We start from the raw sequence: 57,671 nt of genomic DNA on the forward strand, positions 1-57,671 counted from the left end.
CTGTTAAACTTTCTATATTTAAAATTTAAGTCTGTAGCTGAACGGTTGTCACTATCAAAAAATTGAAAGAAAACAGAAGGCTCGAACTCTACATCTTTATTGTGTTTAGGACTAAACACATAACCAGAATATATTTGATAGTTTAATAGTAAGCGAGGCTCAATTCCACCTGTAAAATCTTCAGTGTCTTTTGATATAATGTTGTTGGCATTAAAACTTAGATAGAAATTATTCCATCTGTAAAGCAGGCCAGCATCAAAATTATTATTACTTATTGCCCTATCACCATTAATCGCAGGATCTAAAATTGGTATCTCATAAGTAGTATTAAAGTTTTCGATATCTATTCTAAAATTATTGATATTATAAGATAAACCGAAGGATAAGTATTGTTTAGATTTCCAATCTAATATTAAATGGTGAGCAAAGGATAGTTTAAGACCCTTTTGGCGTGTATTACCATTTTTATCGTTATAAGCAGAGACTCCAATTCCTGAACGGTTAGAAATTCTAAAGTCGGCATATATCGATTGATTATCTGGTGCATCCTTAATACCTACCCATTGAGTTAGACCGTTGGCCCTTATTTTTAAATTATCACCAATACCAGCATAGGTTGGTGAAATCACAAAATCATTATCAGCTAGATATTGTGTCCAAACTGGCAGGTTTAACTCTTGGCTAAAGCCTTGAGCTACAGTTAGGAATACTATATATATTAAAATTCTTTTCATCTTAGTAGGTTTAGTTCATTAGATTAAGGGCTTATCTGTATAGCGTAAAATGGCCAACAAATTCTTTGTTAACATTTGGGTCGTTAGTCTGTACAACAAACCAATAATCACCTGTTGGTAATTCTTGTCCGTTATATCTTCCATCCCAAACTTCACCAACTCTATAGGTTGCTATCTTACGACCATAACGGTCAAAAATATCGAAGGTGAGGTTAGGGTAGTTGTCCACACATCCAGGTGCCCAAGTGTCATACTCACCATCACCATTTGGTGTAAACCAGTTTGGTATACATGGTCCAATAAATTCTAGTTCTATTTCTGCTTCGGCACTACAACCAGCACTATCTGTAACCGTTACAACATATACACCTGTTTCAGTAATAGTATAAACATTTGTGCTACCATAGTTTTCATCGTTCATAGTGAAGGTATATTCTCCAGTTCCACCGTTTGCACTTGCAATAATCTCATTGAGATCACCTTCAGCTAAGGTTAATGTAACGGGCTCATATCCTTCAATATCAAATAATTCGGTTCTCTGGATACAACCATTGGTATGTCTTACATCAATGTAGTGACCTGTACCAACAGGTACATTTTCAAAGACATTACTTAATTGGTAGTCACCACCGTCTAATGAATAATCAAACTCGGATAAATCTTCGTTTGAAGCATCAAGCGTAACGACGACCATATTACTTTGTATATTATTCTCACAGATGTACTCTACAGTAACTTCTGGATTTATAACTATAGGTTCAGGGAACGTGATATTCCATTCAGATTCACAACCTTGAGCGTCACGCACATAAACAATGTGATCACCGCCTTCAAGATTTGTAAAGTCGAATATTGTCTGCGTAGCACTACCCGTAGTGTAAGGCCCTTCGTAGCTATCAAGGCTTACACTATACGGTAAATTACCGCCGTCGATTTCGATACTAAACTCTCCATTGCCATCACCTTCACATAGTTCAGGGAAGAAGGCATCAGGAAGAATAGTAATAATTACTGGTTCTGGATCAACGATTGTGAATTCAAACGTCAAATAACAACCTAATTGATCTTGAACAATCATTGTGTAATCTCCAGCAGATAGATTTTCAAACGTATTCGTTTCAAAAAACTGGTTTAACTGAGGTGAAATGGCATATTGAATGGTGCCTGTACCACCAGTAGCAGTTACTATAACCGATCCATTATCATTTCCTGAACATGTGATATTATTTATATCAATTGTAGCATCTAATGATGTAGAAGGTTCTGTAATTGAGATCGGAGCAGAGGTAACCTCACAATCACCACTTTCTACCATAACGATATAATCACCTGCTACTAACTCAGTAAAATATCCAGGTGTGTTCTGTATGGCATTTATATCATTTCCAGACATATCCTGAAGTGTATAACTATAATCTCCTAATCCACCTTGGGCAGTGGCTAAAATTGATCCTGTATTGTCACCAGCACAATTAATGGTTGGATTAGAAGATTGTAGATTAATCACTAACTCAGGTAGTGGATCAACTGTAATATCATTGGATACATTTGAGATACATCCATTAGCATCTCTCACGTAGTAATTGTATGTCCCTTCAGGAACTGAGAATGTTGTAGATGAAGCAAAACTACCTAATACTGTTGCAAAACTACTTGTATTACTATACTCATAAGGCCCTGTGCCTCCAGAAGCACTCAATGTTAACGTAGATTCTGTAAAACACGTTTGTGTTGTTGTTCTTACCAAATCAACATCAAGTGGAGTAGGGTTGGCAATTTCTATTTCCAAAGAAGTCATCTCACAGTCAAAACCATCGGTAATGGTAACCGTGTAGATTCCAGCTCCTAAATCATTAAACACATTTGAAGTTTGTGGGCCTGAAGAACTTGCAACTGGTGAAATCGTGTTTAAAGTATATACATAATTACTACCCTGACCACCAGAAACCATGTCGACAGTAATACTAGCATTCTGATCGCCAAAACAATCTAAAATAGTGGTACTTGGTGTAAACGTAGCTGTAATTGGATTTGGCTCATTAAGCGTAATGCTTTCAGAAGCCACACAACCTTCAGCATCTCTAACATTAACGGTGTATGTGCCCGCAGACAAGTTTTCAAATACATTATTTGAAGAATACGCTACCGTAGTATTTCCTGTTAATTCATACTCATAATTACCCCAACCACCATCAGCCATCGCAACAATTGTACCTTCACTATTGGTGCAGGTTACGTTTGAAGTTTCTAACAAGCTTAATGTTAATGTTTCCTGTGGTGAGCTTACAACAACACTTGCCGAATTCGTACAAAACGGAAAGTCTAATTGAGTGACTACCACATTAAAACTACCTGCCTCCATTCCTGTTATGGTTAATGGATTTGTAGATGTATTGGCATTAACCACACCAGTAACTGATGTTCCTAGACTATCAAATACTTCATAGGTATAAGCTCCTGTAAAGTCGGTAACATTGATTTCAAAAGATCCTGTGTTGTCACCAAAACAAGTTACACTACCAGAAGTTAATGTAAACTGAGGCAAGGTAGCTTCAGCCACTGAAATTGTTGTTTCAGAAGTACACAGTAATACTGTATCGGTAATGGTAATCGTATATAACCCTGAAGGCACTCCAGTAAAGGTGTTTCCAGATAAATTTATTGAAGCTGGATTTGGAGAGATACTATAGGAATACGATCCTGATCCTCCTGAACCAGTTACTGTAATTTCACCGTCATCATTATTACAAGATGGTATCGCAGAAACTTCAGCAACAACATCTATAGGCTCTGATACATCAATGTTTATGATGTCTGAACAACCATTGGCATCCTGTATTTCTATGGTATGCGAACCAGCAAATACGTTTGTAATGCTAAACGGTGCGGTTTGCGTTTGGAAGGCTCCTCCATCTATGCTAAAGCTGTATGGTGCTGTACTTGGTGTATCTAGATTAACAATAATTTCGTAATTACCATCTTCTAGCTCACAAGAATTAGTTACTGATGCCGATATTTCAGGTGAAACATCCATATCTACAACTGTAGCTGGGCTCGTTAAAATACATCCATAAGCATCCAAAACATGAATGTAATAGGTACCTGCATCAACGTTAAATACACTTGCAGTGTCCCATCCGGCATCTGTAGCTAATGGTGCTGCTGCAGTTGTCGTTATTTGATATTGATAAGGAGCTGTACCGTTTTGACCTATTGCACTTATAACACCAGAGTTTGGATTACAGTTAGCATTTTGATCTACTGAAACCATTAGATCCAAGGCTACAGGAGATTCAAGAATTTCAAATATTTGTGAAGCGGTTTCGCAACCGTTAAAGGATCCTGTTCCGTTTTCTGTGAAAACCAGATAATATTGTCCCGGAGATAATGTTCCTGGATTTGGTGTTGTCACCGTTTCAGGTACTCCAAAAGTCACAGACACAGTATTAGGACCATCAACTAATTGATTGTCAAAGGCAGAGTAAATCGTATAATCAATAGACGTTGTTGTGCTATCAAAATTATCAATAGTAAACGTAACACTTCCATCAGAAGCACCAAGACAAGTCACGTTGTTAGGAGCCACAGTAGAGGTAAGGGTAGAAGCAGGATCGATGGCAAAATCAGCAGATTTTACAAAATAACAATCCGTAACCAAATCGTGTACTACAAAGGTGTAAACCACACCAGGAATTAAATTAGTAAATGTTCTTGTATCACCTCCAGGTGTGTCTGGTGGCAAATAACTTGTTGTATAAGGAATGGTATTAAATTCTAAAATACCAAATTCATAGCTACCACTACCTACGGCAGACACGGCAGTGACTTCAGCAGTTCCTCCAGTTGTACAATCGGGTACTGAAATATTAACATTAATTACCAAATCCGATGGAGGAGATGCTATGGTTATTTGTTCAGATAAACTACAACCATTGGCATCCACAACATTAATGGTATAATTTCCATAGTTAATGATGTTGAAGGTGTGATCTTCGTTAGAAGTGGCGTTATAAGGATTTCCAGGGATAATATCACCAAAGTTATTCGAAATGAAATAGGTAAATGGAGCCGTACCACCAGTAACATTTTCAACAGTAATAGAACCTAAGGAAGAACCCCCAGGGTTATTACAGGTAATATCCACTTTACTTAAATCAAAAGCAATCGGATCTGGTTCGGTAAGAGTTATATTCTCTGATGTTGAACATGAGTTGGCATCTGTTATTGTAATGGTATAAGTACCGGCTGTTAATCCAGAAGTTTGCGTACCATAATTGGTTCCTGTCGTATCGTTATTCACATTAATAGTAAATGGAGGGGTACCTACGGTATTATCAATAGTAATACTAATAGCACCATTGGCGTCACCATTACAAAGTATTGGCTGGCTTTCTACTACCGCACTAAATGCAGGAGGAGAAATAGGATTTACAGTAATTATACTTGATTCAGCAGTACAACCATTCGCATCGGTTACTTGGAATTGATAGGTTCCAGCAGTTGATGTGTTGTATATAAAAGTTGTTACAGTACTTCCTAAAGAACTGTAAGGGGCACTATCAATAGAAACTTCATATGTAAATGGTGCAGTACCAGTAATAGTTCCTGTTAATTCAGCGTCTGGAGTAGCAGTACAATCCAAGGTTTCTGTAAGTACGACATTAATAGTTGGGTTAGGAATTGGATAAATCGTATAAGATTCCGTATAAATACAATCATTTTCATCTCTGACTTGAAACGTATACGTATCTGGTACTAAACCTGTAAATACGTTTGAAGTTTGATAAACTGTTACGGTAGAAGCTGGTGCAATAATTTGATATTCTAAAACACCTGTTCCACCCACCACATTAGATATGGTGACATCACTAGTTAATGCAGGACAAGTTACAGGAGTACTTGTAAAATCCATATCAGTTGGAGGATTCAAAGCATCAATTGTAATGTCGTTAGTAACTGCAGTACAAATATTAGTATCTCTTATGGTAATTGTGTAAGTACCTTGTGTTAAACCAGTAAATACATTACTCGTTTGATAATTGACACCATCAATACTGTATTCGTATGGTGGATTTCCACCAGAAACACTAGTTACTATAATTTCACCTGTAGAATTACATGTATATGGAGCAGATAATTCCGCAGTACCAGATATTGCTGTATTTTCAATAATGGTTACGGTCTGAGGATCTGTAGTACAAACTGATGGTCCAGATGTGTATTGTAATACCACATCATAGTTTCCGGCAACTAGGCCTGTGAATAATGATGAATTAGAAAATGTAGCTCCTCCATCTATACTGTAATCTATAGAATTTCCATTTGGATTTGTTACATTAATTGTAATTGTACCAGTATCACCAATACCTCCACACAGTATATCTGTAGATGTAACAGTAAATTCAGGTTCAGGTATTTCATCTACTGAAATTGTTGTCGTTGCCGTACAGTTGTTAGAATCAACCACAAGAATGTCAAAAGTTCCAGGTGATGTCACCACAATCTCAGGTACGGTTTGAAAATCGGTAGAACCATTTATAAAAAAGAAGTATGGAGGTGTGCCACCTTCAGGATAAATCGTTATTTCTCCATCTGTACAAGTCAGAGGGACTGTTACAGCCGCTGTTACAGTTAAAAGAGGTGGTTCGACTATAGTAACATCTTCCGTGTACAAACAACCATTTTCTGTTTCTACTGTAGCAGTATATGTTCCAGGATCTAAATTTTCAAACGCATAGGTGTTTTCCATTATAGGCCCAACTGTATTCACAACTGTACCATTTTCACTCAAGGTGAAGGTATATTGCGGATCAACATCATTGGCTGCTAATTGTATACTCCCTTTATCCCCATAACATAGTGGTTGCGTCACTGTTGAAGTCACCGTAAAATCACGCTCTCTAATCAAGACATCAGGAACACCAAAAATACATGGGTTTGTTGGTACTCCAACTTGTCTTACATAAACCGAATAAGTTCCTGGAGTCGTAACTGTAAAAACATTACTTGATTGGTAATTGACACCATCGATACTAAACTCATAACCAGAAGGTACATCATTAACCGTTATACTACCATTAGTCGTACAAATGATGTCGGTTGATACTACGGTTGGTACCAATAAATTTTGATATACGTTAAAATAAAACTGATTGAAACATCCACCAGGATAATTGATTGTCAATCGGAATTGGCCAGCGGTATCAGCTAAAAAATTAGCTCCAGTCGCTACTTCATTCCAGGTACAGCCAGGATCTTCGTTAGCACAATCAGGATCGGAAACAGCTGCACAACTAGACTCGTCCAATTGTTCCCAAATAATTGAAATAGAATCCGAAATATTAGTTTCAATAAATCTTGAATCGTCAGCGCCACATAAGAATATGTTTGGTAATAGTTTACCATCATTTGGACAGGTTACGACTTCATCTGCATAAGGAATTACAGGGTTTTCAATATCACCACCAAAAAGTTCAACCTCATAGATTTGTTCTATAGATTGACAGGGTGCTACAGCAGTATTGAAAGAGTAGTAGGTTCCTGTTGCATCAACAGTTATGGTTTGTGTCGTACCAATAACAGGAGAACCCGTTGGACTCGTAGACCAAGAATACGAATCATAACCATTTGCTGCAGTAAGTTCTACGGTATCCCCACAAAGGATGATTTCTTCCACAAACTCACAATCCAAATCTGCTAAAAAGTTAGTTGCCTGAGGGGATATTAAACAACCCGTATTACTATTTAAACTTGGATCATCCGTAATTTGAAATGTAGGGTTGTAAAATCCATTGTAAGTTGCAAAGGCCTGATTATTAATAATATTAGAACAAGCATCGGCTAAGTCACCACAACTATTAACCACTTGAACCGCTATACGAATTTCGTATTGAGGATCATTTTCTTCAACCAACGAATCATCAATATCAAATATTAATTCGCGAGTCACAGGATCATAACTAGAAACCGTTACACCGGGAGGTAGCGTTAAATCTGTTGGATGGTTATAAATGATATTTATAGGTAAAATATCTCGAATCTGAAAATTGGTAGCATTATCATTACCTACATTTTGAAAGCCGATAACGTAATTTAATTGCGCACCAAGATCCACCAATTGTCCACCAATATCATTACCTGCATCATCTTCAACAATTTTGGTAAGTACAATATCTGGTTCTATGATTTCTACCGCAAAGGCAAAAAAGTATGGGAAATAAGTATCGCCACTGGTTTCTAAGCGTATTGTTCCAGAAGTTGCATCATTAGCTATTACAGAGTTTCCAGGGTTTGGAATTGCAATGGTACCGGTATCAAAACCAAGAGTATTGGTACTATTTGGTACACGATTGGTCACTGGTGTAGCATCAAGACGCGTAACGGAACTATTAAAAAAGTTGGTCACTGGACGATCTGCAGTAGACAAACTCACTCCATTCAATCGTAATCTATCCCCTAAAATAGGACTATCCCCTTCTAAAGTTGCAAAAGCAAAGTTGGCTCTAACTGGAGCAGGAGCAGGGACAGTTCTAAAACCATCAACTGGTATATCTAAATTAGGATTACCACCAGGAACACTTATCGCGCTAAATCCATCAAAACTAGTAATCGATTTACCAGGTAATGTTGGATCTTCATAAACAATAAATAAGGACCATCCTGCTGATTGTCCTGTACCGTTATAGGGATTGAATGTAGCAGTCTCACCAGTTCCTGAGGATACATTGGCAACAGTATAAGTACCAAGATCTGCTCCAGATCCAAAACTGGTAACAATATCAGTAACATCTGCAAAACAAGCATAAGAAAAACTGTCACCACCATCTATGGTGCTGCCATTAGCATCAAAAATTATAGTACCCGTAATATCATTATAACCACCAGAGGGTCCTTTGAACCTTACATTTGTAATAGGTTCATTACCTGGATTTACAGCTCCCCAATATAAGCCTGCATAAATAATACGGTAGCAATTTGGGTTTGGTATTTCCAAATCGGCACTAGATGAACTGAATGTTGATGGATCTCCATCAATATCAATATACTGCATGTCTACGTTGTGATTGTAAACATTGCCATCATTGAAAGGATCGTTATTTGGCCCTAAAATATTATTCCCAATTAATACAATATCGCCTTTTAAATCCTGATTAAATCTTGGTGTGAACGGTACATAGTTTTGTGCATAATTAACCATGCCGAAGCATAGTAATAATACTACTATTAATGCTCTTGAAAAAGTAGGTTTTTTCATGATACTTGGTTTTATTTCCTCACATGTCCTTGGGGCGAAGTACACGTGAAGAATTGCTTAACTTATTAATTTTCTATTTTTACGAGGGACATTTTTACATTATACGGTCTATTTCCTTTGTCTTCCATAGCTTTATTGGCTGCATTTATACTATCGAACTTACTATAGTAAATGTAATATTTACTCGTGTTGACATCATAGAAGAAATCTACATTTGCGCGACCAGAAGCTACAACTTTGGTTAAAAATTCGTTTCTCTTGTTTATATCACTATGTACAGCAATGATTAAATAGTAACCACTTTCTGTATTTTTTACATTCTTTAAAATCTGAATATTTTCACTCTGCACTTGTCCAAAATCAAAGTCATCAGATGTATAAGGTGTTTCGGCTGGTTTAGTTGTTCGTTTTATATTCTGAAGCATTGCTCTATCCTGAGCATATCTATCTTGTTCGTTATCATAGGCTGCACGTTTGATGCGTCTACGCTTTTCAAACTCAGTTGCTTCTTTAATCACTTCTAATCTGTTATTCAATTCTATTCTTAGTTCCTTGGCTTCAGCTTGTTTTAGCTCTAAATCCTCTATTTTCTTTCTATAGAATAGGTTGACTTCATCAAGTTTCGTGGTTCTAAATCGCTCCTCATAAAGTGAATTCAGGGAATCTATTTTTTGAGCTTGCTCTTCAATCACTTTATCTAGATCAGACTTTATAGCGTTTAGCTTGTTGTTTTCAGCGGTAACACTCTTAAATGGCTTTGGTTGCACCACAATACCTTGATCACTTAAATCATTTTCTTCTTTTAAGTCTTTTAAATCTTCATCTTTTATGTTGACAATCTTTTCAAATTCCTCTAAAAGTTTATTTTGTTGTTCGTTTGATGACTCAGCCTCCTTGGTAAGATTAGCAATCGTCTTACCTATATTATCTTGTGGATTTTCAATGGATGTTTCTTCAGCTTTTTGCTCAGCCAATAATCTTTCATTTTCAGTAGCGGCTTCACGTGCTTTTTGTTCCGCTAATTGCTTCGCTCTAGCTTCTGCTTCTTCTTTAGCCTTTTGTTCAGCTAATAATTGTGCCTCAGCCTCAGCTTCCTCCTGTGCTTTTCTTTCAGCCTCTAACTTAGCTTTTTGTTCAGCTAGTAATCTTTCTTTTTCAGCTGCTTCTTCACGTGCCTTTTGTTCAGCCAATAGTCTTGCTTTTTCAGCAGCTTCCTCACGTGCTTTTTGTTCTGCTAATTGCTGAACTCTTGCTTTAGCTTCTGCCTCCTCTTTAGCCTTTTGTTCGGCTAATAATTTAGCCTTCGCCTCAGCTGCTCCTTGTGCCTTTCTTTCAGCTTCTGCCTTGGCTTTTTGCTCTGCTAAGATCTTAGCTTCTTCAGCAGCTTTTTCACGAGCGATTCTTGCATTTTCCTCACGTTCTGCTTTTTCTTGGGCAAGCTGTTTTGCCTTTTGTTGAGCTTCAGCTAGGGCATTAGCTTCTGCTTCTTTTTTAGCTTTTTCTGCTGCCTCACGTTCTAATTTTGCTTTTGCTCTTCGTTCTGCTGCACGTTCTCTTATTGCGGCTAATTCTTCTTCAGAAGCCTTAACTATAGGTTTATTTCGCTTTTTGGTAAATAAACCACTAACTTCTTCATCTCCACTATAATCATAGCGTTTCTTAGTAATAAAACGGTACGCTAAGGTGACCTCATGGGATGTCCCAAAATCGACAAGTTCACCAATAGATTTTTCAATATTGTATTCTAGGGCAATATTTTTGGTCACATTTAAACCTAAGCCACCAGAAACACCAAAACGGTTATTATATCCAACCTGAAACCATATTCCTTTAGGAACACTTAATGTCGCTAATCCTGAAATTAATGTTTCGTCTTTTCTAAATTCTGACATTAAAATACCCGAAAATTTTGTGTCCTTAAAGAAACCACGACCATCAAAGAATCCTGTGTGCATGACGTGGACTTTAATACTTTGCTTTGGGTCGTCCTCAATCATTGCAGAGGTTTCAATATTATACAATACCAAATTGTTTATTGAAATACCAAAATCTAAAAACTCGGTACCATAGTTAATACCTGGATTAATGGTAAATAAGAAGTTTTCAGGAACATTCTGTAAAGATGGGTCATCAAAGTTAGTCACAACATTAGCGGTATTTACACCACTTTTATAGGCTGCAGCGTTAAGTCCAAATGTTAAATTACTGTTTGTGTTTAGCTTAACGTTATATGCGAAATTCAATAAACCTCCAAAGGTTGTTAAAACACCATAATTTTGTTGAAATGCTGCAACACCTGCACCGATATTTTCAGAAAAACGACCAGAGTAACTTCCTAAGAACATTTCTGGGGCATTATCAAACTGAACCCACTGACGCTTATTGTTAAAAGTGATATACTTGTTTTGTTCTCTAACAAATGTAAATGTTGGGTTTATGTTATAACGGTTAAAAACCAAAGAGTTTCTTATTGGTAAATCAAAAGAAACTACGCCATCATCCTGTTGGGAAAATGCCATTTGTATGGAAAGGGTCAATGTGAATAGTATGAATATATATCCTTTCATGCTACTTGATTATTGTTATTGATCCTTTTTTAACATTACCTTCTACTGGGGTTATGATATAGTAAAACACTTGGTTGACGCTAGATAAATTTAAATCGACCTCTGGCCAATTATTTTGATAATCCAAGGTTTGAAATACCACTTTTCCTTGTTCGTTAAGTATCTTAACTTCAGTATTTGTACCACTAGTATATTGTAATGGAATAACCCAAGTATCATTAATAAGGTCTCCATTTGGACTTATTACATTTGGAATATTAGCTACATCTGGAAATGGTTCCAATCCACGCTCTACAACAAAGTCGTACGTTCTTGAGCCATTGCATCCTGCTGTTTCAGTAATGACAACACTATAATCACCTAATTCCGTAGCCTCATATACATTTTCTGTAGCACCAACAATAAGGTTGTCATTATAATACCAAGTGAACTCAGGACTAATCGCATCTGTAGTTACTTCAACCATCAATGTTTCATCTACTAAAATCTGATTGACTTCTGCAACATTGATTTCACTGTAAAACAATTCGCTTACCAAATCAATAGATCCAAAAGCAGAGCATTCTCCTAAATCTACCTGAACTGAAAAAATACCAGACTCATTGGTTTGGTACATTTGATTGGTTGCATCTGGTATTTCAACACCATCCTTAAACCATTGATAACTATTACCACCAACAGTAGTTAAGGTCGTGAGCCCTTGCTCAGGACAATAGGGATTTCCTAAACTTGATGCTATGGTCACATCGGCTTCACCGGAAGTATTAACTTCAGAAATGGTCACTCGGTTGGAAAATGAATTCGAAGTACATGATCCATAATTAGTTTCTACAAAATAGGTGCCTTCTTCGTCTACTAATAGGGAAGACCCTTCTGCTACAAAAACAGAAGTGGTTGGACTTGTTTCTTTAAACCAATTAAAGGTTAATGACGGATAGTTAAGTGGTGAATCATTGTTACCTGTTCCTGGGTTATCTATGGTTAAAAGATAACTACCACCTGTACAAAAAGCACCTGTTGATACTAAATTATTAATAGTAAACGGTGAATCTTGTAGCTTGTAGTAAGCCGCAAAAGAAACTGAAGGAGTACTAGTAGCAGCAGGAGCGCTACTTTTTATTCTTATTCTGTAATTTTCACCCGCAGTCGTTTCAGGTATAGAAAAATCTACTGTTGCAGGTGATGTAGTAATTGATCCTGCAGATGACGTGTATATAATTTCTGCATTTGAAAAATCACCGTCAGCATCCGATAATTCTACAGTAAATTGATTTGATGTGTTTAAAGCTGTCGTTGGAGAAAAGACAAAAGTGGCGCTATAAGTATTAAAAGAATCACTGGCACAAGCTTGACTAAAACCAAGATTAGGTTGCCCAATAACAATCTGCGCTTTAATTGTGTCTTGTATGATAAAGGCCACAACGAAGCAGAGGGAGATAAGCAGTTTATTTAGTTTAGTTGTTTGAGGCATGTGCTTATGGTAATTTTTTAAACTATAGGCATTTTGTGTTTTATAAATTGATTCTCAGCTAAAGGATTTAATCTTCATCATCATCAGTAATAAAATCATTAGATGCAATAATTCTATTTACTTGAAGTCTGAAGTCTGGGTTCTTATTGTCGTTTGCTGCGATAAAGGTTTCTTTGTCTGATCCTTTTGCATATAAATTGCTAAAGGCTCTACTACCATACCAGCTTTCTAAATCGTCATTATTGGTATAGCCCTTCTTGTAAATATTCCCTTTACAGTTATTAAAGTACGTTTTTGTAAACTGAATTTTTTCAAGGTTTTCGTTATTGAGTTTGATGTTGTCATCTAATATCACAGCTGGGTAAAACCCTGAAACTACACTTTTATTTATAGCGAAAGACACGTCAGGCCCAACAAAAATAGCTTCTTGTACAAGTCCCATGCTCATGTCGGTTTTAATGTCATCAGAGACATTAACCAAAGTTAAATTTTCGGCATTGACAAAGGTTTCACGTTTAGAAGTATCGGATTCTTCCTTGTTATCATATGATTTTATAACCATACATCTAGATCCATTGGCACTAGAGACATAAGGTGATCTGATGGCTAGTGAATTGATAAGTTGACATTGAGTGCCAAAATTGAATTCGTAATCATTAATTTTAGATCTGTAGGACACTAATTTTTCAAGAATTACAGAGCCACCTAACACATTGTAAGAGTTTCCGGCTCCATAGCTAACCATTACATTTTCAATCACGGTCTGATTCCCAACACCTGCAAGGGTTAAGGCGTTAAAATACCCGAACTTTTTTGTTCGTTTTCCGGCAAACTCAATTCTAACATACTTCAATATGCCAGAGTCACTTTCAGTATTATTACCACCATATGCAATATGCTCTGTTGATGATGGCTTTAATCCATAATTAAGTGATGCCAATTGTCCGTATGTATTAATAGGAGCATCGCCTAAAAGAAAAATACCTCCCCAATCACCAGCTTTTTTGGTGTCGCGATTTGAGGTAAAAACGATAGGATCGGTTTGGGTGCCCTTTGCAAGTAATTTCGAACCTTTAGTAACAATAAGCGAGGCCTTGGTATCATAATCAGCTAAGATTCGTGTTCCTGGCTCAATAGTTAATGTGGCACTATCGGTTACAAACACATCTCCTAAAAGTAAGTATACGTCTCGTTTAAGTAACTTGGTATCTTTAGATATCTTCCCACTCAAAATCTGAGTAGGCTCACCATAATCTGTATGGCTAGGTTTAAATTCTGTCCAAGAATCCAGCCAGTTATCATAGCCAATAATTCCTTTTTCCTGTTGTGCAAAACAGTTGGTTAACACTAGTAGAAAAATAAGCGCGGTTGTAATAAAATTTTTCATAGTAGTTAAATTCGTTTGTTAGATTTTGTGGGTTTTATCTTAATGCATCAAACATAGGAATAAATCCTATGAAATACAAGAAAATATCGATGAAATACATATATTTTATATTATATGAAGTAATTTCTTACTTTTTGTGTAGATTTTAACATAATAGCGCTTCTAAATTTTAATCGATTCAAAATCAATATTTTAAAATTTAGATAAAAGGCATAAAAAAACCTCGCCACTGGGCGAGGTTAAAAACATGAAATTATTAAATAGACTAATCCTCTTTAAAATCGTTATAGGTGTGTAATGCTTTTAATGTCGATTCATAGAATAAAATCGCAGCAATTAAATCATTGGTATCGGAATAGGGTAGGATCTTTGTTTGAAACTCTACCGTACTTTCGAAATAATCATCAGAAGCTTCTTTGTTATCTTCTAATGCTTTTTTGTTTTCTTTTGTTTCTGGTATTCCTAGAGATTCCATTGTGACTCCAGGCTTTGTGGCAAAGGCAATATTTGGAAGAATATTAACAATGACCTCAATTCGTTCTATATATAGATCTAATAATTGGCCCTTAGACATTTCATCAAGCTGGTCTCTGGTGTGGTATTTAGAGATATTTACTTTACCACTAATAATACTCACTGAATTATCATCTTTCTTTTTAGCGCCATTTTTTTGAGCATGACCAAAACCTATCATAAGTAAAAATAGGACACTAAATAAAGTAAGTTTTGTTTTCATATTTATAGTTTTGATTTGGACTAACAGTGACAAATCTATACAAAATAATCACAAAAACAACTAATTTTGACCTTTTTTCTTGAAAATATTTTAACACTTTAAATGCATATTTCTTGGACAAACTGCGTAAATACTAGTTTAAATGCATATTTTACCGATAAAATACATTTACTAATTTTAACACTAATTGGTTCTTTTTTTAAGGTAAAAAAGTCATGATTTTATCGAAATTCTGAAAAATTCTTTACTTTATTTTGAATAAACACACGACTATTAAAAGGCATATTCTAAAGAAAATTAAGGTGTTATTCATCGTTGATTTTTGCATCCTCAAACACTTTATCGCAAAATTTAATGCAATCATATGATTTTTAAGGTGCTATGGATTTTTTACAACAATTTTGATGGAACCCAAATCATTATTGACCCATGAAAAATCTAATAGTAGCCTTTTGCCTTATTTGTTTCTACAGTGCATTACAACCTACATTGGCTCAAGACAGTCCAATTTATGATAGAGCAGAAGATCAGTTAAAAAATACGGATACAATTCCGGATTACAGATCTAAAGCCAATAAATTAAAATTAACAGGTGTGATATACCAAAGTGATGGTGTGACACCAGCTAAGGATGTGATATTATTTATAGAGCAACCAGACGAGAACGGTGATTTTGATTTAAGAAGAGCAGGAGAGGAGCGTTATGTTTTTCATAGAAGTTGGGTAAAAACCGATGAAGATGGCAGATACACATTTTACACCTTTGTACCTGGAAACGACCGTCGCTATAACCAAATGCAACAAATCTTTCCAATTATAAAGGAGACTTCAAAACCAGAAGTACAATTAGAATCCTTGTTGTTTGATGAAGATCCAATGCTCACCAAGCGCTGCAGAAAGCAATTGGCCAGAAACGGAAATACGGCTCGTATTTTAACCACTAAGAAAGAAGATGGTTTATTAGTTGCCGTAAAGGATATTGTGTTACCTGAAGATACTGAACCCTTAAAATAAAAGTCAACATATCAATTAATTATCCCTTAGGACCTGATCAATTTGATCAGGTTTTTTTATGACTATAAGAAATGTTTCTTATAATAGACGCTCTGCAATCTCTAGCCAGTTATACACTCTTTGGTAATCGGTTTCATGCTGGTTGTGTGGTGAATCAAACAATAGGGTATTACCAGCAAAATGCTCCAAGTTATAACTACGATCATCTATGAGTAAATCTCCATGAAGAATAAATTTATGTCCACACATAATACGATGTTGCCAAGTGATGAAAGGCATATGCTCATCTAGCCAGTCGCATTTTTCTTTTAAGGAATTTGGAAATTGGGTTGCAGCTGTAGCAATGTAGACATTATGCTTTTTACTAAGTGCTTCCATGACAGCAATACTGTCCTTAATAGGTTTTAAATTCCTAAAAAAGCCTTCTTGATGAACATGCTGCCAAATACTTTCCTGATGAACTTCTGGGACATTCTGCCAAACTTCGCCAGAATTTATTTGGGCCAATGAAAGCTCTTGTTGGTGTTCTTGGTTGTATAATTCTATGTGTTTACCATAGGTATCGGCAAGCACATCGTCCATATCTACAAAAATGGTGAGCATAACTTTTTTTTACAAAGCAAACCATTAAAAAAGGGCTTGTCAAGTTAATGGCGCAAACTTTATGATTATTTAATATAGTGTGGGAGCAAAGCCTTTAAAATGTTAAGGTTATGGTAAAGTTTGGTATTTCTCTTAAAAAATGCGCTGAACCATATTTAAGCCCATACATTTGCATTGTTTTTTAATAACAACTTAATATAATTATGAGTACAGTAAAAGAAAATGATGTGGTAAAGGTTCATTACACCGGAAAATTAAGTAATGGACAAGTATTTGATAGTTCGTTAGAGCGCGAACCATTACAAGTAGAACTTGGCAAAGGGCAATTAATTCCTGGTTTTGAAAAAGGACTTATAGATATGGCTGTAAACGAAAAAAAGACCATTACCATAGATAAGCAAGATGCTTATGGTAAAGTAAATGAATCTTTATTTCAAATGGTTAAAAAGGAACAGTTACCATCAGATTTAAAACCAGAAGTTGGTATGGGCTTGGTAGGTTCAAGTGCAGATGGCAGCCAGCAACAATTTAGAATCGCTAAGATTGAAGATGAACATATTATTGTAGATGCTAATCATCCATTAGCTGGACAAGATTTAACTTTTGAACTTGAAGTGGTAGATATCTTATAAAGAATACTAGCATTACATATTTTAAAACGTCTTACGAAGTGTAAGGCGTTTTTTGTTTAAAAAAGCTATGATAAACCTGTTATATGAGATTATCTGCAAATTTTATAATTATCTTATTATACTATTAATAGGGACTGGTGAAAAATACTGTTTTACATAATGTAAATTATAGGACATTTATAATAATTTATTTAATAACCACATTTGCCATAATTTCAATATTCCGTATAATCCTAAAGACTTTTCTTTTTATTGGATTCTCAGGGATTATAACTAAAAACCTGATCAACTTACTCAAGAGCTATTACACGACCTCTATAGCTAATCCCATTACGATGTGACGTTACGATATTGACGTCTGCGGTTTCACTAGGAAAAAACGTTATGAACACTTTATAGGTCTCAATTGTATCTCTATCATCGTTAATGGTAAACTTCATGACCAAAGCATCTTTATTCTTATGCCTAATGAGTTCATAATCTTTTGGTACACCTCCAAACTCTATACCCAAATCCGTATTATAGCGCCCACTACTGAGTTGTTGTTCACCATAATATGGTAGATAGCCTTGGATACTATCATTTTTAAAGGTAATGTCATAACCATTAACGTTTATGCGATTGGCAGTGTTGCCGTTAAATCGCATAAGATTATTGAGTACTTCTCTGGTGGCATTGGTATTGAACGGAAAAGCCGCGTTTATATCTATTTTAAAATCTCGGTCCGTTATAAATTGTTCTAATTGGTCTAAAGCCTCAGCACGTTCGGCATCTGTCTTTTGAGATTTACATGAGTACACTAATATCAAGGTTAAAAAACCAAGAATTAGAAAAATGTGTTTTGTGAATTTCTGTGGTTTCATCTGTTGTTATGTTTTTAGTACCTCAGAAGGGATTTAAAGCTAACAAGGCATTAGCTCTTTTAAAGATACTTAATAAAGTCCATTTCTACTAGAATATTAACATCCTGTTATCACTATCAATTATGACTGAGACAGTAAGTTTTTAGAAGACTGCTGCTCTACTTTTTCCCATAAATAATCGGACGTTAAGCGGAAACTGCCCAAGTACTCAAAATTACAGCTGTTAGGATCTATAATAGATAAAAAAGGCTCTTCTTTAGCATTATTGTACAAATGATAGACTTCGCCTATGAGCGGCTCAAAAGTAAACTTGGCATTGGTAACGAGCTCGTTGTATTCCATAATTTTAAGTAGCTCTTCATATTCTGCTTTAATGGCTTCATACTTTGCTTTTAGATGCTTATTGGCCTTGTAAATCTGTGAACTTTTCCAAGTCCCATTATTAGGCAATTGGATCTGTGGCGCCCCAACATTGGTGCCATAAGGTCTAAAGGCGGCATCGTAGCGCTGCTGTTCTTCATCAAATACGACCAGATCAGGCTTCTTAGAATTTGTTGTATGGTCTTTTTTAGTGCTCATTACACAGCAAAAATACGCTTTTTTAATATGTCGGATATCTTAAGATTACGCTAAAAATTGGCTATGCTTCCTTTATGATGAGCTGGTCTGAAACGCCTAGTTTAATAAGATCTGCGGTAATGGCTTGTTCCATTGCAGGTGGACCACAGACATAAACGGGTTTAGAAACATCCAAGTGGTGCTTTTTTAAATAGTTGGCATCAATGTGGCCATTATGATAGTCATCCTTGTTTTCTTCAGATAAGGCTAAGTGTAGATGCTTGCCTAACCATGCTTCCAAGTTATTTTTATAAATGATATCTTTCTCCTGCCTATTGCTGTAAAACAGTTGGTTATTGCCAAGTTGGCCATTATCATTAAGATGTTTTAGAATAGCAATAAATGGAGTAATACCTGCACCACCAGCAATAAAGGTACCTTCACCTTTGTAGTTTATAGCGCCCCAGGCCTCACCTATTAATAAGGTATCACCGACTTTTAGTTGTTCCAATTGTTCAGTAACACCGTTGTGTGAAGGATAAATCTTAATTGTAAATTCTAGAGTATCCTCCTCAGGTAAACTGGTGAATGTAAAAGGCCGCTTCTCGTCCTTAAGATGCTCTTTATCTATTGAGAGTTCTGTAGCTTGCCCTGGTGTAAATTTGTAATTTTTTGGTTTATCTGTTCTTAATCGCACGACATTATAATTAACGTGCTCTATGCGTTGAATTGTAATTTTGTATTCCATGTGTTGTTTTTCTTTAAAATAGCAAATTCAACGTAAGTTAACCTTAAGGAAATAATAAAATAAAGCGCTTATTTCTTAATAAATCTTAATGATAAAATACTATTAAAGTCCTTGGCTTTAAGGAATATGTTGGCTATTTTATAAGAGAGAATAAATAACCACGTAAATCTAAAAATATGATGATTGACAATAGAAAAGGATTGATTAACTGTATTTATGCCGGAGGCACACAATTTAGTGCACAGATTGAAGCTATTCTAAAAGCTACTGATAAGAACGTGCATGCCATTGATATTACTAAAACCATGCCTTCTGATACCATATGGCACGATATAGCCATACAATTAAACCGTTCGTTAAAATCGTTTATGGACCCCAGACGCATCAGCAATTTTGAAACTAAAGCTGATTATTCTGAAGAAGGGTTGGTTAAAATCTTGGCAAAGTACCCAGAAGCCTTTGTTGGAGCAATTGTTATGGAAGGTAAGCATGTAGAACACATTACACGATACACTGAATTATTAAAGTTTTTTAATGTGGATTCCGCAGGACTTGAAAAAACCATGCATTCAGCGTCTCCAACGATTGAGCGGCAAACTTCTGATGAGCATTTTATATAAAATAAAAATCCTCGAACATTGTGTTCGAGGATTGTTTTAAAAAACGTTTTTGATTTTAATTTTTAAGTGATTTCATGTCAATGACAAAACGGTATTTGACGTCACTCTTAAGCATACGTTCGTAAGCGGTGTTGATGTCTTGCATATTAATGACTTCTATCTCTGAGGTAATATTATGCTTACCACAAAAATCGAGCAATTCTTGCGTCTCTGCAATACCACCAATTAAAGAACCTGCTAAGGATTTACGACCCATAATCATTGGAACGGTCACTAAAGGTGGATCTAACGGACCTAAATAACCTAAAATCACGAGTGTACCATTAGTGTTTAATGTTGAAATGTACGGATTAAAATCATGCTCATAAGGCACTGTATCTAATATGAGATCAAACTGTCCCATGGCTTTTTCCATTTGCGCTTCATCGGTTGATATTACCACATCATGTGCACCTAATGCCTTGGCATCCGCTATTTTATTTGGAGACCTTGAGAATAAAGTGACGTGGGCACCCAATGCATGAGCTAACTTAATGGCCATATGCCCTAAACCACCTAAACCAACAACAGCTACTTTGCTGTTTTCGTTGACATTCCAAAAGCGCAAAGGTGACCAGGTGGTAATCCCTGCACAAAGTACAGGTGCAACACCCGCCAAATCTAAATGTTCAGGTACACTGAGCACAAAAGCTTCATCGACTACTATAGTTTCTGAGTAACCACCATGTGTATTGGTTTCTAAATGTTTATCATAACCTCCGTAAGTACCTACCCATTCTGGGCAATATTGTTCTAAATCGTTTTTACAATTGTTACAGGTTCTACAGGAATCCACCAAACAACCTACGGCAACAATATCACCGACTTTGTGTTTTGTTACCTTATCACCCACCTTTGTGATCTTACCAACAATTTCGTGACCTGGTACAACAGGATACTGTGTCATGCCCCAATCATTTCGGGCAAAGTGTAAATCGGAATGACAGACACCGCAGTAGAGAATATCAATCTCAATATCTTTCTCTAGAGCCTCTCGCCTATCAATTTGCAAGGCTTTTAAATCAGCTTCAGCTGATTCGGTACCGTATGCTTTTACTTGTTTTGTTTTCATTATGTCTATGCGTTTAATTTAATATTTTATTCTATGTTCTTAATTTACGAAATACATTTTCATTTCCCCTCTATTTTTAACAGCAATTTTTCCTCGGTATTCACATTCAAAGTCATTCTTAACAATGTTATAGGTGTCTTCAGAAATATTTATTCTACCCGCTTCTGAAGTGCTTTCCATACGTGAGGCTATATTTACCGTATCGCCCCAGATATCATAAGCGAATTTTTTAGACCCAACAACACCTGCCACGACGGGCCCTGTGTTAATTCCTATCCGTATGTCAAAGGTAGCATCGGTAAAGTCATCGTGTTTGGCCTTAGTGACAAAAGCATTCATCTCTTTTGCCGCCAAGATCATTTCTTTTGCTTGGTCTACGTGATCATAACTTAAGCCTCCAACTGCCATATAGGCATCACCTATGGTCTTTATTTTTTCTAAACCATACTTTTCCATAATATTATCGAATTCAGAAAAATAATGATCTATGGTTTGTACTAACTTTTCTGGAGATAGGTTTTCAGCATAACTGGTAAAGCCTTTAAAATCTGAAAATAATACAGTTACCGAAGGAAATTGTTTAGCTTTTACTCTACCCTTATCCTTAAGCTCTTGAGCCGTTTCTTCTGGTAGAATATTTAATAGTAATTTATCTGAACGGTCTTTTTCTGCTGCAATAATTTTGTTGGTTGCTTTTACAAATTTATGACGCTTAAATAAACCATATGCCAATAAGGATGTTAGCAATAGAACACCTATAGTCGACCAAATGACAATACGTTGATTCTTTCGTTTTTGGGTCTCAACTTTTAATTCAGCTTCTTTTTTACCAACTTCAAGATTAGCCATATTTTGAACATTCTCAAGGTTTATGATACTGTCTTGATAAACATCGTGCTGGATATAACGCTCTAAAGCTTCTTTATAATTTCCAGAGTTTTGCATCAGTTCATAGAGCTGCAAGTTTGCATCACTTATTTGGTCTTTTAAATTGTGTTTTTTGGCCAACTCCAAGCTTCTTTCTGCATAATTTAATGCGGCATCAAACTCATTTTGTTCTTGATAGATATCGGAGATATAGTTTAAGAACTCTGAAATTGGATAATAGTATTCATTAATTTCAAGTAATTCTATGGCTTGGTTCATATAGGCTTTAGCGAGTTCATCCTTCCCTTGTTTGGCGTAAACCATACCTGTGTTTCCCAAATTGTAGGCTTTGCCGATTTCGTGATCTAGTTGTTCAAATAGTTCGCCAGATTCAGAAAAATAACGCAATGCTTTTTGATATTGTTGCGTTTTATAATACTCATCACCAGCATTTAAAAGTGCTGAAGCAAGTGCCACAGGATCATCCACGTTTCTTAATAATGAAATGCCTCTTTCATAATAATCTTCTGCACTGTCTGAATTCCCAATCATCGAATACGTATCAGCTATAGAAATGAATAAACCAGCTGAGAGGTCATCATCGCCTTCTTTATTGGTGTATTCCATACATTCAAAATAAGACTCTAATGCCTCAGAGTACTCCCCTTTTAATTGGAGTCCATTACCCTTTTCAAGGAATGCTGTAGAAAGAAAGTAAAGTACGGAATCAGACTTCTCATATCTTTCCTTCAAAAGGTCACTGGCGACCTCAATTAAAATGTCCGAATAAATTACTTTCTCGTCAGGATTGGTTTCGTCAACAACAATTCTTCGGAGTATTTTCATTTTATTTTTTACATCCTCTTCATCTTGATAGATTAGTTTAAGACTATCTAGTTCATTTTGATTTTGAGCATGTAAACCATTTATCAACAGTGTGTTCGACAATAACAAGAACAACGAAACTAATATTTTTTCAAAAAAAATATTCATCCAAGGTATTTCAAGTAATAATAAATTACTCTTTTTTCTTTATTTGAAGTTTGGGATCAATGGTAAATAAGGCATCGCCACGATAGCCACTATCAAAAGTTACAGAATATTTGGCTACCAAATTATGATTTGTATTGTTACTTCCTAAGACAGCAACCCAAGACCCATCTCCGACGTCATAAGGTGCTTTTTCAAAAAAGCCTTCAGGTGCATCTTGAAATTCGATATTAGTAATTAAGGCTAAATGACCTCTAGCACTAGTATCACTAATATTCCAGCTTATTAATGTATTTCCATCTGCGACACTATCAAAAGTTGTTTTGTCTCCTGGAACATCATAACCATCACTAGGGATGTTATCGCTAAAAGTTACGTATTTTAAAAAGTTTGCACGGTCATGGTGCATTTTCTCAGCATCTACAGTTATGGTTACTGCAACAGATTGTTTTCCCATATTTATCTTGAATTTATTCTTTCTTTTTAATTTGTAATTTAGGATCTTGAGTGTGTTGCCTACCATTAATAGTATAGGTAATTGTATATTCGATTAATGCAGAATTAAAATTATCTGGCATTTGAATTTCTGCAGACCATTCACCACTACCATCATTTATAGGGGATGGACGACTGCTAAAGACTTGTAATTCAACTTTCCAACCAAATACTGGTGTTTTAAGTTGTGTAATTGCATCAATACTTGTTATATCCGCTTGGCCATCAATCACCCATTTTAAGGTATCGCCATTCTGCAGTTCGGTAGTTAAATTTTTATCATCATCATTAGTATGTGCACGGTGTCCTTCATCATCAATAATAGTTAATGGCGTTGGCTTATCATTCTTTGCGTAGATAGTAATTGTATGTATTCCCATGTCTTGTGAAATTTTAATTTTATTACTCTTTCTTTTTAATTTGGAGTTTTGGATCTACTGTATACGGCTGTCCCGTATTTTTATTTATTATAAAAGTGACAAAATAAGACTCAGTGCCATCAATATCTTCGTTTTTTACGGTCGAAGTTACTTTTGGGTCATTGATTGGATCTCCTAAAGTAATTTCTGCTAAAATATCAGCTCCACCATCTTTAGACTTTTTGGCTACGTTGGTTATATTTACGGTATCTCTTCCATTTTTTGAAGCGCCTTGCCATGTACAAGTTGAACCTTTGAAAACAGTAGATACGTAAGTTTCCGGGTGCCCAGGGTTTTCTTTTGGGTCACTTTGATTATCCGTAAAAACTACATTGTCTTTAATGCTTTGTTCGTTTGGTTGAATGTTGTCTGTATCAACTGTTAATGTAATGACTGTTTTTGGTGTTCCTCCCATAATTAGTGTGTTTTAAGTTAAATTTTATATTGATTAATTAATAAATCACATATGTATAATATGTTATACCTTTGATTGATATTCGAAATGTCGATAATTACCTAAGTTTCCTTCTGGCTTATATTTAAATCCAAGAAAACGCAACCATGTCGTTTGACTCTCAATCTCTTTTGATTCAGAATATAACCTAAGCGTACAACCTTTGTAAGAATACGATTGCACCTCTAATATCTTGCGCAATTCAAAACTTACTTTTAAGGACTGTCTATGTTCTTCCATATGCTTACTTGCAATAAAAAAGCAGTCTAATTTTGTGTCTTCAACTTTATATGCTGCTAGAATAGCTAAGGGCAAATTGTCTTGAGTCCGCCATGTTTTAGAATAGCCGTCCTTACGAGCTAATTTAACTTGTTCTAATAATAACTCTAGTGCGATTTTCTCATTATGTATATTGTAAAGTTTCCACTCGTAATATGTAAATTTCCATGGATTTTTTATAACAAACCAAAGATCTTCTTCGGTAACCTCCTCTTGGATTCTAGACACACTTAATTCCATTAAACTTTAGATAAAAAATTAACAGGCACATTAAATAAACACAACACAACATGTCACTCAATAAGGCATTACTGAGCTATTATAATACGTAGTAAATTAGGGGTAACAAAAGTTAGTGGTACTGTGTAGAAAGGAGGTGATTATAAAACTAAGCAATATTTCTATGCTTTCCTAATAAAACCTTTTATTGCCCTAGAAAATAAAAAAGGTCTGATTTTTTATCAGACCTTTTGTTTACTAAATTTTTATAATAGTTGTCACCTAATAATCGGTATAACCTTCTGAACCAGGTGTATAAAATAAATCTGCGTTAGGTGCCTTAAGCTCATCCCTATTTAAAAACTTCTGTACTAAATCTGGATTACTAACAAAAGGCCTGCCTACATATACTAAATCGTAACCCGAAGCAATGACCTTTTCAGCATCTTCGACTGAATTTACATCACCACCTGTGATGATGGTACCTTCAAAATTAAGTTTTATGGTCTTTTTGATATCCGTTTTAAAATCAGGAGCACCCATTGTTCCTGAGTGATCCGCTATATGGATATAAGCGATACCCAATTGTCTTAATTCCGAAGCCAGATACGAATACAAATCAACTAGATCTTCATAGTCATGTGCCACATCATTCATTGCTCCATAAGGCGAAACTCTAATTCCCACTCTATTTTCACCAATAGCAGCAATTACTTTCTTTGTGGTTTCTAAAACAAACCTTGCTCTGTTTTTAAAATCCCCACCATAATTATCCTCTCTTACATTCGATTTTGGATTCAGGAATTGATCCAGCAAATAACCGTTAGCAGCATGAAGCTCTACTCCATCGACTCCAGCTCTTTTAACCAATGCCTCAGCACTATCTGCAAACTCTTGTTGGGTTTGTTGAATATCCAAAACTGTCATTGCCCTTGGCGTTACATGTGGCACCATACCATTCGTGTCCGTATACATTTCTCCCGCTGCTTTAACAGCACTTGGGGCAATAACTTCACCGGCTTCTGGTAAATTTTCTGAAGCTGCTATGCGGCCACAATGCATTAACTGGACAAAAATCTTACCCTCTTCTTGATGAACAGCATCAGCGATATGCCGCCATCCTTCTATTTGTGCAGGACTATAGGCACCAGGAATTCTGGCATAACCAAGACCGTTAACGGATGGTGAGGTTCCTTCGCTAATAATTAGGCCTGCGGAAGCACGCTGGGCGTAATATGTTGCCATTAATTCGTTAGGAATATTATTTAGAGCTCGACACCTAGTCATTGGTGCCATAACAATTTTGTTGTTAAGTAGTAAGCTCCCTAGTTGGTAAGATTGAAATATACTCATAATTTAATTTTTGGTTTTGATATAAAGTTAAAGTGATAGCTTCAAAAAAGCTATCACTCTTATATTAATACTTAGTTAAAGTTTATTTTTCTTTGGTTTCCACAATAGAAAGTGGCTGAATCTGTGGCTTTAAACGCTTATACAAATCAAATTGATGCTTGGTTAAAATATTACGCATTTCAAGTGATTCTGCTTTTCTTAATTTATATAAGGCATTTAATTTTTCTTCACCAGTTAGCGTATTATGAATTTTTTCTTCTCTGATAAGAAATTCTTCTACTTTCTTCTGAAATAATATATATTGTTTGGCATCTAAAGCAAGCTTTTCATTGTATCGCTCTGTAACACTTACGGCTACATTTTCCAATACTTCACTATTGTCTTGCATGATTGGATCCTGTGCAAAACCTGCCATTGTAAAGACTAAAATTATTGTGTTTATAAAAGTTCTCATACTGTCTAATTGTTTTGGTTTATAAAAGTATAATAGATAGACCTTTATCAGTCAAATAAATTAAGAGAACTTAACGTTTAAAGAAACACTTTAACAGTAAATTAATACTTTAATTATAAATATATAACATATTGCTGTACAATAAAATAAATATTAAAAAATAAGATTTTTTAAAAATGATATTATAATTTAATCTTCTGGAGGATACCCATGAATTTCTTCGAATTTTTCATCGAAATTAGCTCTTAAATAAGAGTTTAATTTTTTCTGATAGTCATCTTTTAACCACTTTAAGAAATTGTGCGTACTCTTACTAATGCACTTTGCATAGACTTCGATACGTTGGTTAATATCGTCTTTTAGAAGTTTTGCCAACGCAATGGCATCATAAACATCTTCACTATTTTCAATACATATTTTAGCATGATGCTCTATAGATCGCTCAAGAACCACTTTAGAGGATTCACCAGCATCAACAGCATCCTTGTAACATTGTCTAATATCAAAATAAGTGTCTTCGGATTTTGAAAATTCTTCCTTGATCTCATCAGATAAATCATGCTTAAAGTTCGCTTCAATAGCTTCATCACTCTTGATGCGATCCGTAAACCAATTGGGTGATTTAAATATCAATTGCCAATCCAAATCTGCTCCCCAAGGTCCAAATCGGTATAGATTATTACCTAAATCTATAACCGTAAACTTTTCCTTATTATTAAGTATACGAGATCCACGACCAATCATCTGATAATATAGGGTTAAGGATTTGGTGGCACGATTTAATATAATCGTATCAATAGTTGGTTCATCAAATCCTGTAGTTAAAATACTAACGGAAGTTAGAATAGCATTTGGTGTTTCATGAAACCAATCCAAAATTTGCTTACGCTGTTTTTTAGTTGCCGTATTATCTAAGTGCATAATGGGCAAACCTGCTTCCCTAAATGCATAATACACACTTATAGAGGTATTAATACCATTATTGAAAATTAATGTTTTCTTCCCAAGAGAATGCTTTTTGTAAGCATCAACTGTTTTTTGAAGCATAGCCGGACTCGTATACAAATCCTCAGAAGATTTCACGGTGTAATCGCCATTAGAACCCACTTCGAGCGATGTTAAGCCCATATCATAAGCATAGGTTTCACATCTAGCAAGAAATTCATTTTCGATTAAATTCTCAATACTTTCACCTGTAATAAGCTCATCATAGTTATCCTTCATTGGTAGGTCTTTGTTGGAACTCAGTGGTGTTGCCGTAACTCCAAGAATAAAGGAATTTTCGAAAAACTTAAAGAGCTTCGTGAATGAATTGTAATGCGCCTCATCAATGATCACCAAACCGACATCCGAAATATCCAACATATCATCATTAAGACGATTGTTTAAGGTTTCGACCATAGCAACAAAGCAGGAATACTCGGCTTGGTCATCTAAATTAGCCTTGCTACTTACAACCTTGTTGGTTACACCAAAACTAGTCAGCATTTTAGAGGTCTGATTACATAGCTCTATACGATGTGTCATGACCAATACTTTTTTGTTATGATTTTTCAGGTATTGGCGGACCATTTCAGAAAAAATAACAGTTTTACCACCTCCTGTAGGCAATTGATACAGTAAATGGTAATCATCTGGTGCAGAATCAAATTTTTCAAATATCTGGCTTATCGCACCATGTTGGTAATCATATAATTCTTTATCGGTTTTTTTTTCCTGAATCGCTGAATTGGGTTTTGACATGAATAGATTTTAAAATTGAGAGAGCAAAATTAAGGCTTTTTAGGCGAGGAATAAAGTGATTTGCCATTAACAATAATTGTATTAATTTAGCGTTCTTTCAATCGAAAGTATAATTAGAATTTAATGAAAACCCTCTCTTTTGCCTTTTCATTTTTTCTGGGCTTAGCTTTAATTACGGCCCAAAATGAAAACCCATCAGAAACTTTAAAAATAACCCTTCCAACAGCCGCTAAAAAAGCAAGTTTGATCAAAGAAATTGAAATTCCTTTACAATCAGACGCTGATTCTCTTTTCAATGCTCTACCAGATATTAAAGCTGAATTTTGGGATACCACAGTTTACAATCCTTACAAAAATGTTGAGACTGAATTTCCTATAGAGCTCACCTTTACAGATAGTACTTATAGCTCACCTGTATCAAGACCAAAGGTTATAACATCACGTTATGGCTGGAGACGTGATAGACCTCACAAAGGAATAGATATTGATCTGGTAACAGGAGATTCCGTGGTCTCTGTGCTCGATGGTATTGTACGTTTTGCACGTTACAGCAGTGGTCATGGGAAGACCGTTGTGGTTAGGCATTATAATGGTTTAGAAACAACCTATGCGCATCTATCACATATAGCAGTCAAATCTAACGACACTGTAAAAAGAGGTCAGTATCTTGGTAAAGGAGGTAATACTGGTCGTTCTAGGGGAAGTCATTTACATCTGGTAACAAGTTATAGAGGGGAATATATCCATCCTGATTATCTATTTAATTTTGATGACACCAATACCATCCGTTCCCAAAACATTTGGGTTACCCGAAAATGGACCAGACCAAGTTACCACAGTTCTAGACGTTTATCTAAACTTGCATTATTTGAAACCAAAGAAGAGGCATTGGCGAGTTTAGAAAAGCAGCGTAAAGTTTATGTTGTGAGAAAAGGAGATACCTTGTCTCGTATTTCCCAGCGAAACAGAACAAGTATTGCTGCCATTTGTAGAACGAATAAAATAAAGCGCACGTCTACTCTTAGAGTTGGTCAGAAATTAATTTTAGAGCTTTAGCCATATAAATCATAGATCTTTTGAAAGTCTGCATTGCCGAAAAACCAAGTGTTGCCAGAGAAATTGCTGCTGTTCTGGGAGCTACAACCAAGCGCGATGGCTATTTTGAAGGTAATGGCTATGCTGTAACTTATACATTTGGACATCTTTGTACACTTTGTGAACCTAGTGATTACAAGCCGTATTGGAAAAGTTGGGACCTTAACAATCTACCTATGATGCCGGATAAATTTAAGGTTAAGGTATCTGAAGACAAAGGGATAAAAAAGCAATTCAACATCGTAAAAAGTCTATTTGACAAAGCAGAAGTCGTCATCAATTGTGGTGATGCGGGACAAGAAGGTGAATTAATACAGCGTTGGGTCATTAATAAAGCAAAGTACAATGGTAAGGTTCAACGACTTTGGATTTCGTCTTTAACAACCGAAGCTATCAAGGAAGGATTTGAGAACTTAAAACCGGCAGAGGACTACGATAACTTGTATTATGCTGGTTTTTCTAGATCTATTGGAGATTGGCTTTTGGGTATAAATGCAACACGGTTGTATACTGTAAAACATGGTGGTTATAAGCAAGTATTGTCTGTAGGTAGAGTGCAAACTCCTACCCTAGCCATGTTGGTGACGCGATATAAAGAGATTGAAAACTTTGTGCCGCAACCCTATTGGGAATTGCAAACACTATATAGAGACACCCTTTTTAGTTATGAAGAAGGACGTTTCCTTAAGATGGAAGATGGTGAACTATTAGTCAATAAAGTTAAGGAACATGAGTTTGAAATTGTTTCGATAACCAAAAAGAAAGGTACTGAATATGCACCTAAACTTTTCGATCTCACAGGACTGCAAGTCTACTGCAATACTAAGTTTGGGTTTTCAGCAGATGACACTTTAAAAATTGCACAACGATTGTATGAGAAAAAGGTGGTGACCTATCCTAGAGTAGATACGACCTTTCTACCAAATGATATTTACCCCAAGGTTAAAGGCATCTTATCAAAGCTGACTGATTATTCAGAACTCACGCAGCCATTATTAAATAAGAAGATAAAGAAATCTACAAAGGTTTTTAATGATAAAAAAGTAACCGATCATCATGCCATTATCCCTACTGGGATACAAACACATTTACAGCCAGCAGAACAACAGGTATATGATATCATTGTAAAACGATTTATTGCCGTTTTTTATGATGATTGTAAAGTCTCTAATACCACGGTTATAGGTAAAGCAGATGATGTAAATTTTAAAACTACAGGTAAGGAAATTTTATCCAAGGGTTGGCGCGTTGTTTTTGAATCTGATGGGTCTAAATCTAAAGGAGAATCTATTCTACCTACCTTTACCAAAGGAGAAAAAGGACCACATGAACCTTCCTTTTTAGAAAAGCAGACCAAACCGCCAAAACAATTTACGGAGGCTTCTCTTTTACGTGCCATGGAAACTGCAGGTAAACAAGTAGATGATGATGAATTGCGCGATATCATGAAAGAAAATGGAATTGGTCGACCTTCAACTCGAGCCAACATCATAGAAACACTTTTTAAACGGAAATATATAAAGCGTAATAAAAAGCAAATCTTACCAACGGTTACAGGTATTCAGTTAATAGATACGATTCAGAATGACTTGTTGAAATCTGCAGAACTGACTGGCCATTGGGAAAAGCAGTTAAAAGACATTGAAAAGGGCGAGATTAGCGCTAATACTTTTATCAAAGGTATGAAGCGAATGGTAGATGCTCTGGTCTATGAAGTACGAAGTGAAAAAGTGGAAACACGAATTTCGGCAGTTAATAATAAACCTCTTAATAAAACAAAATCCAAGTCCCAAACTAAGTCTAAAGCGATTATTGGACACACATGTCCAAAATGTAATAAGGGCCAACTCCTAAAAGGGAAAAAAGCTTATGGTTGCCATCTTTATGGAAAAGGTTGCGATTTTGTTTTGCCATTTACCTATTGTAAAAAAAAGGTGTCTGAGAATCAGTATTTAAGGTTATTAAGTAAAGGCTCTACAGTAAATCTTAAAGGTTTTAAAAATGAGGGCAAATCTATCGAAGGCTTATTACGTTTTGATGATAATTTCAAATTAAAATTAGAGCCAAAACAAACCGTAAAACCACAGATTAAAATTGGGGATCCTTGCCCAAAATGCAAAACAGGTCGCATCTTAAAGGGTAGAACAGCTTTTGGTTGTAGTAATTATAAAACGGGTTGTGATTTTCGTATGCTGCTTTAATATTTCATAGAACTTCGAACAATTTCTCTTCGACACCTTAAGCTATCCGTTTAATAGGCAAGTAAAAATCCTCTTCAGAATCTGGGCTTCCGTTTTTATATTTTTCTCCCATCACTTGAAAATGTGGTCTGTCATCAATCACATAACCAGAATTTGGTAACCAGTCCGACATAATTTTTTGATATGTTTCGCCGGCATTCATACCTTTATGTAGCACTTTTAGATACTCACCTTTTGGAATTGTAAAACCCTTCATTTCGTTTGGTATTTCAGAGAGCTCAGAAACTTCAACACAAGCCCACATATTAAAACTGTCTTCAGGCTCCCCATTTTCATTGACCGAGAAAATTTGCATGGCAATAGATGTATTGTTGAGTAAGTTTGTTATTTCATTTTTCCTTGGTGAAAACTGCTGCCATAAGGCTCTGATTTTATGCGTTTCATGTTGTTTCATAACTATTGAAATGCCAACAACATTCATCTCTAAATTTTCGATTATTTGAGGAATCATTTAACTGTAGTTTCAAAAACTAAAAGTATAAAAAAAAGCGTAAGATGGTGTCCTACGCTTTTCTAGAATTAGTATAATCAACACTAACTCGATTAACTAATCAATCTAACTAAACTTTCTACATGCCAGGAAGTATAACTGTGTCAACCACATGTATGACACCATTAGACTGGTTAACATCTGCAATAGTTACTGTAGCTGTGTTACCTGCTGTATCTTTTAATACAACATTATCACCATCCATCATTGCTCTTAGCTCATCACCATTAACTGTAATGAAAATAGCTTTACCGTTTCCCTTCTTAATAGCTTTTACAATATCTTTTGCATTATAAGTCCCTGCCAATACGTGATAGGTTAATACGGCTTGTAGTTGTTCTTTATTTTCCTTTTTTAACAACGTTGATACAGTTCCTTTAGGCAACTTATCGAATGCACTGTTAGTCGGTGCAAAAACGGTAAACGGCCCCTCCCCTTGCAACGTTTCTACTAAACCAGCGGCTTTTACTGCAGCAACTAGTGTTGTATGGTCTTTAGAATTTACGGCATTAGAGATAATGTCTTTAGTAGGATACATTTCTGCACCACCTACCATTTTTGTGTCCTGTGCGAGAGCATTCTTACTAAACATTACGATAAATGCCAATGTCATAATTGGAAATAAACTTTTAATCTTCATAGTATTTACTTTTTATTGATTTGTTTCTCTACTTACGAAGATTTACCCAACAGGGTTTTATTTTAATGAATATTAAATGAATTAAATTAAAAAAGGCTATTATCCTTATGGACAATAGCCTTTAATTCTTCTTATTGAGATAAAACCTATAAAGTTCTCTTTACACCTCCCCTATACGTTAGCTTTTCCTCATTATTATTGGTAAGCTCTAAAAACGAATTACCATTTGGTTTAATATCAATTTGAGCATTATAGCCACCAACGCTAAACGTAATTGTAATCTGCTGAGATGCATCATTAAAAATCACATTATAATTCTGCAAACTTCCTTTCAAATCTAAAGTAGTTTTATCGGTGTTTATTGTTGTGAGCGTGCCACTAATTAAGGATTCATTAATCTTTATTGTATTGGCATTTTGATCGACTTCCGCTCTGTTTTTACCACTAATAACCCAACTTGCCAAAAAACTATATTTTTGCGATTTTATGAGTTCCTTATTCATACTATACATCGCCACAACTTGTTCTTCCTTACTCATCGGATTTTGTGAAAAGCAGATGGAAGGCGTTACTATGGCTATTAGAAAGCAAATTATAAATAGTTTTTTCATCACATTATTTTGGGTCTAATATAAGATTAATTCTTTCAATACAGTCCTTGTAATGGTATTTTGTATCTGTATCAACTCTAGCTTTTACAGCAGAAGTTAAAAGTTGTTTTAACTCGTTTAATTCTCCTCTTACAATAGATCTTACATCAGATTGATTGACATTAAAATATTGGCTACTTCTGTTGGGATCCATTTTTTCAGTCATCAGATAACCCAAGCGATCGATATACGCACGCTGTAAATTCCTTCTAAAGACAGAAACATTGGATGATGTCCTTGTCTCTGACCAAATTCCAACACGAATATCACTCATCATATCTAAAGCCGAATAATTACTCCTGTCCATTGCCTTATGGTCTATTAGTCTTCCTAACCGCTCAAAACTCATTAAACTGTTCAAATGACGTGTTTGCAAACTTCTAATTCTATCTGTATAACCTGCAAAGTCAATGTTCTTTAAAATCTTTTCATCCATTAGCCAGTTTGGTGTTTCAAAAGCATTATCATGCAACCATTTTATTGCCAATTTTTGATAAGCCTTATCTACGGGATTATAAACAACACCTTGTTGAGATGGATTTTTTGTGTCTTCCACTACTCCGCCTACGTGAGTTACGACATGACCCACATAGCGACTCCAAACTCCTAACATTTCACCATATAACTCTTTTAAATCGTCAAAATCATTTGTTTTATCACTGGTCCATTTTGGCAAATTCGCTGCAACAATTTTTAGGTTTTTCAATCCATAAGTACTCGCTTGTACACTGTTATTACCTATATCTTCCGTTTGAGATGTTGGGTCAAAACGGCTACTCTGTTTACCAAATTTGTAAATAGGGTCTCCTGCTTTTTCAGTAATCCAACGGTCTAAGGTTTCCTTTTCATCATCTGCAGACTGCGCCTCGGGAATATAACGGTAACCATAGTTTATGGCATAATCATCGTAAGGCCCTAACTGTCTAATAAACCTAATATTTTCATCACCAGGTTGTGCAATGTAATTATATCTTGCATAATCCATTATAGTGGCCGCAATGCCGTTTTTCTGTGTAAAATCACCATCCCTGTAGCTCTCAACATCATACGCATAGCTTGCACTCATATTATGTGGTAAGCCTAGGGTATGTCCGACTTCGTGAGCAATTACCATTTTCATCATTTCACCAATCTCCTCATCAGGTGTATGAAGTGTTCTAGCTGAAGGGTTTGCTGCCCCAGTTTCTAATAAATATCGATTTCTGTATGAACGCAAATGATTGTGATACCAAATAATATCACTTTCTATAATTTCACCACTGCGAGGGTCCGACACACTAGGTCCTGTTGCATTACGCGTCGTGCTTGCAACATAACGCACTACTGAATACCGAATATCCTCAGGACTGAATTCTGGATCCTCTTCCTTTGTTGGTGGGTCTTTAGCTATGATTGCATTTTTAAAACCAGCAGCCTCAAAGGCTTTTTGCCAAAGCTCAATACCTTCCTTCATGTATGGTCTAAACTTCATAGGTGTTGCCGGATCTAAATAGTATACAATAGGTTTAACAGGCTCTACCAACTCCCCTCTTTTGTAGGCTTCGATATCTTTTGGAATTAATTTCCATCGTCTTATATAGGTCTTTTCGTCAGCCTTTAATTCCTCACTTCCGTAATCATACTGACTTAGAGTAAACCAGCCAACCCTTTCATCAAAATATCTTGGTTGCATAGGTTCCTCTGGCAATAAAATCATGGATTGGTTCATTTGAATACTTATTGTCTCTGCACTAGAGTTGGTTGGTGGTTCTGCTGCATTGAAGGTGAAATCTTGAACAACTTCAATATTTTTTGGATAGCTACGCACCGCATTGATAAAACTTCTGGATTTATCTAAACTTCTCACCTTGTATCGCTTTCTAATAAAGGATGGTAAACCACTAATTGCTTTCACATCTGAACTGTAGAAACTACTTACATCTATTACCACAGCAGAAGAATCTTTTGAAAATGCCTCTATATCAAATGCATATAAAGTAGGTTCATAATTATTGGCTCTAACCGAGACATGAATTGGAAGGCTATCTGCCGCCACGGCACTTGAAGATTTTTCTTTAATCAAGATTTTATCTTTAAAACGTTCCCAGTTAATCATCCTTGTATTTGTTTTTGTACCTGCGTTTACATAGCCACCACCTAAATTTGCAGGTAACTTTGCTAATCTGCTAACCAAAAGCATGTCGGTATTAAGATATTGCAATGGTATTTCAAAATAATATTTATCACCAACCAGGTGTACATTAAATAAACCCTCATCCGTAATGGCATCTTTGGTAATCACCTTATCATAACCCTTTATTTTACCTTTATTCTTGCTTGGTGATTGTGTTTTAGATGCTACTGAATTTGACTGACTTTTGTTTTTGGAAGATTTTTTGGCAGTTGCACATGAAATGGATAAAATACCCATAATTAATAATACCAGAATTCTTTTCATTATAAGAGGATTTTGTAATTAAGAGCCTAAAGATAATTATTTGAAATGTAGTTTTTATTTATTTCTTAAAACCTGTTAAAATGCTATGGTTTTTCCTTATTTCTAAAGTACTTTTGCACAAAAATTGATGCATGTCTAAATTATTAGAATCATTCAGAATTATAGCCCTTTTAGAAGGTGTTTCTTATATTTTATTATTGTTTATTGCGACACCTATAAAATATATTGCCAATGATCCGCAATATGTAAAACTACTTGGAATGCCTCACGGATTATTGTTTATGGCCTATGTAGTTCTTGCAGTTATACTTAGTAAAGACATGAAATGGAATTCAAGGACACTTTGGATAATTCTTTTGGCAGCGATCATTCCCTTTGGAACATTTTACATCGATAAAAAATATTTAAAAACTAAGCATGCGTAATCTAAGACATACCACATTTGACTGGTTGATCACCCAAGGTGTAGCAGAAGGAACTGCCAAGTACCTTAACATGCTCATATTGCTAATTGGGTTGTCATTAGTTGCACTAATTGTAGATTATGTCACTAAGCGCATTTTATGGAGATTCTCGGCTGGAGTAGCTAAAAGAACAAAAACTAATTTTGATGACATTTTAATTACTAATAAGCTACCGCGAAATATAGCTCACATTATCCCATTGATAATACTGATTGAATTTGTCCCGGATGTCTTCGCGGATTTTCAATATTTCGAAACTATTGTTGAAAAAACACTTAAGGTTATTGCGATACTTCTAACCTTAAAAATTATACGTAGCTTTTTCAATTCTATAAAGGATTACTTAAAAACTTTACCGAGGTACAAGGACAAACCTATAGATAGCTATATTCAGATATTTATGATTTTTGCTTGGGTATTGGGTGTGTTTGCCATTTTTTCGATATTAACAGGTATCACATTTTTAAATTTCGCAATTTCCCTAGGTACCGCATCAGCAGTTATCTTATTAATATTTAAGGATACCATTTTAGGTTTTGTGGCCAGCATTCAAGTATCCATTAATGATATGGTACGCATTGGTGACTGGATTACTTTTGAAAAATATGGAGCGGATGGTGATGTCATAGAAATTAACTTAGCCACTGTAAAAGTTCAGAACTGGGATAAAACCATTACCACTATTCCTACTTACGCTTTGATATCAGACTCGTTTAAGAATTGGAGAGGCATGATGAATTCTGGTGGTAGACGTATAAAAAGATCTGTAATCATTAAAACATCGACTATTAAGTTTTTAACAGATTTTGATATCGAACGATTTAAGAAAATAGAACTAATCGATGAGTATATTGAACAGCGTTCTAAAGAAATTAAAAAGTTCAACACAGATAATGGCGTGGACAAATCCATTTTAATTAATGGTAGAAACCTTACCAATTTTGGTGTCTTTAGAAAATATTTACAGACTTATATGGATAACCATTCAGCTATAAATAAAGACATGACTTTAATGGTAAGGCAACTAGAGCCCACACCACAAGGTATTCCTATGGAGATCTATGCTTTTAGTAGTGATATCCGTTGGCAGAATTATGAATATATCATGGCAGACATCTTTGACCATGTTCTGGCCTCTGTTGGCTTTTTCGACTTAGAAATTTATGAATTGGCTATAGCTAATACAGATTAATCTTCTAGCCTATCTTTTACAAACTCGACCTCAGTCTTTCCGTGAGGCTTTGGTTTGCCATCAGGTCCCAAGTTCACCATAATGATTTTATCTACAGTTAAAATGGTTTCTCTTGTCATTTTATTACGTGCCTCACACTTCATGGTCAGTGAAGACTTGCCAAATTTTATAACTTCAATTCCAATTTCAACAATATCACCTTTTTTAGCAGATGCCATAAAATTGATTTCAGACATATATTTTGTTACGACCCTTGAGTTTTCGAGTTGAATAATAGTGTATAACGCCACTTCTTCGTCTATCCATGCTAAAAGTTGACCTCCAAAGAGTGTACTGTTGGGATTTAAATCTTCGGGTTTTACCCATTTGCGTGTATGAAATCTCATGTGTCTAATTATTTATTGATTAATTTCTAATGAACAACACTTTAAAATAAGGTTTGTTGTTCACCAGGGTCTTCATTGGGTATCTTTAAATCTATTTCTAATACTTGATTTAGGTTTTTAATAAGATGTGCAGAAAGCAGTGGCAATTCTTCTTCAATATTCTGGTGAACAAAAAAATTGATTTGTTCAATACCACTATCCTTCCAATGTTTTATACGTTCTACCCAATCTTGTAATCGCGTGTAGTCACTTTCATTATTTGTGCCTACATAACGTACAAAAGCTTGGGAATTTGTTAACCGCATATGCATAATATCGCGTCGTCCAGCACTGTCTACTATAATATTAGAAATAGTGTTTTCTTCTAGTAATTGATATAAATCTTTTGAGACATTGTCATTGTTAAACCAATCTGTATGCCTAAACTCAATTGCCAAAGGAATTTCCTTTGGCCAACTCTCTACAAAATTAATCACGCGGTCCAAATCTTTAGGTGTGAAATTATTGGGCATTTGTAAAAAGACAGTGCCCAATTTTTCCTTAAGATGTATAACACTATGTAAAAACCGATCAACTACTGGAGCCACATCATCGTTAAGGCGTTTCCAATGACTGATTTCTTGATTGAGTTTTGGAAAAAACCTAAAATTTCCGGGCGTCTTATCATACCATTTTTCAAACTGCTCAGGGGGAAAAATACGATAAAACGTTGCGTTAAGTTCTATAGCATTAAATTGTCTTGAATAATACTCTAATTCATCTTTTGTGCCTCGTGGGTAAAATCCTTTCAAATTAGCCTTATTCCAGTTAGGACAACCAATAAAAACTTTTATCTCATCCGAGGCATTTTTTTGTAGTGTTCTTATGGTATCTGGATGATCGGGAGGCAAAGAAAAATCTATTTCTTGGTGAGGACTTATACTTCCGAATTTCATTTTTTGAATTTTACCAAATATAAAAGTAAATCAGCAGTAGTTGGTGAATTTTGAATTGGATTTTTAAATCCTGTAATCTGAAATGTTAATAACAACGTTAACAACAATATGCACCGTACTTATTATACTTGGTGTTAATAATTAATTTTAATTTCATTAATCCTAAATAACTTAACCATGACCACCCGAACAGAGCATCTCCTATCCATGAGACCTGAAGTTTTATCTGCAAAAATTTATGATTCTATGAGTTCTGATGAATTGTTTCAGAACAAAACATTACGACCCATTATAAAAATGCAGCATGATTTATTTATGGCCGTTTTTAAAAACTATATTAATAAACATAAGAATGTGTTTTATGAGCTAAGTCAGACCAAACAGCTATCTTATATTGAAAACGCCATACATAAGGATATGAAATTCAGAAACTCTATAAAAGGTATGATTATTGGCCAATTTACAGAAGAAGAATATACACTTTACATTCAGAATTCATCGGCTTTAAATAAACGTATGATGAATATTGTAAAAGAGCGTCTAATAGATAGTATACAAGTATTTACCAAGCCAGAGGTTTTGAAGGCGGTTTAGAGACCAAATGAAACTAAAGCAAGAACTTCTGGATATTTGTTTACAGGATGTAAGCAAAAGAGTTTCGAACTATAAGAACGAAATATCCTTTATAAAAGAGTCAATTGAAAGCAATGACAAAATAAGTGACGAAGAAGGTGAATCGGGTAATTCCAAATTACTCGAAGATCTAGAAAAAAATCTCAACTATCTTAATGAAGTTCATAAAATCAGGGAATATCTTAATCGTATAAATCCAAATGTTGTTTCAAATACTGTTGTTCTTGGCAGTATTGTAATTACGGACAGCATCACATTTTATATCGCAATTAGTAAGGGAAAAGTTACCGTTAACGATGAGGACTATTATATCATCTCCATACAATCCCCTATTGGACAATTAATAAAATCCCAATCCGTTGGATATCAATTTGAGTTTAATGGTAAGTCTTATAAAATTAAGAACGTATTATAGCAAGGACTCACCATTGAGATTTGTGGTGAGCACATCAGTCATATAATCAAAAAAGGGTCTAATATTTTTAAAAGCTTCATTTACATTTTCAAGAAAATCTTCTGAAAGTACTTCTTCATCCGAATAATTTTTAATAAAGATGTATTGCTTTTTGCGAATAAGGTCTATGGCTGGATGCTCTTTGTCAAAACCTTTTGGTGCTGTTTTTAATTCATCACCCACAAAATTCCCCCAAGTATTTTTAAATGATTTATCACTGAGAATGGCTCTCATTTCGCTATCATCTACTTCAAATTCCTTTCTAATCCTATACAAATCTTCCTTGTTTGGATCCCAAAAACCTGTTCCTAAAAATGATTCGTTATTAGGTTGAATGTGCAAGTAGTAACCGCCTCTTAACTCAGGCTTTTTTCTATGGAACGCACCGCCAAAATGAGTCTTATACGGTAGTTTGTTTTTTGAAAACCTTACATCTCTATATATTCTAAATATTTTAATTTTTTCAATCTGATCATGAGCACTCATTAAACTTCCCAAATGATTGTATGCTGATTTCACTTGCTTTTCAATAGTTTTAAACTCTGGCTTGTGGGTATTAAACCAATCTCTATCATTGTTGTTAGCCAATCTTTTGAGAAAATCCAAAGTCTCTTTTGGTATCGTAGTACTCATATAGTTTTTTGATTTGTCTAAAAATATAAAAAAGCCATCGTAGAGATGGCTTTATTTAAGTAATCTTAACAGAAAACATCAATTGCTTGAAAATGCCTCTTGTAAATCTGGTGATTTAACATTAAGCTTATTATTAAATTGAAGAGTTCTAATAGGGAATGGGATATTGATACCCTCTTTATCATAGGCTTTTTTAATTTCAATAATAGCTTTTGTTTTTGCTCTTAATTTTTCTAGCATACTTTCAGCATCAATCCAAAATCTGCATAAATAATTAATAGAACTGTCACCAAATTCGGTGTAATAAAACTCTACATCTTCTGGTTTTTCAACTTGATTAAAAGTATCTGCTATAACCTTTTTAGTTAACTCTTCAACTTTTTCCAAATCCGACTCATAACCAACTCCACATTCCAAGAATACTCTCATTCTAGTTGTTAAAGAATAGTTCTTTAATGGGTTTTCTAAAATGGTTTTGTTGGGTATGACAACAATATTATTATCAGCTTCTTTTAAGGTAAAATCTTTTAGATTTATATCTATAACTTCACCAGAATACCCTGTTGTTTTTACCCAATTACCAATTTGTATTTTTTTTCGGAACGATAAAATAAGACCGGCAAAAGTATTTGCTAGAGTGCCTTGTAGTGCCAGACCTATGGCCAAACCAACTACACCTGCTCCAGCTAATAATGAGGTTAGCGCCTTGCCAAGATTCATAACACCCAGTGCTATAAATAATCCAACTGTTACTACTACCACAGCTGTTACCCGAGAGATAGCATTTGTAATAGATTCCTGCTCAACTTTTTTAGAGACTAGTTTACTCACGATTTTGCTAATATATCTAGCAGCAAAATAAGATGCCGTCATGACTACAATAGCAAGAATAAAATTAGGTATGTATTCTATGAATGTATTAAACCAACCTTGTAATTTGTCTACAAGGTTGTTTAATGCAGTATTAAATTGTGTTTTCAATGTATTAAGGAAATTTAATTAAACGTTTTGGGCTCTACCCTTATTTTAAGCTTCTAAAACGGTTTCATTCAACTGTGATGTGGTTTCTTTAGTAAAAGCATCTAACATCCAACTACTTTTTTCTAATTCTCTGATGTAAGCTCCAATAAGATCTATCGTACCCTCGTCATTGGATTTTTCAGCTTTATCAACAACGTCTGCCATTTGCTTGAGTAAAATTGAATGATTCATTAAAATGGTCTGCACCATTTCCTTATCGGTTTTTTTAGAAGAGACTTCTTCAATGGAAGAGGCTTTTAAATAATCCTTTAGGTTACTCATTGGATGATATCTTAAGGTCAGGATACGTTCCGCGATTTCATCTATTTTTACTCTAGCGTCTGTATATAATTCCTCAAATTTTTCATGTAATTCAAAGAAGTTCTCTCCTAGAATATTCCAGTGAAAATTTCGTAAATTTTGATAATAAATGTGATAATCTGCAAGTAGGGTGTTTAGTTCTACAACAGTTGGTAATAATTTTTCGTCGTTCATATTTAAGTAATTCATAACTATTGTTTAAAATTTAATTATTTTGTTTTCTACTCTAATCAATATAAGGTCATTGTATCTTTTGTCAAGTGACTTAACAGGGTTTAACCGTTGAATGCGTCTTTTAACTTAAAATTTTGTTAAGTAAAATTGGATTTGTTAAAAAATTTAGAGTGTTAATATTTTTAGTTTAGAATTGTTATAGATAAACTTGTAATTTGCTATAATTTTCAGTATAATGCAGGACTTTTAAAACACACACTAATTTTATGGGTAGACCAGCAACAAGACCAACAAAGCTAAAAGATGGTTTCTATATAGAAATCAGAAACAAAGGTTCAAAATCAGGTGTTAAACTATATAGTGGCACCAAACTGCAAATGCATCGTGCAATAAAGATGTATGAACGTTCTAAAGAGGTACTTATATTAGGTGAATCTGTTAACGGAAAGTTTGTAGAAAAAGAACCTAAATTACACGTCGTTGAATAATTAAAATATACAAAAACAAGAAGGGTAAAATCATCTGATTTTACCCTTTTTTTATGTTGAAATATTTCTTTGAATAATTAATTGCGTAATTTTTTCATAACTTGTTAAGTGAATTGAGGCTCTAAGCGCCTCAAAAAACTAACTAAATCAAAATTATTATGACAACATCAGTTAACAAACCACCAATCTGGTTTTGGGTTATTAGTGTACTCGCTCTAGCATGGAATAGTACCGGTGTTCATGGTTACATTAGTCAAGCTTATAAGACATCAGCCTTCACAGATGCTTATACGGCAGATCAAATTGAAGTAATGACAAATTTACCTGCTTGGTACACTGCGCTCTTTGCAATTGCAGTTTTTGCCGGAGTTATAGGATGTTTATTCCTGTTGCTCAGAAAAAAAACCGCGAGGTTACTTCTAATCATCTCCTTTATTAGTGCAACTGCGCAAATGACTTATTTCTTGTTTATAGCTGATTTAAAGGGCATTGACTTTAGCGCCAATCAAATAATGGCTTATGTTATTATTGCATTTGCCTTGTTTTTGGTATGGTTTGCAAATTATGCAACCAAAAAGGAATGGCTTAAATAAAAATTAACCAACCAATCTGAAAAAGGAATGAGCTTTAGGGCTTGTTCCTTTTTTTATTCAAAATCTAAACGATGTAAAATTAATCCAGATGCTGGTGCGATATAATCCATTACCTCTGCAGTTTCATCGCTTAATGTTTCCTTTATGTATTCCAAGGTAACCTCTCCTCTACCCAACTTGATTAAACAGCCCATCATTAAACGGATCTGATTACGCATAAATCCTTTGCCTCTTATGACAAACACATAAGATTCTTCAGGAAAAAAATTTGCTGTATAGATGGTATTGTTGACTATTTTACAATAATCAATAGTTCTGTGGTATTCACCTTTATCAGTAGCTTTATAGCAATATGGCTTGAAATTATGAGTGCCTTCAAATAGTTCCGCCCCTTTTTTCATTAAATCTACATCCATCGGTTCTAGTATTGTAGTTAAAATTGGGGCACAAAACGGATGATTTTTTTGGCCTTGTGAAAACACATAGTGGTACTCTTTGACTTTGGAGTCTTGAATAATATTAAAATCCTTATCAACTTCCTTTATAGCTAATGCTCTTATGTCTTGAGGAAGATTCTCATTAAAAAGCTCTAAAAATTCATCAAAATCATTCAGAGGTTTATTATAAATAAACAGCTCTAGGGCTGCTTCGTTCGCAGACACCATAGCATCCGTCCTACCGGCTCCAAGTGTTTTAAATCTTGTATCACCTAAAATATATTTTAAAGTCCTATCAATCATTAAGTGAATTGTTTTTACATCAGGTTGTTTTTGCCAGCCATGAAAACGATAGCCTAAATATTGAATCTTTAATAGGTAATAATAGCGTTTATCAAACATACTAGCAAGAACGTTATTTTATTGAAATTTCCAAAAGCAATGCGTATTTTTATCACTTAAAATCCATCGTTTGAAGCAACTCTATCCTTTTGACCCTTTGTTGAGGCATCACTTTATAATAAGCTTATTATTAGCTGTTTGGATATTTATATTTTTATATTTCACAGAGCCTTTAGACGTCAATGAGTTTAATACTAATGAAAAATTAATTTTCTTACCTGGCTATGGTTTGTTGGGCGGCATTTGTTATTTGGTGTTCTTACCCTTTCAGTATTATCTCTACAAACGCACTGAAAACAAGTGGACCCTTATCAATGAAATTATTTTTCTAGTTTCCTTTGCGGTTATAAGTATAGTGGTGGCGCGATTATACTATCTCTACGTTATTATGATTGGTGAGCGAAACCCATACACTTTGGGTTATATGCTTAAAACGATTTATTTACCAGCATTAGTGACCATTTTACCTATTATCATCATTGGTCGGTTTGCCTTTGGAAAATACCATGAAAAACGTCTTGAGGACCAGAAAATTGAAATACAAGGCGAAGGGAACTACGAAGGTTTACGTTTACAATTGAATGATTTAATTTGTATTCAATCGTCGGATAACTACATAGAAGTGTATTATCTTTCTGGGCATCGACTTAAAAAGACTTTGATTAGAAATAAACTCTCTGCTATTGATAATGAATTTCCAGAATTACTTCGTACCCATCGATCCTACCTTGTAAACCCCTTTCATTTTAGACGATGGAAAACAGAGAATGGTAAGTTAATCATCTGCTTAAATTACGATATTGAAGTACCGGTTTCCAAAACCTACCAAAAAGATATCAAGGAGGCCATTCAATTCACCACAAACTAGTATCATTTCGTCCCAAGCCCTTGTTATGATTGAATTTTAAATGATTTGTTAAATAGATTTGCTTCAGAAAGTTTAATCTAAAATATTACAAAGTCATGAGAAATTTAGTTGCATTAATCACATTATTTTTAATAACAATTAGACCGTTGTGGTCTCAAATTCCAACTTGTGATTGTAAATCTGATCTAAATTTTATTGTTGAGAAATTAAAGAACACACCATCTTACAAGAAGCAAATTACAGGTGATAAATTATTTGAATTTGAGAAAACTTATAACACCATTATTTCAGAATTTAATGATTCAATAGATGTTAATACCTGTTATAAATTACTCCAAAAACAACTTAATGTTATAGACGATTTTCACATTAACCTCTATTCTAATACCACTTATTTTTCGAGTGAGGCTCTTGATGATAACGAAAAAATCGAGGAATTTTTAAAAAGTCCTGTATTTAAATCCCATCCAAAATATCATATGGATTTGGATAGTTTAAGACAATCATTATCTCGTAAACCAGCTGAATCTATTGAAGGGATTTATAAATTCGGTTCAACCTCTATTGAGGTAGGACTAATTGAAACTTCAGAAAACCAATTTGAAGGCGTCGTATTACATTCAAAACATTCACTTTGGAAACCAGGACAAGTATTAGTTTATGTGTCTAAGAATTCTTTTGACAGATATAATTTGCTTCAGTATGATATGGTTACCCGACAATTGAAAATGATTAGAAATGCTCTTTTTGAAAATGGTCGTCTAGTAAGTTTTAAGAAGAAAGGTTTTGACCATAATTTTGAGTTTAAGTTAGATAAATCCTCTAATTGGGAATTTAAACAACTAACAGAGCACGTACAATACATTTATTTTGGAAGTTTTAGCAATGCCAAGGACAACGTCAAAGCCTTTAAAGCTTTTTATTCAAAATATAAGAACAGTTTTACGGCACAACATATCATTGTAGATTTAAGAAGTAATGGTGGTGGTAATAGTAAATGGTCCGATCCGTTTCTTAAGCTCTTAAGAAAAAGTAAAGCCAAAATATATGTCATTACAAACCAATTTACCGCTAGTAATGGTGAACAGTTTACATTGAAACTAAAGGATAGGTTAAATGCCACCCACTTAGGTCAAAGCAGTCATGGTGGTATTGCATATGGCATAAACTACGGATACTCATATACTACACCTTCTGGTAAATTTACCATTTTGCCAACAGATATGAATTATCATAAATACATTGCTTACGAAGGTTATGGACTTGTACCAGATGTAACCCTCAATTTTGATAAAGATTGGATTGTGCAAACTTCGCAATTAATTGAAGATTCTCAAAATCAGTAACGTGTTTCTAATGCGCGATTAAACTTTCTACATTAGATTAGAATAACTGCCAATACATAACGCATTGGCAGTTTTTAGTTGATTTCGTACAATAAAAAAGGCCGCCAAACTTTTCCTCTTGACAGCCTTTTCAGAATTACTAACTAACTATTTATTAATCTAAAATTACTTTCTTTACTTTTAATTGGGAACGGTTTGAAACTTTTACAATATAAACACCACTACTCAACCCATTTACATTAAGTCTATGGATAGTAGAAGATGTCTCTAGCATTTTATCCCTCACGATTCTACCTTGAATATCATATAATGTTACAGTTGTCGCTTCCAATAATTCACCCTTCAATACCAATTCGTTATTGGTGTAATCTGAATAAATATTCAACTCATTAGCATCAATCTCTTCAATTGATAATGTTGCTGGTTCTACATAAATTACATAATCTTCTGACTGTCCATATTGCAATGACGTATAACATGCCGAATCTATTAAACCTACACCAAAAATATCGTCTACCTCGGTAATCAATCTGACTCTTACAAAACTACCATATGGTATGGTAGAAGGATATATTAGTGGTACAGAAACCGTAGCTCCACCAGCAATATCATCTGATAAATGTTGTAGCTCAGAATCATCGTCAAAATCACCGTCATTATTCCAATCTATCCAAACACCTAATTGATGTGAATTACCGTTCGTAATTTCGGCATTAATGGTATTAGAAACACTAGTATCTATTTCAAACAGTCCAGAACAATCAACACTATTATCAATATTACCACCATCGCCTTCTGTAGTTGAGGAATAAAATGTCGTATTATTCAATTCAACACTTACGATTCCCGAAAAATTATTTGCAGGCGGAGAATTTACAGAACATGTTGCACTTGGTGCATTAAAACCGCTAACAGGTGGTTCTTCACCTTTAGAATTATCAACAATATTTGTTCCTGTCATTACTCCCCTAGCTCTTGCCTTTTGATTCTCTGTAAGCCGATCTGTGCAGAAATAATAACTCATTACGTTATTAACTGTATTATTGTCTGTCCATGGATTACCAGTACATGTATTATTAGAAGGACATGTACTAGTTTCTCTTTGGTGAGGAACAGTATCCGCACAACCGTCACTATCTAAACCTACAGTTGTATCTGCAGGGCAAGCATCCGAAACTCCATCGTTATTTGTGTCATCTCCTTGAAATGTATGGTACAAATGAAAGTAATGACCAACTTCATGAACAACAGTACTATTATCCCCATTTGAATTTAAACCCCAGCCATTTGTGTTTCCAGGATCATATCCAAAAACAGAAGACATCATAACTGAGCCATGTGTACTAGAAAATTCGTTGTAGAAATAGGCATAACCTTGAAAACCAAATCCACCATCATTACCATCCAACTCTGTTACAATCCAAATATTAAAGTATTCGGTCTGTGGCCAACTGATTAAAGAAGCAATATCATTGTAATTGGCACCATTAGAATTAAGAACATTAACACCAAACTCCGAATAGCCAGGTAAACCTGAAGCATCTATTCTATTGATACCATTTGTTGAGGTACAATTAGGATCTCTTTGAGCCAATGTAAACTCTATTTCAAAATCTACAGCGCTATTTGGAGTAAGCCCTCTATAAAAATCATTAAGATGATCTATACTACTTTGAATTTGAGCATCAGAGATATTGGAACCTGTACCAACAGCTTCCCCAAGATGTAATACGTGAACTACAACTGGAATCGTGTAAATACTGCCGTTTCTGTTAAAATTATTTTCAGATATATAATTCTGAATTTTTTGCTCTGCTAATTGCTCTTGCTGAACATAACTAGGATCTTGTAATAATAATTCCCTTTGCTTGTCAAAGGCACATTGTTGTGCATTTAGTGAATAACTTAATAAAGCAAAAATTACAATTACAACTTTAATTGTAAAGTTTTTCATTCGATTTGGTTAAGATTTGGGGTAGCAATATAAACATTTTTACAAAAAAATAACACTTTATCGAATAAAAATACGTTTTATCGATATAAGCTAGCTCTTATGTCTATTTTCTAAAACTGTCATGACGTCCTGAAGTTGAAATCCTTTAGCCTTAAGCAACATCATATAATGAAACATTAAATCGGCACTTTCGTTCAAGAACAATTCATCGTTATTGTCCTTGGCTTCAATCACAACCTCTACGGCCTCCTCTCCTACTTTTTGGGCTATTTTATTAATCCCTTTTTCAAACAACGAGGCTACATAGGATTTGTTTGAATCGGCATTCTCAACTCTAGAGCTTATAATTTGTTCCAAATGGCTTAAAAAGCCATAGGATTGCACATTGTCTTCATCCCAACAGGTGTCTGTTCCTTTATGGCAAGTAGGTCCCTTCGGATTTACGGAAATCAGCAGTGTATCATTATCACAATCGAGTTTAATGTCTACAAGCTTTAAAACATTACCGCTTTCTTCACCTTTGGTCCATAGTCTATTCTTAGTTCTGCTAAAAAACGTTACCAAGCCGGTTTCTTTTGTTTTTTCAAAAGCTTCGGCATTCATATAGCCTAGCATTAGTACGTTCTTTGTTTTTGCATCTTGAATAATGGCAGGAACTAATCCGTCTTTATTTTTATTGAAATCTATAGTCATAATCTTACCGGTATGCCTTTTTCATTTAATTCTTTTTTTAACTCTAAAATAGGTATCTCGCCAAAATGAAAAACACTAGCTGCTAAAGCTGCATCTGCTTTTCCCTGTGTAAACGAATCGACAAAATGTTGAATGCTTCCCGCACCACCTGAAGCAATTATAGGAATATTCACAAGTTCTGAAAGTTTCGCCAAAGCGTCATTCGCGTAACCAGCTTTGGTACCATCATGATTCATCGAGGTAAACAAAATTTCACCAGCACCACGCACTTCCACTTCTTTTGCCCATTCGAATAGTTTTAAATCTGTTGGAATAGAACCGCCTGCCAAATGTACAAACCATTCACCTTCAATTTCTTTGGCATCAATAGCAACAACCACACACTGACTTCCAAATTTTTCGGATAACTCATTTATGAGCTCAGGTCGTTTAACGGCTGATGAATTAATAGACACTTTATCGGCACCACAATGCAATAAGTCATCTACATCCTCTACTGAAGAAATACCACCACCAACAGTAAAAGGAATATTGACCTGCTCTGCTACTTTTAATACCATGTCATGCAAGGTTCTACGTTTCTCTTGGGTAGCTGATATATCTAAAAATACCAGTTCGTCTGCTCCTAATTCTGCATACTGCTTCGCCAAGACAACAGGATCGCCAGCATCTCTTAAATCTACGAAGTTTACCCCTTTTACAGTGCGGCCATCTTTAATATCCAAACAAGGTACAATTCTTTTTGTTAGCATCTATTATTGATTTAAGATGAAGTGTTCGAGTTGCTTAAGCGTAATTTTATTTTCGTAAATGGCCTTGCCAATGATAACACCTTCACAACCCAATTCGGCTAATTGTGGTAGTTCATCATATTTTGAGATACCACCAGAAGCGATTAGTTTAATACCACTAACCTCTTGCAATATTCTTTCATACAAATCAAATGATGGCCCTTGAAGCATTCCGTCTTTTGAAATATCAGTACAAATCACATAGCTAATACCCTTACCTCGATAATTTTTTATAAAAGGAACTACTTCTAAATCACTTTCTTCGTACCAACCTGAAACTGCTATTTTCTCGTTTTTACAATCGGCACCAAGAATAATTTTATCTGAACCATAAGTACGAATCCAACTTTCAAACAAGTCTGGTTTTTTAACAGCTACACTTCCACCAGTAATCTGACTCGCACCAGATTCAAAAGCAATTCTTATATCCTCATCCGATTTTAACCCACCACCAAAATCTATTTTGAGCTGGGTAGAATTAGCTATGGCTTCCAAAACTTTATAATTTATAATATGACTGGCCTTGGCACCATCTAAATCTACAACATGTAAATGTTGAATTCCAGCATCTTCAAACGCTTTGGCCACTTGAACAGGATTTTCGTTATATACTTTTTTGGTATCATAATTACCTTTGGTCAGCCTAACACATTGACCATTAATAATATCTATAGCTGGGATAATTCTCATTTTAAATGTTTAAGAAGTTTTTTAAAATTTGTTCACCTTTTTTACCACTTTTTTCCGGGTGAAATTGAACGCCAAAAAAATTTTCATGTTCTAGAGCTGAAGCATAATCTAACTCGTAGTGTGTATTCGCAATTTTCTCATTACAATCTTCTGCGTAGTAACTGTGGACCAAATACATAAAATCACCAGGGTCAATGCCTTTAAACAGATTAGATTTAAGCTGCGTTATGGTATTCCATCCCATTTGGGGAACTTTAACCTGATCTGTAAATCGTTTGACGTTAGTTTGAAAAATTCCAAGCCCCTTAGTATTTCCTTCCTCAGTATGTTTGCACATCAGTTGCATACCTAAACAAATGCCTAGCACGGGTTGTTTTAATTGAGGAATCAGTTCATCTAAGCCACTTTCTCTTAATTTGTACATAGCAGAACTAGCCTCTCCTACACCAGGAAAAATGACTTTATCGGCCTTTAACAAGTCCTCTGCATCTGATGTTAATTTGGCCTCGTAACCCAAACGCTGAAATGCAAATTGAATACTTTTTATATTTCCTGCACCGTAGTTGACAATTCTTAAATTCATTACAGTGTACCTTTGGTTGATGGTAAAATCATTTTATTCACATCGCGTTTTACGGCCATTTTTATGGCTTTTGCAAAGGCCTTGAATATAGCCTCAATCTTATGATGTTCATTGGTGCCTTCTGCTTTTATATTGAGATTACATTTTGCACCATCCGAAAAGGATTTAAAAAAGTGGTAAAACATTTCAGTGGGCATCTTCCCTATCATTTCACGTTTAAAATCTGCTTCCCAAACCAACCAATTTCTACCACCAAAATCTATAGCCACTTGAGCTAAACAATCGTCCATAGGCAGACAAAAACCATAACGTTCTATGCCTAATTTATCACCTAGAGTTTTGGCAAAAACCTCGCCAAGGGCAATGGCCGTGTCTTCAATGGTATGATGTTCGTCCACTTCCAAATCACCATCGACTTTAATGTTTAAGTCCATCTGACCGTGACGTGCAATTTGGTTTAGCATATGATCAAAAAAGGCAAGGCCAGTACTTATGTTACTCTGCCCTGTTCCATCCAGGTTTAGGGCGATTTTAATTTTGGTTTCGTTGGTATTGCGCTCTATCTGCCCTATGCGTTCAGTTGCTTTTAGAAATTCGTAAATGTTCTCCCAATTATTAGTTTCTAAAGCAATATAGTCTTGCAATTCAGCATGACTTATAGTCACTTCATTGATACCAAGATTAGTGTTGTCATTTATAAATATTCCTTTAGCTCCTAGGTTTTTAGCTAATTCAATATCTGTTAGACGATCACCTATCACAAAGGAATTTGCTAAATCATAATCATTAGAAAAATATTTAGTTAGTAATCCCGTATTTGGTTTTCGCGTGGGGGCATTATCTTTGGCAAAGGTTCTGTCGATTAATACCTCATTAAAGGCAACCCCTTCTTGCTCAAAAGTTTGCATAACAAAATTATGAATAGGCCAGAACTTGTCTTCCGGATGCACTTCAGTACCCAATCCGTCCTGATTTGTGACCATGACGAGTTCAAAATGTAATTCTTGAGCAATTTTGCTCAAATACTGAAATACTTTTGGGTAAAACTCTAATTTCTCGAAAGCATCAACCTGCTCATCTGCTGGTTCTTTTATTAAGGTACCATCTCTATCTATAAATAAAACGGGTTTCATTACAATTTGTTTAGGGTGTCTATTAATCTTGTATTCTCTTCTAAAGTTCCAACTGTAAAGCGTAAGCAATTTTTGCATAAAGGCTGGGAAGTTCTATTTCGCACTACAATACCCTTTTCTATAAGCTGATTGTAGCGCAAATTTGCATCATCCACTTTTACCAAAATAAAGTTGGCATCAGTTGGATAAACCTCTTTAACGAATTTCATATCTTTTAAAGCATGCTTTAATTTCTCACGCTGCTCTAAAATATGGTTTACTTGTACATTTACTTCACTGATTTTATGTAATCGTTCTAGAGCTTTTTGCTGTGACAATTCATTTATGTTATACGGAGGTTTAATTTTATTTAAAACAGAAATGATAAATTCTGAAGCGTAACAAATCCCTAATCTTATACCGGCCATGCCATAGGCCTTTGATAAGGTTTGAGTGACTACAAGATTAGGAAAATCCTCTAACCTCTGAAGCCAACTATTTTCAGTTGAAAAATCGATATAAGCCTCATCAATAACAACAATGCCATTAAAGCTGCTTAATAAGTGTTCAATTTTAGTAGCTTCAAAACTATTTGCAGTTGGGTTATTTGGTGAACAAATAAACAATAATTTTGAGTTTTCATTTTGTATTTTTATTATTGACTCTACATCTAGCTGATAGTTTTTTGTTAGATAAACTTCTTTTGTTTGTACAGCATTCAAGGCCGCCAAAACAGAGTACATGCCATAAGTTGGTGGCAAAATGACCACATTATCTTCATTGGGCTCACAAAACGCTCTAAATAGAAGATCTAGTACTTCATCACTGCCGTTTCCGAGTAAAATTTTGGATTCTGGCACACCCTTTAACTCCGAAAGCCTTTTCTTAAGCTGTAGTTGCTGTGGATCTGGGTAACGATTTACCGTTGAAGGAAAAGGATTTTCGTTGGCGTCTAAAAAAACCATATCGCCAGAAACCTCTTTATACTCATCTCGTGCAGAGGAATAAGGCTTAATGTTTTTAATATTTTCTCTCAGTAAATTTTCTACAATCATTTCCCTAAGCTTTTTAATCTTAACGTTACAGCATTTTTATGGGCTTGAAGACCTTCGGCTTCAGCCATTGATTCAATTGCAGGTCCAATAGCTTGTAACCCATCCTCTGATATTTTCTGAAACGTTATACTCTTTAAAAAACTATCCAAATTTACACCAGAATAGGCCCTACTAAATCCGTTTGTTGGTAATGTATGATTGGTTCCCGAAGCGTAATCTCCTGCACTTTCTGGCGTGTAGTTTCCTATAAAAACAGAACCCGCATTGCTTAAACCTTTTATATAATAATCTTCGTCCTTACTGCAAATAATAAGGTGTTCTGGTGCATAACTATTTACAAATTCCAATGCCTGCTCTTTAGTTTCTAAGTAAACACACTTAGAATGTGATATGGCTTGTTTTGCTATTTCTTGTCGAGGCAATTCTTGTATTTGAGATTCAAGTGCATTAACCGTATTCTCGATAAGTGTTTGACTTGTAGAGACCAAAATGACCTGACTATCCGTACCATGCTCAGCCTGGCTCAACAAATCTGAGGCCACAAATGTAGGATTTGCTGTATTATCTGCTAAAACTAGTAGTTCACTTGGTCCTGCAGGCATATCTATAGCAACACCATATTTTGTAGCCAATTGCTTGGCTACAGTTACAAATTGGTTGCCTGGACCAAAGATCTTATAGACTTGAGGAATTGTTTCAGTACCAAAAGTTAAGCCAGCAATAGCCTGAATACCACCAACCTTTACAACCTTAGTTATACCACAAAGTTTAGCTACATATAATATTTCATTTGCGATTTTTCCTTCTTTGTTTGGTGGAGAGCAAAGAACAATATCATTACAACCTGCAATTTTAGCTGGTATAGCTAACATTAAAACGGAAGAGAATAATGGTGCCGTACCTCCAGGAATATAAAGCCCTACTTTTTCAATAGGTCTTTTTTCTTGCCAACAAAGAACACCTTTTGACGTTACCTGCTCCACTGTTGGCGTTATTTGTGCTTTATGAAAACTTTCAATATTCTCTTTAGCAATTTGAATCGCAGCTTTCAGTTCCGACGAGACTTGTTGTGAAGCCTCTTCAAACTCTAATCCTGAAACGACATGGCTAACTAAAGCTGCACTATCAAACTTGAGTGTGTATTTTTTAACAGCTTCATCCCCATGACTTTGCACATCTTCAAAAATTTGACTTACAACATCCTCAATGTCTGAAATTGATTGTGTTGGACGCTTTAAAAGCACTTCCCATTCTTTTTTATCAGGTTGATTATAAATTTTCATCTTAAAATTTTCATAGCAATTTTATAATACCATATTCTCTATTGGACACACTAAAATCCCCTCTGCTCCATTGGCTTTTAGCTCGTCAATAACATTCCAAAAATCATTTTTATTAATTACAGAGTGTAGAGATGACCAACCTTCTTTAGCCAAAGGCAGGATTGTTGGCGAATTCATTCCAGGTAAAATTTCAGTGATGGCTTCCAATTTATCATTGGGCGCATTTAACAGCACATATTTATTTTGTCGACCACGTAAAACGGATTGCAACCTAAATCTTAACTTATCTAGAATATCCCGATTTTCAGTGCTAATTTTAGGTGATATTGTTAAAACCGCTTCTGATTTAAGTAAGGTTTGAATTTCTTTTAAACCATTTTTAAATAAGGTACTGCCACTAGAAACAATATCACAAATTGCATCTGCCAAACCAATATTAGGTGCAATTTCTACAGAACCGTTAATTATATGTAATTTGGCATTGACGCCGTTCAATTCTAAAAAATGATTAACTGTATTTGGATACGACGTGGCTATACGTAGACCTTCTAAATCTTTGATAGAGGTTGCTTTACCAGACTTGGGTACAGCCAATGACACCTTGCATTTTGAAAACCCTAATCGCTCTACTACGTTGAGATCACTGGCCTTTTCGAACAGGAGGTTTTCGCCAATTATAGCAGCATCTACAACACCATCTTTTAAGTACTGTGGAATATCTCCATTTCGTAGATAAAACACTTCTAGCGGAAAGTTTCTAGCAGATGCTTTAAGTTGGTCTTTTCCGTTATCTATGGAAATTCCTACTTCTTTTAAAATTTTCATGGAATCGTCGTGCAAACGACCCGACTTTTGAACAGCAATTTTAAGTTTACCCATTTTATATCTTGTTTTATTTGAGCAAATCTTGGTTTTTTTAAAATTAGAAATAAAAAACCGCTTGATTTACTCAAACGGTTTTAAAAATATTTTGATTTTATTCAACACATCTTTAGCTCGCTTGAGTGCAAGTAAATAAATGGTGATGATGTGATTGAATAAAATTCATTTCCTTTTTCTAACTGAACAAAGTTTCAAAAAATAAAATTAGAAATCCAAGTCTTTAACATAATTTTTATTGGTTCCCTAAAATGATAGGCATACCAGACTCTCCTGAACCGATAATTACCACCTTACTATTAGGAGATTCCGCTAATTTATTTGTCGCCTCAATACCTTTATCCTGTAATATTTTATCAGTTAATGAAGCACTTAAAATCTTATTAGCATCGGCTTTACCCTGAGCTTCTATGCGCTGGCGCTCTGCTTCCTTTTGAGCGGTAACTAACCTAAACTCATACTCCAATGATTCTTGCTCTTGTTTAAGTTTGCGCTCAATGGCCTCTTTGATTGTTGGCGGTAGTGTCACATCTCTCACTAGGATTTCATCTAAAACAATGTATTGGTCATCTACAATCTTCTTTGTTTCTTCAAAAATTTCCTTTTGAATAGCATCTCGTTTACTAGAATACAATTGCTCTGGTGTATATCGTCCTACCACACTTCGTGCTGCTGAACGAATTGTAGGCAGAATAATTCTATTCAAATAATTATCCCCAATCTCTTGATGAAGTTTACCTAGGTTTTTTTCATCTGGTTTATACCACGCAGAAGCATCTAATTGTATATCTAGTCCGTTAGAAGATAACACTTTCATTTTTTCAAAAATTTCTTGACGTCTTACTTCATAGATATAAACCTTATTCCAAGGAGCAACAATATGAAATCCTTCTCCCAAAGGTGGTTCATCAGTAACTACACCACCTCCAAATGTTTTATATAATACACCGGCTTCACCAGAACCGATTGTTACAGCAGATTTCGCAATGATTATTATAGTTAATACGATTCCTACAATTATAGGTAATCCAATTTTTGGTAATTTTTCCATTTTCAGTAATATTTTAAATTAATCCGTTATATTTTCGTAAAAACCACTCGGCAAATAAGCTAAGGGCGATTAGACCAAGCAGATATTTCCAGTCTATCAAAGGTACAATATTTTTAGTGCTTTTTTGAATAGTTGCGTACCTGTTATCATTTAATAAATCAGATATAAGTGCATTAGGTTCCGAGAAGTAATATGTACTGCCACCACTATTTCTCGCTAGGGTTTGAAGTTTGTCAATATCCGCATTTAAGAATTGCTGCTCTACTTTGAATTCTAAAATTTCAAAACTACCAGATGCTGCAACTGCTTCTGTATTGTGCTTAACCGTAAAATCATAAGCACCTGACGCCATTCCGCTAAGGTCAACATTATAATTACTTTTACTTAAGAGCAGAGGTAATTCAATTACACTATCATCCGACTTGTTTTTAATAACAATAGTTAATGTGGCTGTATCATCAAACTCAAAACTCTTATTGAAATATTGTGCAGAAATAATAACATCATCATTACCATTATAAAAGGATTTATAATCTAATTCCAAGCGACTACGTTTTTTGTTGGAACTAAGGTACTGCACAAGCTTTCCTATGAAATTATCAAAGTCATCAAAACTTTCAGAATTTAAATATGATTGCGCTCGCCAACGCCAAATTCCTTCACCGGATAATAAAGCATGTTTAGAGTTCTCAACGTCATAGGTTGAAAGCATGGGTTGACCTGTGTCAATTCCATTTACGGTTTTAGATAAAATCACACTATTGGGAACTGAAAACTCGATAGATCCAAACTCAGACTGTAAAGGTGGATAATCGTAAAAGTCTAAATTATCGATGCTAAATATATTATAGTTTCTATTTAATGTAGGTTGAAAGTCCTCTATCTGATTAGTTATGGTTTGTTTAAAGAAGGATTGAATGTTATTCAAAAAGGCAAAGTCTGTTATTTTACCAGTAATTATAAATGTATTTAGATTTTGTTGAACAATTTCTTGCATGATAGTATTAAACCTATTATTTGGCTGATACAATATAACTAATTGAAAATCATTTAATCGACTTAAATACTCACTTGGTTTTAATATTGTAGC

53 protein-coding genes (2 of these 53 cut by a window edge) are annotated in these 57,671 nt (G+C 34.9%); 13 read left to right on the forward strand and 40 right to left on the reverse strand.

Annotated elements, in window-relative coordinates:
• The 6 genes from ACFQ1K_RS03135 to ACFQ1K_RS03160 form a co-directional block, all read right to left on the reverse strand.
• On the reverse strand, positions 1-734 hold the 5' portion of the coding sequence (locus ACFQ1K_RS03135) for a PorP/SprF family type IX secretion system membrane protein (RefSeq protein ID WP_320554951.1). The gene continues 256 nt to the left of window position 1, outside the view; 734 of the gene's 990 nt are visible here — the first part of the coding sequence; the start codon lies at positions 732-734; the stop codon falls past the left edge of the window.
• Between the two features lie 31 nt (positions 735-765).
• A complete protein-coding gene (locus ACFQ1K_RS03140; RefSeq protein ID WP_320554952.1) occupies positions 766-8,988 on the reverse strand; it encodes a T9SS type B sorting domain-containing protein in 8,223 nt (2,740 codons plus the stop codon).
• A 65-nt stretch (positions 8,989-9,053) separates the two neighbouring features.
• Positions 9,054-11,555 (reverse strand): PorP/SprF family type IX secretion system membrane protein, encoded by a 2,502-nt coding sequence (locus ACFQ1K_RS03145; protein ID WP_320554953.1) that lies wholly within the window; start codon positions 11,553-11,555, stop codon positions 9,054-9,056.
• A gap of 1 nt (position 11,556) precedes the next feature.
• On the reverse strand, positions 11,557-13,026 hold the full coding sequence (locus tag ACFQ1K_RS03150) for a T9SS type B sorting domain-containing protein (protein WP_320554954.1): 1,470 nt from the start codon (positions 13,024-13,026) through the stop codon (positions 11,557-11,559).
• A gap of 67 nt (positions 13,027-13,093) precedes the next feature.
• Positions 13,094-14,413 carry a hypothetical protein gene (locus ACFQ1K_RS03155; RefSeq protein WP_320554955.1) on the reverse strand — a complete coding sequence of 440 codons (1,320 nt, stop codon included), beginning with the start codon at positions 14,411-14,413 and terminating at the stop codon, positions 13,094-13,096.
• A 265-nt stretch (positions 14,414-14,678) separates the two neighbouring features.
• Positions 14,679-15,149, reverse strand: coding sequence for a hypothetical protein (locus tag ACFQ1K_RS03160; protein WP_320554956.1), 471 nt, complete (start codon positions 15,147-15,149; stop codon positions 14,679-14,681).
• A 429-nt stretch (positions 15,150-15,578) separates the two neighbouring features.
• On the opposite strand from ACFQ1K_RS03160, the gene ACFQ1K_RS03165 reads away from it, so the two are divergent.
• A complete protein-coding gene (locus tag ACFQ1K_RS03165) occupies positions 15,579-16,163 on the forward strand; it encodes a hypothetical protein (protein ID WP_320554957.1) in 585 nt (194 codons plus the stop codon).
• A gap of 78 nt (positions 16,164-16,241) precedes the next feature.
• On the opposite strand, the gene ACFQ1K_RS03170 is transcribed toward ACFQ1K_RS03165, so the two are convergent.
• The gene (locus tag ACFQ1K_RS03170; RefSeq protein ID WP_320554958.1) at positions 16,242-16,766 is read right to left on the reverse strand and encodes a 5' nucleotidase, NT5C type; all 525 of its coding nucleotides are present in this window, start codon (positions 16,764-16,766) and stop codon (positions 16,242-16,244) included.
• Positions 16,767-16,969: 203 nt separating this feature from the next.
• Here ACFQ1K_RS03170 and ACFQ1K_RS03175 point away from each other — a divergent pair, with 203 nt between their 5' ends.
• Entirely contained in the window at positions 16,970-17,398 is a 429-nt protein-coding gene (locus tag ACFQ1K_RS03175; RefSeq protein ID WP_320554959.1) for an FKBP-type peptidyl-prolyl cis-trans isomerase, read from the forward strand.
• A 290-nt stretch (positions 17,399-17,688) separates the two neighbouring features.
• On the opposite strand, the gene ACFQ1K_RS03180 is transcribed toward ACFQ1K_RS03175, so the two are convergent.
• The 3 genes from ACFQ1K_RS03180 to ACFQ1K_RS03190 form a co-directional block, all read right to left on the reverse strand.
• Positions 17,689-18,261, reverse strand: a complete 573-nt coding sequence (locus tag ACFQ1K_RS03180; RefSeq protein ID WP_320554960.1) for a DUF4251 domain-containing protein — start codon at positions 18,259-18,261, stop codon at positions 17,689-17,691.
• A gap of 120 nt (positions 18,262-18,381) precedes the next feature.
• The gene (locus ACFQ1K_RS03185) at positions 18,382-18,840 is read right to left on the reverse strand and encodes a DUF2452 domain-containing protein (protein ID WP_320554961.1); all 459 of its coding nucleotides are present in this window, start codon (positions 18,838-18,840) and stop codon (positions 18,382-18,384) included.
• Between the two features lie 61 nt (positions 18,841-18,901).
• Complete coding sequence (locus tag ACFQ1K_RS03190; RefSeq protein WP_320554962.1) at positions 18,902-19,567, reverse strand: FAD-binding oxidoreductase; 666 nt, start codon at positions 19,565-19,567, stop codon at positions 18,902-18,904.
• Positions 19,568-19,743: 176 nt separating this feature from the next.
• Between ACFQ1K_RS03190 and ACFQ1K_RS03195 the strand changes: the two genes are divergently transcribed.
• The gene (locus ACFQ1K_RS03195; protein ID WP_320554963.1) at positions 19,744-20,187 is read left to right on the forward strand and encodes a hypothetical protein; all 444 of its coding nucleotides are present in this window, start codon (positions 19,744-19,746) and stop codon (positions 20,185-20,187) included.
• A gap of 55 nt (positions 20,188-20,242) precedes the next feature.
• Here the strand turns inward: ACFQ1K_RS03195 and ACFQ1K_RS03200 are convergent, their stop codons facing one another.
• The 9 genes from ACFQ1K_RS03200 to ACFQ1K_RS03240 form a co-directional block, all read right to left on the reverse strand.
• The gene (locus ACFQ1K_RS03200) at positions 20,243-21,298 is read right to left on the reverse strand and encodes an NAD(P)-dependent alcohol dehydrogenase (RefSeq protein WP_320554964.1); all 1,056 of its coding nucleotides are present in this window, start codon (positions 21,296-21,298) and stop codon (positions 20,243-20,245) included.
• A gap of 39 nt (positions 21,299-21,337) precedes the next feature.
• The gene (locus tag ACFQ1K_RS03205) at positions 21,338-23,158 is read right to left on the reverse strand and encodes an adenylate/guanylate cyclase domain-containing protein (protein WP_320554965.1); all 1,821 of its coding nucleotides are present in this window, start codon (positions 23,156-23,158) and stop codon (positions 21,338-21,340) included.
• A gap of 25 nt (positions 23,159-23,183) precedes the next feature.
• Positions 23,184-23,612 carry a hypothetical protein gene (locus ACFQ1K_RS03210; protein ID WP_320554966.1) on the reverse strand — a complete coding sequence of 143 codons (429 nt, stop codon included), beginning with the start codon at positions 23,610-23,612 and terminating at the stop codon, positions 23,184-23,186.
• Between the two features lie 13 nt (positions 23,613-23,625).
• Positions 23,626-24,030 carry a hypothetical protein gene (locus ACFQ1K_RS03215; protein WP_320554967.1) on the reverse strand — a complete coding sequence of 135 codons (405 nt, stop codon included), beginning with the start codon at positions 24,028-24,030 and terminating at the stop codon, positions 23,626-23,628.
• A 22-nt stretch (positions 24,031-24,052) separates the two neighbouring features.
• A complete protein-coding gene (locus tag ACFQ1K_RS03220; protein WP_320554968.1) occupies positions 24,053-24,484 on the reverse strand; it encodes a hypothetical protein in 432 nt (143 codons plus the stop codon).
• 63 nt (positions 24,485-24,547) lie between these two features.
• Entirely contained in the window at positions 24,548-25,042 is a 495-nt protein-coding gene (locus ACFQ1K_RS03225) for a hypothetical protein (RefSeq protein ID WP_320554969.1), read from the reverse strand.
• Positions 25,043-25,303: 261 nt separating this feature from the next.
• Positions 25,304-26,374, reverse strand: coding sequence for an alkene reductase (locus tag ACFQ1K_RS03230; protein WP_320554970.1), 1,071 nt, complete (start codon positions 26,372-26,374; stop codon positions 25,304-25,306).
• Positions 26,375-26,456: 82 nt separating this feature from the next.
• The gene (locus ACFQ1K_RS03235) at positions 26,457-26,828 is read right to left on the reverse strand and encodes a hypothetical protein (RefSeq protein WP_320554971.1); all 372 of its coding nucleotides are present in this window, start codon (positions 26,826-26,828) and stop codon (positions 26,457-26,459) included.
• 189 nt (positions 26,829-27,017) lie between these two features.
• On the reverse strand, positions 27,018-28,571 hold the full coding sequence (locus ACFQ1K_RS03240; RefSeq protein ID WP_320554972.1) for a DEAD/DEAH box helicase: 1,554 nt from the start codon (positions 28,569-28,571) through the stop codon (positions 27,018-27,020).
• 123 nt (positions 28,572-28,694) lie between these two features.
• On the opposite strand from ACFQ1K_RS03240, the gene ACFQ1K_RS03245 reads away from it, so the two are divergent.
• Positions 28,695-29,627, forward strand: a complete 933-nt coding sequence (locus ACFQ1K_RS03245; RefSeq protein WP_320554973.1) for a peptidoglycan DD-metalloendopeptidase family protein — start codon at positions 28,695-28,697, stop codon at positions 29,625-29,627.
• Between the two features lie 20 nt (positions 29,628-29,647).
• Positions 29,648-31,867 (forward strand): type IA DNA topoisomerase, encoded by a 2,220-nt coding sequence (locus ACFQ1K_RS03250; protein WP_320554974.1) that lies wholly within the window; start codon positions 29,648-29,650, stop codon positions 31,865-31,867.
• Positions 31,868-31,904: 37 nt separating this feature from the next.
• On the opposite strand, the gene ACFQ1K_RS03255 is transcribed toward ACFQ1K_RS03250, so the two are convergent.
• The 4 genes from ACFQ1K_RS03255 to ACFQ1K_RS03270 form a co-directional block, all read right to left on the reverse strand.
• The gene (locus tag ACFQ1K_RS03255) at positions 31,905-32,378 is read right to left on the reverse strand and encodes a GyrI-like domain-containing protein (protein ID WP_320554975.1); all 474 of its coding nucleotides are present in this window, start codon (positions 32,376-32,378) and stop codon (positions 31,905-31,907) included.
• A gap of 118 nt (positions 32,379-32,496) precedes the next feature.
• Positions 32,497-33,030 (reverse strand): fasciclin domain-containing protein, encoded by a 534-nt coding sequence (locus ACFQ1K_RS03260; protein ID WP_320555105.1) that lies wholly within the window; start codon positions 33,028-33,030, stop codon positions 32,497-32,499.
• A gap of 173 nt (positions 33,031-33,203) precedes the next feature.
• Positions 33,204-33,668: a DUF4251 domain-containing protein gene (locus ACFQ1K_RS03265; RefSeq protein ID WP_320554976.1), complete on the reverse strand. Its 465-nt coding sequence runs from the start codon at positions 33,666-33,668 to the stop codon at positions 33,204-33,206.
• A gap of 4 nt (positions 33,669-33,672) precedes the next feature.
• Positions 33,673-36,144, reverse strand: coding sequence for a zinc-dependent metalloprotease (locus ACFQ1K_RS03270; RefSeq protein WP_320554977.1), 2,472 nt, complete (start codon positions 36,142-36,144; stop codon positions 33,673-33,675).
• Positions 36,145-36,275: 131 nt separating this feature from the next.
• Between ACFQ1K_RS03270 and ACFQ1K_RS03275 the strand changes: the two genes are divergently transcribed.
• Both ACFQ1K_RS03275 and ACFQ1K_RS03280 read left to right on the forward strand, forming a co-directional pair.
• Positions 36,276-36,569 carry a DUF3817 domain-containing protein gene (locus ACFQ1K_RS03275; protein ID WP_320554978.1) on the forward strand — a complete coding sequence of 98 codons (294 nt, stop codon included), beginning with the start codon at positions 36,276-36,278 and terminating at the stop codon, positions 36,567-36,569.
• Positions 36,562-37,800, forward strand: coding sequence for a mechanosensitive ion channel family protein (locus ACFQ1K_RS03280; protein WP_320554979.1), 1,239 nt, complete (start codon positions 36,562-36,564; stop codon positions 37,798-37,800). The genes ACFQ1K_RS03275 and ACFQ1K_RS03280 overlap by 8 nt, the downstream gene beginning before the upstream one ends.
• Here ACFQ1K_RS03280 and ACFQ1K_RS03285 read toward each other — a convergent pair.
• Both ACFQ1K_RS03285 and ACFQ1K_RS03290 read right to left on the reverse strand, forming a co-directional pair.
• The gene (locus ACFQ1K_RS03285) at positions 37,797-38,186 is read right to left on the reverse strand and encodes an acyl-CoA thioesterase (protein ID WP_320554980.1); all 390 of its coding nucleotides are present in this window, start codon (positions 38,184-38,186) and stop codon (positions 37,797-37,799) included. The genes ACFQ1K_RS03280 and ACFQ1K_RS03285 overlap by 4 nt on opposite strands.
• A gap of 41 nt (positions 38,187-38,227) precedes the next feature.
• A complete protein-coding gene (locus ACFQ1K_RS03290) occupies positions 38,228-39,121 on the reverse strand; it encodes a DUF72 domain-containing protein (RefSeq protein WP_320554981.1) in 894 nt (297 codons plus the stop codon).
• Positions 39,122-39,298: 177 nt separating this feature from the next.
• Between ACFQ1K_RS03290 and ACFQ1K_RS03295 the strand changes: the two genes are divergently transcribed.
• Together ACFQ1K_RS03295 and ACFQ1K_RS03300 are read left to right on the forward strand one after the other, a co-directional pair.
• Positions 39,299-39,715, forward strand: coding sequence for a glyoxalase (locus ACFQ1K_RS03295; RefSeq protein ID WP_320554982.1), 417 nt, complete (start codon positions 39,299-39,301; stop codon positions 39,713-39,715).
• A gap of 7 nt (positions 39,716-39,722) precedes the next feature.
• Positions 39,723-40,169, forward strand: coding sequence for a hypothetical protein (locus ACFQ1K_RS03300; RefSeq protein ID WP_320554983.1), 447 nt, complete (start codon positions 39,723-39,725; stop codon positions 40,167-40,169).
• Here ACFQ1K_RS03300 and ACFQ1K_RS03305 read toward each other — a convergent pair.
• From ACFQ1K_RS03305 to ACFQ1K_RS03315, 3 genes are all read right to left on the reverse strand, one after another.
• Positions 40,164-40,841 carry a DUF2461 domain-containing protein gene (locus tag ACFQ1K_RS03305; RefSeq protein ID WP_320554984.1) on the reverse strand — a complete coding sequence of 226 codons (678 nt, stop codon included), beginning with the start codon at positions 40,839-40,841 and terminating at the stop codon, positions 40,164-40,166. The genes ACFQ1K_RS03300 and ACFQ1K_RS03305 overlap by 6 nt on opposite strands.
• Positions 40,842-40,919: 78 nt before the next feature.
• Positions 40,920-41,822, reverse strand: a complete 903-nt coding sequence (locus ACFQ1K_RS03310) for a mechanosensitive ion channel family protein (protein WP_320554985.1) — start codon at positions 41,820-41,822, stop codon at positions 40,920-40,922.
• A gap of 45 nt (positions 41,823-41,867) precedes the next feature.
• Positions 41,868-42,371: a Dps family protein gene (locus ACFQ1K_RS03315; RefSeq protein ID WP_320554986.1), complete on the reverse strand. Its 504-nt coding sequence runs from the start codon at positions 42,369-42,371 to the stop codon at positions 41,868-41,870.
• A gap of 251 nt (positions 42,372-42,622) precedes the next feature.
• On the opposite strand from ACFQ1K_RS03315, the gene ACFQ1K_RS03320 reads away from it, so the two are divergent.
• Together ACFQ1K_RS03320 and ACFQ1K_RS03325 are read left to right on the forward strand one after the other, a co-directional pair.
• Positions 42,623-42,844 (forward strand): hypothetical protein, encoded by a 222-nt coding sequence (locus tag ACFQ1K_RS03320; protein ID WP_138434016.1) that lies wholly within the window; start codon positions 42,623-42,625, stop codon positions 42,842-42,844.
• A gap of 158 nt (positions 42,845-43,002) precedes the next feature.
• Positions 43,003-43,437, forward strand: coding sequence for a hypothetical protein (locus ACFQ1K_RS03325; protein ID WP_320554987.1), 435 nt, complete (start codon positions 43,003-43,005; stop codon positions 43,435-43,437).
• Positions 43,438-43,490: 53 nt separating this feature from the next.
• Here the strand turns inward: ACFQ1K_RS03325 and truA are convergent, their stop codons facing one another.
• Positions 43,491-44,276: a tRNA pseudouridine(38-40) synthase TruA gene (gene truA / locus ACFQ1K_RS03330; RefSeq protein WP_320554988.1), complete on the reverse strand. Its 786-nt coding sequence runs from the start codon at positions 44,274-44,276 to the stop codon at positions 43,491-43,493.
• 70 nt (positions 44,277-44,346) lie between these two features.
• Between truA and ACFQ1K_RS03335 the strand changes: the two genes are divergently transcribed.
• Positions 44,347-45,144 (forward strand): LytTR family DNA-binding domain-containing protein, encoded by a 798-nt coding sequence (locus ACFQ1K_RS03335; RefSeq protein ID WP_320554989.1) that lies wholly within the window; start codon positions 44,347-44,349, stop codon positions 45,142-45,144.
• 95 nt (positions 45,145-45,239) lie between these two features.
• On the forward strand, positions 45,240-46,490 hold the full coding sequence (locus ACFQ1K_RS03340; protein WP_320554990.1) for a S41 family peptidase: 1,251 nt from the start codon (positions 45,240-45,242) through the stop codon (positions 46,488-46,490).
• Between the two features lie 154 nt (positions 46,491-46,644).
• Here the strand turns inward: ACFQ1K_RS03340 and ACFQ1K_RS03345 are convergent, their stop codons facing one another.
• From ACFQ1K_RS03345 to ACFQ1K_RS03395, 11 genes are all read right to left on the reverse strand, one after another.
• Complete coding sequence (locus tag ACFQ1K_RS03345; protein WP_320554991.1) at positions 46,645-48,444, reverse strand: zinc-dependent metalloprotease; 1,800 nt, start codon at positions 48,442-48,444, stop codon at positions 46,645-46,647.
• Positions 48,445-48,534: 90 nt separating this feature from the next.
• A complete protein-coding gene (gene hisIE / locus ACFQ1K_RS03350; protein WP_320554992.1) occupies positions 48,535-49,137 on the reverse strand; it encodes a bifunctional phosphoribosyl-AMP cyclohydrolase/phosphoribosyl-ATP diphosphatase HisIE in 603 nt (200 codons plus the stop codon).
• On the reverse strand, positions 49,134-49,889 hold the full coding sequence (gene hisF, locus ACFQ1K_RS03355; protein ID WP_320554993.1) for an imidazole glycerol phosphate synthase subunit HisF: 756 nt from the start codon (positions 49,887-49,889) through the stop codon (positions 49,134-49,136). The genes hisIE and hisF overlap by 4 nt, the downstream gene beginning before the upstream one ends.
• A gap of 3 nt (positions 49,890-49,892) precedes the next feature.
• Positions 49,893-50,618 carry a 1-(5-phosphoribosyl)-5-[(5-phosphoribosylamino)methylideneamino]imidazole-4-carboxamide isomerase gene (gene hisA / locus ACFQ1K_RS03360; RefSeq protein ID WP_320554994.1) on the reverse strand — a complete coding sequence of 242 codons (726 nt, stop codon included), beginning with the start codon at positions 50,616-50,618 and terminating at the stop codon, positions 49,893-49,895.
• A gap of 1 nt (position 50,619) precedes the next feature.
• A complete protein-coding gene (hisH, locus tag ACFQ1K_RS03365) occupies positions 50,620-51,201 on the reverse strand; it encodes an imidazole glycerol phosphate synthase subunit HisH (RefSeq protein WP_320554995.1) in 582 nt (193 codons plus the stop codon).
• Positions 51,201-52,334, reverse strand: coding sequence for a bifunctional histidinol-phosphatase/imidazoleglycerol-phosphate dehydratase HisB (gene hisB / locus ACFQ1K_RS03370; RefSeq protein WP_320554996.1), 1,134 nt, complete (start codon positions 52,332-52,334; stop codon positions 51,201-51,203). Before hisB ends, hisH begins: the two co-directional genes overlap by 1 nt.
• Positions 52,334-53,368, reverse strand: a complete 1,035-nt coding sequence (hisC, locus tag ACFQ1K_RS03375) for a histidinol-phosphate transaminase (RefSeq protein WP_320554997.1) — start codon at positions 53,366-53,368, stop codon at positions 52,334-52,336. Before hisC ends, hisB begins: the two co-directional genes overlap by 1 nt.
• Positions 53,365-54,651, reverse strand: a complete 1,287-nt coding sequence (gene hisD, locus ACFQ1K_RS03380; RefSeq protein ID WP_320554998.1) for a histidinol dehydrogenase — start codon at positions 54,649-54,651, stop codon at positions 53,365-53,367. Before hisD ends, hisC begins: the two co-directional genes overlap by 4 nt.
• Positions 54,652-54,672: 21 nt before the next feature.
• Positions 54,673-55,530: an ATP phosphoribosyltransferase gene (hisG, locus tag ACFQ1K_RS03385; protein WP_320554999.1), complete on the reverse strand. Its 858-nt coding sequence runs from the start codon at positions 55,528-55,530 to the stop codon at positions 54,673-54,675.
• A 235-nt stretch (positions 55,531-55,765) separates the two neighbouring features.
• The gene (locus ACFQ1K_RS03390; RefSeq protein ID WP_320555000.1) at positions 55,766-56,581 is read right to left on the reverse strand and encodes a prohibitin family protein; all 816 of its coding nucleotides are present in this window, start codon (positions 56,579-56,581) and stop codon (positions 55,766-55,768) included.
• Positions 56,582-56,594: 13 nt separating this feature from the next.
• Positions 56,595-57,671, reverse strand: the 3' portion of a protein-coding gene (locus ACFQ1K_RS03395; protein ID WP_320555001.1) for a VWA domain-containing protein. 957 nt of this gene lie beyond the right edge of the window; the window shows 1,077 of its 2,034 coding nt (coding positions 958-2,034); its start codon lies off the right edge, out of view — the gene reads right to left on this strand; the stop codon is at positions 56,595-56,597.

Source organism: Winogradskyella aquimaris, from assembly GCF_042676105.1.
Taxonomy (GTDB): domain Bacteria; phylum Bacteroidota; class Bacteroidia; order Flavobacteriales; family Flavobacteriaceae; genus Winogradskyella; species Winogradskyella aquimaris.

What these genes read in the sequence shown, in the direction of transcription:
- ACFQ1K_RS03140 (WP_320554952.1), bottom strand. Translation starts at nt 8,988, where the DNA reads ATGAAAAAACCTACTTTTTCAAGAGCATTAATAGTAGTATTATTACTA.
- ACFQ1K_RS03145 (WP_320554953.1), bottom strand. Translation starts at nt 11,555, where the DNA reads ATGAAAGGATATATATTCATACTATTCACATTGACCCTTTCCATACAA.
- ACFQ1K_RS03150 (WP_320554954.1), bottom strand. Translation starts at nt 13,026, where the DNA reads ATGCCTCAAACAACTAAACTAAATAAACTGCTTATCTCCCTCTGCTTC.
- ACFQ1K_RS03155 (WP_320554955.1), bottom strand. Translation starts at nt 14,413, where the DNA reads ATGAAAAATTTTATTACAACCGCGCTTATTTTTCTACTAGTGTTAACC.
- ACFQ1K_RS03160 (WP_320554956.1), bottom strand. Translation starts at nt 15,149, where the DNA reads ATGAAAACAAAACTTACTTTATTTAGTGTCCTATTTTTACTTATGATA.
- ACFQ1K_RS03165 (WP_320554957.1), top strand. Translation starts at nt 15,579, where the DNA reads ATGAAAAATCTAATAGTAGCCTTTTGCCTTATTTGTTTCTACAGTGCA.
- ACFQ1K_RS03170 (WP_320554958.1), bottom strand. Translation starts at nt 16,766, where the DNA reads ATGCTCACCATTTTTGTAGATATGGACGATGTGCTTGCCGATACCTAT.
- ACFQ1K_RS03175 (WP_320554959.1), top strand. Translation starts at nt 16,970, where the DNA reads ATGAGTACAGTAAAAGAAAATGATGTGGTAAAGGTTCATTACACCGGA.
- ACFQ1K_RS03180 (WP_320554960.1), bottom strand. Translation starts at nt 18,261, where the DNA reads ATGAAACCACAGAAATTCACAAAACACATTTTTCTAATTCTTGGTTTT.
- ACFQ1K_RS03185 (WP_320554961.1), bottom strand. Translation starts at nt 18,840, where the DNA reads ATGAGCACTAAAAAAGACCATACAACAAATTCTAAGAAGCCTGATCTG.
- ACFQ1K_RS03190 (WP_320554962.1), bottom strand. Translation starts at nt 19,567, where the DNA reads ATGGAATACAAAATTACAATTCAACGCATAGAGCACGTTAATTATAAT.
- ACFQ1K_RS03195 (WP_320554963.1), top strand. Translation starts at nt 19,744, where the DNA reads ATGATGATTGACAATAGAAAAGGATTGATTAACTGTATTTATGCCGGA.
- ACFQ1K_RS03200 (WP_320554964.1), bottom strand. Translation starts at nt 21,298, where the DNA reads ATGAAAACAAAACAAGTAAAAGCATACGGTACCGAATCAGCTGAAGCT.
- ACFQ1K_RS03205 (WP_320554965.1), bottom strand. Translation starts at nt 23,158, where the DNA reads ATGAATATTTTTTTTGAAAAAATATTAGTTTCGTTGTTCTTGTTATTG.
- ACFQ1K_RS03210 (WP_320554966.1), bottom strand. Translation starts at nt 23,612, where the DNA reads ATGGGAAAACAATCTGTTGCAGTAACCATAACTGTAGATGCTGAGAAA.
- ACFQ1K_RS03215 (WP_320554967.1), bottom strand. Translation starts at nt 24,030, where the DNA reads ATGGGAATACATACAATTACTATCTACGCAAAGAATGATAAGCCAACG.
- ACFQ1K_RS03220 (WP_320554968.1), bottom strand. Translation starts at nt 24,484, where the DNA reads ATGGGAGGAACACCAAAAACAGTCATTACATTAACAGTTGATACAGAC.
- ACFQ1K_RS03225 (WP_320554969.1), bottom strand. Translation starts at nt 25,042, where the DNA reads ATGGAATTAAGTGTGTCTAGAATCCAAGAGGAGGTTACCGAAGAAGAT.
- ACFQ1K_RS03230 (WP_320554970.1), bottom strand. Translation starts at nt 26,374, where the DNA reads ATGAGTATATTTCAATCTTACCAACTAGGGAGCTTACTACTTAACAAC.
- ACFQ1K_RS03235 (WP_320554971.1), bottom strand. Translation starts at nt 26,828, where the DNA reads ATGAGAACTTTTATAAACACAATAATTTTAGTCTTTACAATGGCAGGT.
- ACFQ1K_RS03240 (WP_320554972.1), bottom strand. Translation starts at nt 28,571, where the DNA reads ATGTCAAAACCCAATTCAGCGATTCAGGAAAAAAAAACCGATAAAGAA.
- ACFQ1K_RS03245 (WP_320554973.1), top strand. Translation starts at nt 28,695, where the DNA reads ATGAAAACCCTCTCTTTTGCCTTTTCATTTTTTCTGGGCTTAGCTTTA.
- ACFQ1K_RS03255 (WP_320554975.1), bottom strand. Translation starts at nt 32,378, where the DNA reads ATGATTCCTCAAATAATCGAAAATTTAGAGATGAATGTTGTTGGCATT.
- ACFQ1K_RS03260 (WP_320555105.1), bottom strand. Translation starts at nt 33,030, where the DNA reads ATGACATTGGCATTTATCGTAATGTTTAGTAAGAATGCTCTCGCACAG.
- ACFQ1K_RS03265 (WP_320554976.1), bottom strand. Translation starts at nt 33,668, where the DNA reads ATGAAAAAACTATTTATAATTTGCTTTCTAATAGCCATAGTAACGCCT.
- ACFQ1K_RS03270 (WP_320554977.1), bottom strand. Translation starts at nt 36,144, where the DNA reads ATGAAAAGAATTCTGGTATTATTAATTATGGGTATTTTATCCATTTCA.
- ACFQ1K_RS03275 (WP_320554978.1), top strand. Translation starts at nt 36,276, where the DNA reads ATGTCTAAATTATTAGAATCATTCAGAATTATAGCCCTTTTAGAAGGT.
- ACFQ1K_RS03280 (WP_320554979.1), top strand. Translation starts at nt 36,562, where the DNA reads ATGCGTAATCTAAGACATACCACATTTGACTGGTTGATCACCCAAGGT.
- ACFQ1K_RS03285 (WP_320554980.1), bottom strand. Translation starts at nt 38,186, where the DNA reads ATGAGATTTCATACACGCAAATGGGTAAAACCCGAAGATTTAAATCCC.
- ACFQ1K_RS03290 (WP_320554981.1), bottom strand. Translation starts at nt 39,121, where the DNA reads ATGAAATTCGGAAGTATAAGTCCTCACCAAGAAATAGATTTTTCTTTG.
- ACFQ1K_RS03295 (WP_320554982.1), top strand. Translation starts at nt 39,299, where the DNA reads ATGACCACCCGAACAGAGCATCTCCTATCCATGAGACCTGAAGTTTTA.
- ACFQ1K_RS03300 (WP_320554983.1), top strand. Translation starts at nt 39,723, where the DNA reads ATGAAACTAAAGCAAGAACTTCTGGATATTTGTTTACAGGATGTAAGC.
- ACFQ1K_RS03305 (WP_320554984.1), bottom strand. Translation starts at nt 40,841, where the DNA reads ATGAGTACTACGATACCAAAAGAGACTTTGGATTTTCTCAAAAGATTG.
- ACFQ1K_RS03315 (WP_320554986.1), bottom strand. Translation starts at nt 42,371, where the DNA reads ATGAATTACTTAAATATGAACGACGAAAAATTATTACCAACTGTTGTA.
- ACFQ1K_RS03320 (WP_138434016.1), top strand. Translation starts at nt 42,623, where the DNA reads ATGGGTAGACCAGCAACAAGACCAACAAAGCTAAAAGATGGTTTCTAT.
- ACFQ1K_RS03325 (WP_320554987.1), top strand. Translation starts at nt 43,003, where the DNA reads ATGACAACATCAGTTAACAAACCACCAATCTGGTTTTGGGTTATTAGT.
- truA (WP_320554988.1), bottom strand. Translation starts at nt 44,276, where the DNA reads ATGTTTGATAAACGCTATTATTACCTATTAAAGATTCAATATTTAGGC.
- ACFQ1K_RS03340 (WP_320554990.1), top strand. Translation starts at nt 45,240, where the DNA reads ATGAGAAATTTAGTTGCATTAATCACATTATTTTTAATAACAATTAGA.
- ACFQ1K_RS03345 (WP_320554991.1), bottom strand. Translation starts at nt 48,444, where the DNA reads ATGAAAAACTTTACAATTAAAGTTGTAATTGTAATTTTTGCTTTATTA.
- hisIE (WP_320554992.1), bottom strand. Translation starts at nt 49,137, where the DNA reads ATGACTATAGATTTCAATAAAAATAAAGACGGATTAGTTCCTGCCATT.
- hisF (WP_320554993.1), bottom strand. Translation starts at nt 49,889, where the DNA reads ATGCTAACAAAAAGAATTGTACCTTGTTTGGATATTAAAGATGGCCGC.
- hisA (WP_320554994.1), bottom strand. Translation starts at nt 50,618, where the DNA reads ATGAGAATTATCCCAGCTATAGATATTATTAATGGTCAATGTGTTAGG.
- hisH (WP_320554995.1), bottom strand. Translation starts at nt 51,201, where the DNA reads ATGAATTTAAGAATTGTCAACTACGGTGCAGGAAATATAAAAAGTATT.
- hisB (WP_320554996.1), bottom strand. Translation starts at nt 52,334, where the DNA reads ATGAAACCCGTTTTATTTATAGATAGAGATGGTACCTTAATAAAAGAA.
- hisC (WP_320554997.1), bottom strand. Translation starts at nt 53,368, where the DNA reads ATGATTGTAGAAAATTTACTGAGAGAAAATATTAAAAACATTAAGCCT.
- hisD (WP_320554998.1), bottom strand. Translation starts at nt 54,651, where the DNA reads ATGAAAATTTATAATCAACCTGATAAAAAAGAATGGGAAGTGCTTTTA.
- hisG (WP_320554999.1), bottom strand. Translation starts at nt 55,530, where the DNA reads ATGGGTAAACTTAAAATTGCTGTTCAAAAGTCGGGTCGTTTGCACGAC.
- ACFQ1K_RS03390 (WP_320555000.1), bottom strand. Translation starts at nt 56,581, where the DNA reads ATGGAAAAATTACCAAAAATTGGATTACCTATAATTGTAGGAATCGTA.